Genomic DNA, 54707 nt, shown 5'->3' with positions numbered 1-54707 from the left:
GACAGGCTGTGCGGCAGGCGAAGGTAATCCAGCCAGCTGGCGTCGTGGAAAGAGCAGATGTAAGCCCCTTTCGTTTGGGCGCAGACGAGATTTTTTCCGAAAACGCGTTGCGGATGCTTGGTCCGGAATGTCATGGCGTCGGTTCGCGTGGCGAACTGGAGCATGGCGTGCAGGCGACTCGGAAAATGGTTGTAGCGACGTTGGCGAAAGTACTCGAGGTGGTACTCGGCAAAATAATTCTGCACCGACAGCAATTGGTCTCCAGCGCTGGGTTCGCCACCTTCCGGAGCGGCCAGCGTGGCGCCAAACGGGCTGCCTTTCAGGATGTCCCATCCGGGCAGGTCGGCCCCCGGCTCAAGCCAGCAAAAAAGCTCCAGCGTAGCGGTGTCCTTGATGAGGTTGTCCATGAGGCCAGAGAGGTGGGCGAATGCCGCCATTTTGAACCAATGCCGCCATTAGGCCAATCGGCTTGATGTGTCTCGACTGAACTCATACCAAATATTTTGAACTGTCATATCATTCGGTTTTCATAGCGGCAGAAGGGGAGGCCGGGCAGGTGGGCGTTTTTTCCCAATGGAAGTCGAATGACATAGCCTTTCGCCAGCGACATCTCAGCTTGCGCAAGGCGTTGTTGACCGTGCTTCTCGCACTGGGATGCATGCTGGTCATGATCAGTGTGACGACCTTGGGTGCCTTGTCGGCGTATAACGATGCCCATGACGCAGCCCGACACCGGCAGGAGTCGATGGAACTCATGGTCGAGGTGCATCGCGAGGTGGATCTTCTCAGTCGTCTGGTGTCCTCGTACGTGACGACGGCGAATCCACGCTATCTGATCTACTACTACGACATCCTGGCCATCCGCGAAGGCAGCAAGCCGCCGTTGCAAGGTGTTTCGGCGACCTACTGGGAGGAGGTCGTCAGCGGCATGCGCAGCTACGTTCCGCCGCCGCCCGGGCAGGGCGATCCATTGGTTCAGCGGGGGAGCCGACTGGGTTTCGATGCGGCTGAGCAGGCCATCCTGCAGCGGGTGTTCCAAATTACCGATGAAATGAAAGAGGTCGAGCAGGTTGCTTTTGCTGCAACGCAGGGCTTGTACGATCCGGTCAAAAGGGAAATGGTCTCGGAGGCCGAGCCGCAAACTGAGTTTGCCAACACCTTGCTGCACGAGCCGTATTACCTTAAACATCGTGCCGACCTGGCGATTGCGGTTGCCGAATTGTCGGCACAAGTGGATCAACGGACCAAGGTGGCGCTGGTGCATGCGGGGGAGACCCTCTGGCTTTGGATCATCATTGCCTTGATGCTGCTCGTCTGGGCAGTTTTCGTATTGATCTTCGGTTACTACTACCTGAAGCGAAACCTGCTGGCGCCGCTGACCTCGCTTCACCAGACGGCGCTCGCCCTTGCCGAGAAATCGTATGGACAACGTGTCGGCGACATTCATGGCGTCGAGGAGGTGCATGCGCTGGCGACGACCATCGACAGCATGGCAACGGCCATCGAGGCTGACCTCGCGCAGCGCGAACTCGTGCAGCGTGCCTTGCGCCAGGCGAGGGCACGGGCAGAGGTGGCCGCCGAGACCAAGGCTATTTTCCTGGCCAACATGAGCCATGAAATCAGGACCCCCATGAATGCCATCATCGGCATGGCCTATCTGGCGCTGAAATCAGGGTTGCCGGCACGCCAGCACGATTATGTCTCCAAGATACACGTGGCGGCCAAGTCGTTACTGGGCATCCTGAACGATATTCTCGACTATTCGAAGATCGAGGCGGGCAAGGTGGCGCTCGAAGCGGTGCGTTTCGACCTTGAAGAGGTTGTGCAGAATGCCTTGCTCATGGTGCAGGAAAAGGTGGAGGAGAAGGGGCTGGAGCTGATTCTTGATTTTCAGCCTTCGCCAACCTTGAGTTGTCTGGTTGGCGATCCGTTACGCTTGGGGCAGGTGCTGATCAACCTGTTGAGCAATGCCGTGAAATTCACGGAGCAAGGCCATGTGCGACTGCGGATTGTCGAGACGACAAATGACGCTTCCCGGGCAGTTGTGGCATTTTACGTCGAGGATACCGGTATTGGCATGACCCGCGAACAGCAGGGACGCTTGTTCAGCGACTTTACCCAGGCCGATGGATCGACTACCAGAAAGTACGGCGGAACGGGCCTTGGTTTGGCTATTTCCCGGCGGCTGGTACTTGCGATGAGCGGCGACTTGCAGGTTGAGAGCGCTTTTGGCGTGGGGAGTACTTTCCGTTTTACCGTCGAGGTTCCGGTTGTTTCCGACGACGTTACGGATAGGGGGCGCCAGCAGGCGCTGCCGGTTCGTCGCGCATTGGTGGTGGACGATTATCCGGCAGCCAGAGAGTCGATGGTCAAGTTGCTTTGCGGGATGGGGTGTTCCGATGTGGATAGTGTCGGGAGCGGCGAGGATGCCTTGCTGCGCTTTATGGATAGCGGGAATGAATCCGGGGGCTACGATTTGCTGATTGTGGACTGGTTGCTGCCGGATATGACTGGTGGTGAGTTGATCAAACGCTTGTCTTCCACAGCCGCTGGCTTGCCCGACCGCGTCATTGTCGTTTCGTCGACCGATCCGGCGCTCATGCGGCAGGAGGCAGTCCAGGATGGGATAACCGAGGTGGTCCAGAAGCCGTTGATGCCCGCCCAATTGACCAGAATATGTTGCGAGGCGGTAGAAGTGGTTCGCCGGGATGCGCCCTCGCATCCCCTGCCGCGGCGTATGGCACGTGTTCTGGAAGGTATGAATGTCCTGCTCGTGGAGGATAACGTCATGAGCCAGGAGGTTGCCTGCGAAATGCTGCGCGACTGGGGGGCGCACGTTGAGCTCGCCAACAATGGGCAGGAGGCGCTCGATTGCGTTGCAGCGAATGCGCCGGAACATTTTGCGGTCGTTCTCATGGATATCGAGATGCCGGTCATGGACGGTCGGGAGGCAACGCTACGTCTGCGCGGGGACAGTCGTTATGCCGATCTGCCCATCATTGCCATGACGGCTCATGTGGTTGGCCATGGCATGAATGACAATTTGGCGCAGGGGGTGTCAGCCTATATTGCGAAGCCATTCGAGCCCGAGGTCTTGCTCACCATGCTTCAGCGTCTCTGGCATGGAATTGAAACCAACGGGACTTCGGCGCCACGCCTGCCCGAGGATGGCGATGCACTTTTCGTGCAGGCATTGAAGGGCATCGCTGCCATCGATGCCGGGATTCTGCTGCGCCGCTTTGCCGGGCGTACCCCTTTCCTGAAAAGGGCATTGCGCCAGTTCGCCGATGATTACCAGAACTGGCTCGAGTCCATCGAAGTAAACCTTGCCCAAGGAGCGGTGGATGTCGCACGGCGTCAGGTGCATACGCTGAAAGGACTGGCCGGTACGTTTGCGATGACTTCGCTTCAATCGGCGCTTGTCGTTCTGGAGTCAGCCTTGATCGAGGGGGGCGGAGTTGATGCAGAACTTGGCGAGGTCCGGGCTCACTTATCGGCATTGCTCCCGATGCTGAAGGGCTTGTCCGTTGCGCACGGCGAGATGCCGGATGGTGAAGCCGAGCCGGTCGAGTCGGTCCTTGGCCGCCTGCGCAAGCAGTTGCACGAAGGAGATGGCGAAACAGAGGAATTGTGGCGTCATAACAAGGGGCGCCTGGCGGTGTTGTTCAATCCACGCCAAGTTGCCGCAATAGATTACGCCATCGGGCAATGGAATTTTGCCGAGGCGCTGGATATTCTCGATTGCTTCGAGCGGAAAAGCGGAGGTGCGCTGTGAGCGACGAACGGGCAAACATACTGGTCATCGACGATACACCGGGCAATCTCGGCCTGTTGAATCAACTGTTGCGTACCCAGTATCGCGTCAAGCTGGCCAATAGCGGTGCGCGAGGGCTTGAACTGGCCGCGATGTCGCGACCAGATCTGATTCTTCTCGACATCATGATGCCGGAAATGGATGGCTATGAAGTTATCCGCAACCTGAAGGCCGATCCAGCCACCAGCAAGGTACCCGTTATATTCCTGACGGCAAAGTCGGGTGCCGAGGACGAGGAGCAGGGATTGGCCATGGGGGCTGTCGATTTCATTCACAAACCGATCGCACCATCGGTCGTTCTGGCGCGGGTGCGAACCCATCTACAAATCCGGAACTGGCAAATTTTTCTTGAAGACAAAAGCGCTTGGCTGGAGAAGGAGATCGAGGCGCGAGTCAGTGAGGTTTTTCGTTTGCAGGAGGCGACCATCAGGGTGATGGTGTCGCTGGCGGAATTTCGTGACGAATGCACCGGCAACCACATTCGACGCACGCAGGATTACGTTCGTCTGCTGGCCGAATACCTGAGCCGCCAGCCTCGCGATAGCGCCTTTCTGGGGCGCGACCAGATTGATCGCATCGCCAAGGCTTCCCCGTTGCACGATATCGGGAAGATCGCGATACCAGATCACATTTTGCTCAAGCCAGGCCGCCATACGCCCGAAGAGTTCGACATCATGAAAACCCACAGCGTCAAGGGCGAAAGCATGCTGCAGCGCTCCTTGCGGGAAATGGGCGGAGAGAACGAAATGCTGGTGTTTGCCTGCCAGATCGCACGCAGCCACCATGAGCGCTGGGACGGCAGCGGATATCCTGATGGTCTGGCCGGTGAGGCTATCCCGCTGGCAGCTCGGCTGATGGCGGTGGCCGACGTTTACGATGCGCTGCGCTCGCGGCGCCCTTACAAAAAGGAATTTAGCCACGCGGAGGCCGTGGAAATCGTCATTCAGGGGCGCGGCAGTCACTTCGATCCCTTGCTGGTAGAGGCTTTTCTCGCGCTGGAGAGCGTTTTCGCGGAAATTGCCATTAAACTGGCGGACGAGTAATTTGTCATGACAAGAGTGCCCGCAGTGAATATGCCGAATCGTATCCTTGGAAGGGTGGCCGCCTTCGTTTTCATCGCGCACGCCGCTCCTGCTCTGGCTGTTGACCTTACGTGGTCGGGATTTGGAACGCTGGGCTATGCGCAGTCCGATCAATCGGTCAATTACCAGCGTTTCATTGACGAAAAAGGAACGTTCAAGCGCGACAGCATCTTTGGTGCGCAAGTTGATGCACGCTTTTCGCAGCAATGGGGGGCAACCGTTCAGGCCAAGGCGGCTCCTTCAGATCATTCCGACACGCAATGGCAGGCCTCGGTTGCCTGGGCCTTTGTTTCCTGGCGGCCGAGTGACGATTGGCTGATCCGGGCCGGCAAGCTGCGACTGCCATTTATGCTCAATACCGAAAATGCCGATGTCGGAGCGACATACGACTTCGTGCGGCTGCCGCTCGAGGTGTATTCGATTGCCCCGACAACCGACGTGATCGGTGTCAGTGTCAGCAAGACCTGGTTTGGAGAGCAGCTGGATTGGACCGCCGAAGGCTACTCGGGGAAGGCAAGCACGTACTGGCGCTATTACGGACGGGACCGAACGATCGACTCTACTTCGCCGGGCAGCTGGTTCTTGCCTGTGGACATGAAAAGTACCGGATTGGTCCTGACGGCACGTAATCTGGAGCACGTTTTCCGCATCGGCTACCACGAGGGCGAGGCATCCCGCCCGGGGGAAAAGACCGGTGCCGGCTTCGATCTCGGAACTTGCCCCGGTGCCCCCGTCCCGGGGTGTTACAACCTTTCCAGCGGTGGCGTTGATCATTTGCGGGTGCCTATCTTGACTTTGGGCGCCAGTGTGACGCTCCCGGAGCGTTTTAAGGTGACCGGGGAATTTGGCAAGGCCAGGATCGAAAGCGCCAGTCGCGGTTTGAGTCGATGGGGGGCGTACCTGAGCGTGTCGAAGCGCATGGGCGCCTGGACGCCATACGCTTACTACGCCAAGGTGAAGTCATCGGGAGAGGCGCTGGATTTGTATCAGCGCATCAACGGAAATGCGTTGAACGTTGCGGCGCCATGGCGAGGCTATCAACGGGTTCTTGCCGATATTACGGTTCCCTATGATCAGACGACCTTGGCGCTGGGAACCTCTTTTTGGGTGACGGCGAAAAGTGTGCTCAAGGCCGAGTGGTCGCGGATCGATACGCAGGTGGCATCCAGCTTTGTGGACGCTCCGGTAGGTGGGGAAAGCGGCAACCGGCATATCAACGTGCTTTCGCTGTCGTATAGCTTTACCTTCTAGCCCATGAGCCTGCGCTTCCTTTTCCTCGCGAGCAGCTTGCTTCTGCCGGGGCCGGCCGTTATCGCCGGGGAGGAGGTTCTGGTTATCGGACATTCGGCATTGCCGAAAACAGACAAATTCACCGTGCAGCGTCTCTATACCGGGCGTGCCGTCAGTATCGGGCAACAGCAGGTGCTTCCCGTCAACTTGCCGGCCGGCAATTCGGTGCGTGAGGATTTCTTGCTGACTTGCATGGAGCAGAGCGAAGAGCAGTACACCGGGTACTGGCTGGTTCGGCGTTATGTCGGCAAGGGTGCGCCGCCCCCAGAGGTGGGTAGCGTTGATGAGGTGATCAAGTACGTCCAGGCGACGCCTGGGGCGATCGGCTATGTTCCTGTTTCGAAATTGCCGCGTGGCGCCAATGTGATTTTTCGGCGTTGATGTGCTTGCGTGATGCTGGCTTTTTTTGCAAGGCGTGCTAATCTGAAAGCGTGCAAGGTGTGCAGCAAACTTGCATGTGATGGTAGTACCCGCTGCGCTGCTGGAGATTCTATGGCAGTTTTCGCAGGGAATATTTCTTGAGATTACCGAGTAGCACTCCTTGACGGCGAATAGCCGTAATGCCCCGGCCGAAAGAGCAGGGGCTGCAGTAACCGAAGCCCGTGCCTGAAAAGCATGGGCTTCACGTTTTTTGGGATCAACGAATGCAGATACAGCGTCACGGCACGACACGCCGTTACTCCGACAGCGTGGTGCACAATGAAACCGTCTATCTGGTCGAGGTGCCCTCGAACCCCGAGGGCGATATTGCCGAGCAGACACGCAATGTGCTGTCCAGCGTGGAGCGCCTGCTTGCCCAGGCCGGAAGCGCCCGGGACCGCCTGCTGATGGTCACGATTTATCTGGCGGACATGGCCGATTACGATGTGATGAACGCCATCTGGGATGACTGGATACCGGCAGGCTGTGCCCCAACCCGTGCTTGCGTCCAGGCTCGTCTGGCCAATCCGGATTGGCGCCTGGAACTGGTTGTGACCGCAGCGACATGAATACTTTCATTCCGGACGATCCTCGCCTGGCCTTGATCGCGGAAAGTTACGGTCGCCTGCTCGGGCGGCCGCTGGTCGACTCCGGCCGGGAGATCGCATTGGCCTTGTGGGAGGCGCCGCGCGTCATCGTCGCGCATGGCACGCAGGACGACCCGGTGTTTTTCTACGGCAACCGGCTTGCCTTGCAGGCCTTCGAGATGGATTTCGCCACTTTTGCGCAGCTTCCCTCGCGTTATTCGGCCGAACCGCTGGCGCGTGAAGAGCGTGCCCGCCTGCTGGAGCGCGTTGCCCGCGATGGCTTCATCGATGACTACGCCGGTATACGTATTTCCGCCAACGGGAATCGTTTTCGTATCGCACAGGCAGAAGTCTGGAATCTGGTGGATGCCGCCGGCGTCATCCACGGGCAAGCGGCAAGCTTCGCGCACTGGCAGCCGTTGCCATAAAAATCGGCGGCTCAGTCCGCCAGTTCCGCATCGCTATCGCAGCCTTTGCCGGCGGCGATGCTGCGGGCAAAAAAGCGGCGAGCCATGTTTTGGGTCCAGGCGGGCAGCGGCAGGTAGTGCTCCGGGTGCTTCAGCAAACCGCAGACGTAGCGCACGTCGTTTGCCGACCATTCCAGCGCCGGGCATGGGCCGCGCCGTTTGAGGAAGCGAAGGATCGCCAGCGGGCAGGTCTCCAACGCGCAGCATACGCCGCAGCCGTTGCAGGCGGCTCCGATGGCTGGCTTGGCTGGGGCTTTGGCGTGCAGTTCGATGATCCGCGCTTTCATGCAGTGTAATGAACCACGTTCCACGGAAATGATCAAACGCCTACCCCTGTCCTGAAAGGAGTTTGCGATGAAGAAACTGTTGTGCGGATTGCTGGCTGCCGTGTTTTCCATGTCCAGCCTGAGTGCGCTAGCCTGCCCCGGCGACAAGGCCAAGGACGAAAAACAGATGAGTACGCCGAGCAAGCCGAAGGCCTGAGCGATTTACCATTCCAAAAAGGCGGCAGAGGCCGCCTTTTTACTTTCTGCGGCTACTCAGGAAAAGCTCGGGGTCGACCGGGGTGTTGTTGAGGATCACCGCCCAATGCAGGTGTGGTCCGGTCACTCGGCCGGTGGCGCCGATGGTGCCGAGTTGTTCCCCGCGCCTGATCGTCTGACCAGGCCGCACGTCGATGCGCGACAGGTGCATGTAGGCGGTGATCAGCCCCTGGCCGTGGTCTAGGAAAACCGTATTGCCGTTGAAGAAGTAATCGCCGGTATTGGCGACGACCGCATCGCTTGGGGCATGGACTGGCGTTCCGCTGCCAGCGGCGACGTCGAGTCCGGCGTGCGGATTGCGCGGCTGTCCGTTGAAGATACGGCGCAGGCCGAATCGCGATGACAGCGGGCCGGGCGACGGCTGGTCGAGCGCGGTGTCCGGGGTGGTCTCCGAAAAGCGTTTCTTCACCACCTCGGTGATCTTTTGCTCGCGCTCGATGCGGGCCAGGTCTTCCGGCGACGGCTCGACCTTGCGCTTGTCCTTGATGGTCAGGCGTTGTTCGGGGTAGTTCCTGATGCCGATGGCGATCGTTTTGGGCTCGGTGATGCCCGCTTTGCTGACCCGGATTTCCAGTTCGCCGGGCAGGGTGTCGAGCGGGATGCCGAGCAGGGCAAACCAGCGCCCCTGCTCCTTGACCACGGCCAGACCCTGATCGCCCCAGCGCGCAGTCGGCGCGGCCTGGTTGGCCGGGCCAAGGTCGATGACGGCGACGCCGCCGGGAACAGGGGCGTGTTGCGGCAGGGCAAAAACATTCAAGGTGCTGGCCAGCAGCAGTAGCGGGGCGAATCGTTTCATGTCGGGGTTCGGTGGGCTGGCAGGCCCCGGTCGATATTACCGACCGGAAGCACGCTGCAGCATCGGGTGGCGCGAGCGGACAGCCGGGCTACAGGCTGGCGGCCTTGAAGGTGTTGCACTGGTTCATGTCGCCGCTGTCGAAACCGCGCTTGAACCAGCGGACGCGCTGTTCGGAGGTGCCGTGGGTGAAGCTTTCCGGCACGATGCGGCCTTGAGCCTGTTGCTGCAGGCGGTCGTCGCCGATGGCCGTGGCGGCAGTCAGCGCGGCTTCCAGGTCACCGGGTTCGAGCACCTTTTTCATCGTGTCGGTGCGCTTGCCCCAGACGCCGGCCAGGCAGTCGGCCTGCAGTTCCATGCGCACGGAGAGGGCGTTGCCTTCGGCCTTGCCTGCCTGCTGGCGGGCACGATGGACCTTGTCGGCGATGCCGAGCAGGTTCTGGATGTGATGGCCGACCTCGTGGGCGACGACATAGGCTTGGGCGAATTCGCCGGGGGCGTGGAAGCGCTCCTTCAGTTCCCGGTAGAAGGCAAGGTCGATATAGACCTTGTGGTCGCCAGGGCAGTAGAACGGACCCATGGCGGTCTGGCCGGTACCGCAGGCGGTTGGCGTGGCGCCGGTGAACAGCACCAGCTTGGGCGCCTCGTAGCGCTGCCCGTTCTGGCGAAAGGTCTCGGTCCACACATCTTCGGTCGAGGCCAGCACCTTGGAGACGAAACGGGCCGATTCGTCGTTGGCCGGCGGTTTGTGCGCGGCCGGTGCCTGCTGGTGGGCGATCGGCGTCTGCTCGATGATGCCGAGCAGGGTCATCGGGTTGATGCCGGTAAAGTAGCTGACGACCAGCGCCAGGATGACGCCACCGATGCCGACCCCGCCCACGCCAACGCCGCCGCCACCCCGGCGGTCTTCGATGTTGTCGCTTTCGCGGTAGTCGTCCATGCGCATGGCGGTTTCCTTTTATCGGTACAGATTGATTGCGTCGCGGGTTTCCTGTGCCACCCGGCGGGCGGCAGCGGCATATCCCTCGTCCTTGCCGGCGTACAGAATGGCACGCGAAGAGCTGATCATCAAGCCGGTGCCATCGGCGGTGCGTCCGGCCCGCACGGTAGCCTCGATGTCGCCGCCCTGGGCGCCGATGCCGGGAATGAGCAGCGGCAGGTCGCCGACGATGGCGCGTACGCGGGCGATTTCTGCCGGGAAGGTGGCGCCGACGACCAGCGCGCATTGGCCGGTGGTGTTCCACTCCTCGGCAACCAGCCGGGCGACGCGCTCGTAGAGTTTCTCGCCGTCGCCGACATCAAGGAATTGCAGGTCCGAACCGCCGGGATTGGAGGTGCGGCAAAGCAGGATGACACCCTTGTCGGGGTAGGCAAGGTAAGGGGCGGCCGAATCGCGGCCCATGTAGGGGCTGGCGGTGATGGCGTCGGCCTTGAAGCGGCCAAAGGCTTCGAGGGCGTACTGTTCGGCGGTGGAGCCGATGTCGCCGCGCTTGGAGTCGAGAATGACCGGGATGCCGGGATGTTTTTCGTGGATATGGGCGATCAGCGCTTCCAGTTGGTCTTCGGCGCGACGGGCGCCGAAGTAGGCAATCTGGGGCTTGAAGGCGCAGACCAGATCGGCCGTGGCATCGACGATGGCGGCACAGAATTCGAAGATCGCGTCATCGCGGCCCTTCAGGTGAGCCGGGAACTTCGCCGGATCCGGGTCGAGGCCGACGCAGAGCAGGGAGTTGTTCTTTTGCCAGGCGGCTTTCAGTTGGTTGATAAAGCTCATGCGGAATCTTTCGGGAGATAACGGGAAAACTTGTCGGGCAGCAGGCAGGTTTGCAGGCTGCGCTGGGTGAAAATGAAGCGGCCGTCGCAGACGAAGCCGAGTTGCTGCCAGTCGACCTCCTTGTTCAGCATCATCGTGCACTCGATCAGGTCGCGGCGCTGCATGCGCCGGTTGTTGGTGAACAAGGCCAGGATGGAGCCGTCGAAGGCATGGCAATCGTGCAGGAAAAAGGGCTCGGGGCGGCGCGTCCGGCCATTGACGTAGATGCGCGGCAGTTCGTTGATCGGAAAATGGCGGCCCCATTGCCACCAGTTGCTTTCGTCGAACAGGCGCACGCGGCGGGCGAGCAGTTCGTCCTTGTGCTTGTCGAGGTGCGGATGCTTGATGCCGTACAGCATGCGGCGGGTTTCGCCGGTGTCGGCCGTCTTCGAATAGACGAACTCCATGTTGCCCTTGGGGTGGGCGAAAAGGTGGTCAGCACCGGAGACGGCGCCGACCTTGACGGTGAAGACGTCGGCAAAGCGCACGCCATGATCGTCGCGCAGGAACATCAACTGGCCGTCGACCTCGGTGAAGATGCGGCCGTCGGCCATGTGCCGGTCGAGGCGCCCCTTCTCGAAGCGGAAGATGGCGCAGTTGGGGGTCGCCCCGTCAAAGACGCGGACATCGCCAGTCTCGAAGAAATGCGTGATGCTGCCCTGCTGGTACAGCCAGGCATTGAGCTTCTTGGCGGCGGTCAGCTTGATGAATTCGCGCGGCACGATGAAGACCAGCTCGCCGCCCGGCTTCAGATGGCGGACGGCCTTCTCGATGAAGAACAGGAAGAGGTTGCTGCGCGCATCGAACAACTCGGACTTCAGGCGCTTCTTGGTGCCGGCCGCAACGTCCTGGTAGCGCACGTAAGGCGGGTTACCGACAATGGTGTCGAACTGCTCGCTGAGCGGATAGGCGAAAAAGTCGCGTACCTCGGCCCCTTCCGGGGCTACGCGTCGATCGATCTCGATGCCGACGACGTCGGCGCCGCGCTGGCGCAGTGTTCGGAAAAAAGCACCATCACCGGCCGACGGCTCGAGAAAGCGGCCATTGTTCCGGCACAGGTCGAGCATGAAGGCCACCACGTTGGGCGGCGTGAACACTTGGCCGAGTTGTGCGACGTTGCGATTCATGCTTTCCCGGGCGGCTGGTCCGTGGCTGCGGTGCGTTGCTCGCGGGTCTTTTTTTCCCAGTAACGCGCGTTCTTGCTCTCGTCGGCAAAGCGGAAGCGGCCGGCCAGTTCGCAGCCTTTCATGCCCGGATTGCACGGCAGGTTGTTCACCTTCGTGCATCGATCATTGATTTCGTGCGGACAGCCCCAACTGCCGGCCATGTCAGGCCTCCTGCCGGGCCGTCCCAAGGGCGGCCTGCGCCTCCTTTGGGGGCGGCGAACATGGCGAGCTTGGGGGCTGTTGCATCAGCCGGCCTTGCCCCACGAGTCCTTGAGCGTGACGGCGCGGTTGAAGACCGGGGCACCGGGCCGCGAATCGACGCGGTCGGCGGCGAAGTAGCCGTGGCGCTCGAACTGGAAGCGCTGCTCGGGCAGGGCATCCTTCAGGCTCGGCTCCAGCTGGGCGGTGATGAGGGTCTTCGAGGCCGGGTTCAGGTCGTCGAGGAAATTGCGCTCCACTTCCGGGGCATCGCCCTCGCGGCGGGCGCCGGGGGCGGGGACGCTGAACAGGCGGTCGTAGAGGCGGATTTCGGCCGGGTAGGCGTGCGCCGCCGACACCCAGTGCAGGTTGCCCTTGACCTTGACGCTGTCGGCGCCCGGCGTGCCGGACTTGGTATCGGGCAGGTAGGTGCAATGCACGGCGACGACCTTGCCGTTCTCATCCTTGTCGCAGCCGGTGCATTCGACGATGTAGCCGTACTTCAGGCGTGCCTTGTTGCCCGGGAAGAGGCGACGGAAACCCTTTTCCGGCACTTCCTGAAAGTCCTCGGCTTCGATCCACAGCTCGCGGCCGAAGGGCATGATGCGCGTGCCGAGTTCCGGGTGCAGCGGATGGTTGGTGACCGTGCAATCCTCGAACTGGCCTTCCGGGTAATTGTCGATGATCAGCTTGAGCGGATCGAGCACGGCGACGCGGCGCTCGTCCGATTCATTCATGACCTCGCGCATGGCGTCCTCGAACAGCACGTAGTCGATCAGCGAATCGTTCTTGGAGACGCCGATGCGGTCGGCGAACAGGCGGAAGCCTTCGGCCGAGTAGCCACGGCGGCGGGCGCCGACCAGGGTCGGCATGCGCGGGTCGTCCCAGCCTTCGACGTGCTTTTCCTCGACCAGCTGGATCAGCTTGCGCTTGGAGAGCACGACGTAGGTCAGGTTGAGGCGGGAGAACTCGATCTGCTGCGGCAGCGGGCGCTGCAGCAGGCCGCCCTCGGCGAGGCGTTCGAGCAGCCAGTCGTAGAACGGGCGCTGGTCCTCGAACTCCAGCGTGCAGATGGAGTGCGTGATGTTTTCCAGCGCATCCTCGATCGGGTGGGCGAAGGTGTACATCGGATAGACGCACCACTTGTCGCCGGTGTTGTGGTGCGTGGCGTGGCGGATGCGGTAGATGGCCGGGTCGCGCAGGTTGATGTTGGGCGAGGCCATGTCGATCCGGGCGCGCAGGATGTGGGCGCCATCCGGGAATTCGCCGGCCTGCATGCGCTTGAAGAGGTCCATGTTCTCGGCGACGCTGCGGCCGCGGAAGGGCGAATCGGTGCCCGGCTGGGTCAGGGTGCCGCGATTGGCGCGCATTTCGTCGGCCGATTGGCTATCCACATAGGCATGGCCGGCCGAGATCAGGTATTCGGCGAACTGGGCCATCCAGTCAAAATAGTTGGAAGCCTGGTAGAGATTGGTTTCGCCGGCCTGCTCCCAGGAGCATCCCAGCCACTTCACCGAATCGATGATGGCGTCGACGTATTCCTGCTCTTCCTTCTCCGGGTTGGTGTCGTCGAAGCGCAGGTGGCAGCGGCCGCCGTAGGTTTGCGCCAGTCCGAAATTGAGCAGGATGGATTTGGCGTGGCCGAAGTGCAGGTAGCCGTTCGGCTCAGGCGGGAAGCGGGTGCGAATCTTCGCCGGGTCGAGCGGTGCGGCGGCGTGATCGGCGGCGGTGCCGGGGCGGCCTGCCCAATGGCGCTGGGCATGCTTGCCGGCGGCAAGGTCGGCCTCGACGATGTTCTTGATGAAATTGGCGGCAGGTGCCGGGGTGTTGGCGGGCTGGTTGGGGCTGCTCACGGGTTGAACCTCTTTGATTAAGCGCGTTATTTTACCCGTCCAAGGCACTTCAGACAGTAGAATTCAGGAATGTCCTTCCTGCCCCAGCTCTCCGCGCTCAATTTCCTCGCCGTCGGCCTCGGTGCCGCGCTCGGCGCGTGGACGCGCTGGCTCCTCGGACTGTTCCTCAACCCGCTGTTCGTTGCCTTGCCGCTTGGCACGCTGGCTGCCAACCTGCTCGGCGGCTACCTGATTGGCGCTGCGGTCGGCATCTTTCACCTCAACACCCATTTCCCGCTGGCCTGGAAATTGTTCGCCATTACCGGCTTTCTCGGCGGCTTGACCACCTTCTCGACCTTCTCGGCCGAAGTCGTCGAGCGCTTGCTCGCTGGCCAGCTTGCCTGGGCCATCGGCCTGGCCGTGCTGCATCTGGCCGGCTCGCTGACGGCGACCTGGCTGGGTTTGCTGACGGTCGGCGCTACCCGCATTTGGGCTTGATCGCTCGGCGCCCCGCCTGTCACGAAGCTGCAATACAAGATCGGAAAAATACGCGCCTCATTTAACTGAAGCGGGAGAATCACATGCGTACTTTCCTGGCAACCTCTGCCATTGCCCTTGGGCTGACCGGTTGTGCCACCCAGACCCCGGCTTCGCCCGACAAGCCGGTTGCTCCGGCAGCAGCCGCTACGCCGGCTGCGAAGGCGCCGCAGTGCTGGAACGGCGATGCCGGCAAGTTCGAGGAAGTCGGCAGCAAGGCCAGCATTTCCGGTGTCACCGTGGTTTGCGAAAAGACCTCGGATGGCAAGAACGCCCAGTGGATGGGTGTCGGCAAGAAATAAGCCGTAGCGGCGGCTAACGCAGGCGTTTGCCGAAGGCAGCCGACCAGTTGCCCAGATGGCGCTCCACTTCGGCCGTATAGCCCGTGTCTTCGCCTAGTTGGGCGTTGATCTCAGCATGTGTCTTGTCCAGGCGCAGCACCTCGGCCGACGTGTCGAGGCCTCGTGCCTTGGCGACAAACGCTTCCGCCTGCCGGCAGGCATTTGCCCTGCGGCTTGAACAGACGGCCAGCAGCGGGGCGGTGGCCTGGTTCAACTGCTGGTGGGGCGAGGCGGCCAGCCAGGCGGCCGGATCGCTGCCGAAGGCGCGGTCGTACAGCCGCGGATGGCGGCCCTCCATCACGGCTGGCACGTCGAGGGCACCGCTGTCGAGCAGCACCGTGCCGCGCCAGGGACGTGTCCCGGCTTCGTCCTGCAGGTCCGGACGGGCGGCGAGCAGGGCGATCAGGTGCGCCCCGGCCGAGTGTCCCATCAGCACGATATTGCTGCGGTCGATGCCGAGTTTTTCCGCATCCTGCTGGATAGTAGCCAGTGCCTTGGCGACATCCCGGGCCTGTTCGAGAGGGGGCGCCTTGGGCTGCATGCGGTAGTTGATACTGGCGAAGGCGATACCGCGCGGCACCCAGCGCGCTACCTTGTTGTCGACGACGCGTCCCATTTCCTTGTCGCCGAGCCGCCAGGCACCACCATGCACCATCAGGATCAGCGGCGCGTCTTTGCCGAGTGGCGGGGCATAGAGGTCGAAGCGCTGTTCCGGCGCCGGTCCATAGGGTATGTCGCTCCATGTCGGTGGAGTGCCGGCTTGCGCCGGGGCGAATTGTCCGAAGAGAAGGAGTGCGGCGATCAGTCGGAAAGGGGGGGGGCATGGTGAATTCTTGTCGTGGCTCAGGCGATAGCCAACGCCGAGCGCAGGGCATGGGCGCCGGTTGGGGTGAGGAATAGCCCGAGTACGCTGCAGTTGAGCAGTACGGTGAGCCAGAAGATTAGTCGGAACGAAGACTTGGCCGACTTGTGGCGCAGATGGTGCTGGGCCATGAGCGCTCCCGGCCAGCCGCCGATCAGTGCGAGCAGGTGCAGCGTGTTTTCCTGAGTGCGCCAGCGACCTTCGCGAGCGGCCCTTTTGTCGATCCAGTAGGCGCCGAAGGCGACGATGCTGGATGCGGCATAGAGCCAGAGCAGGGGTGTCGGCAGTTTTCCAGACAGTACCGCGACAATCAGGGCGACGAAGAACAGGCTGCAGATGACCATCGGCCAGAAGCCCGGGCGGTTGGCGATAACGGCCTTTTTCCTCCCCGTTCCACGCACGAACGCCACCGCCTCCGCCCTTAGTCGTCCTTTGGCATCGCGCGCAAGTTCATAGGTCACGAGTTCGTCGCCGGCCGGGCGCGACTGGCGCGGTCGAAAAGCCTTGATGTGCAGGAACAGGGCTGCGCCGCCGCCGTTCGGCGTGACGAAGCCGTAGCCCTGCTCATCCTTCCACTGCGTGATTCGTCCCTGGTAGCGCATCCTTGTCCTTGCTGCAGTAGTCCGCTGGCATTTTCGCCGAATCAGACAACGTAGAACAGGATGGCGATGAAATGGGCCAGGCTGCCGGCAATGACGAACAGGTGCCAGATACCGTGCCAGTGGCGGAATTTCTCGTCGAAGGCGAAGAAGACGATGCCTACCGTGTACGCGACGCCGCCTGCTGCCAGCCACAAGAAGCCGGGCAGTCCGAGACTGGCCAGCAGGGGTTCGATTGCCACCAGGACGATCCAGCCCATCACCGCATAAATGACCAGCGACAAGATGCGCGCCTCCGAGCGTGGCTTGATCTCCTGCAGCATGCCGATGGCAGCCAGCGACCAGACGATGCCGAACAGCCACCAGCCCCAGGGGCCACGCAGGCTGATCAGGCAGAACGGGGTATAGCTGCCGGCAATGAGCAGGTAGATCGACAGGTGGTCCAGCTTGCGCAATACCCGCTTAACCCGTCCGCGCACGCTGTGATAGAGGGTCGAAATGCTGTAGAGAAGAACCAGCGTTGCGCCGTACACGGCCATGCTGAATACTTTCCAGCCATCGCCGCTGGCAGCCGCGAGGACTAGCAGCCAGATCGCTCCGCTCAGTGCGAGCAGGGCGCCGAACAGGTGCGTCCAGGCGTTGAAGCGTTCTCCGTGATACATGGCGACTCCATCAGAGCTGATTCGCGATGGCGTTCGCCGGATGCGAAGCCTAACTGATTACCATAGTCGCTTCTGACAAGGATGGGGAGGCTTCGTTCGCCAAACCAGGCGAAATCATCCCGCTCAGGAACAGCGACGGGCGAGAAGGCAGGCGCTGGGCTGTTGTTGGAGGCGGTAAACAGTCCGGAGGTCTGGCAATCGATTTCGGTCTCCCTCGGCAGCAAAAAGAGATAGCATGCAGCCCCTTCTCCGGCAGCCCCGGGGATGAGCGCAGTGACCGTTGTGTTTTTTCCTGCGCCAGATACATTGAACACATCCGCACGCGCCTGGAAAAAGCCATGACTCAAGATCCCGACTACAAAAATAATCCGCTGCACGGTGTCAGCCTGAAACAACTGGTGACCGAGATCGCCCAGCACTATGGATTCAAGATTCTTTTCGCTTACCTGAACATCAATTGCTTTGCGAACAACCCGAGCGTTGAGTCCGCCGTCAAATTCCTGAAAAAAACCGATTGGGCGCGGGAGAAGGTCGAAGCTTTTTATCTTTACCAGTTCAAAAGCCTGCCGCGCGCCTCGGCCGAGCAATTTGAGTTGCCTCCGCGCGACCGCATCGTGCCGCCGGACCAGAAGCCGGGGCCGCCTGCCGAATTGAGCCTGGAAGATGCCGAGCGATTGCGCGAAAAGCGCGCCAAGAAAGCGGCCTTGCATGACCAGGAGCGATCTCCGCGAGCCACCGCCGGGCGGCGCGTCGGGAACGCGACTCGGGGTTCCGGTGCGGATGATGCAGACCCCTGGGCCAAGTGGAGAAAATAGTTGTGCCGGCCTGCCCGGTGTTTCTCGCTGCAGCCAAGGTTCTGGGCCTGAGCGCCGGTTTTGACCGGCCGGGCGAATATAATGCGGCCCCATGGCTATTCCCTCCCGCAAGCGCACCGCGCACGATGATCTCTCCCTCGCTTTTCTAACGGCCGACGCCAAGCGCCTGCGGGCCATTCAGCGCGAGTTGTCACGCGCCTCCGGGGAGAAAAAGCAGAAGCTGCAGGGAGATTTGGCTGCCCTGACAGGCGCTTCGCGAGCCGCTGTCGAGGCGCGCCGGGAACGCCTGCCGAAACCCGAATTCCAGGCCGATTTGCCGGTCAACGAACGGCGGGACGAGATCGCCGAACTGATCGCCAACAACCAGGTGGTCATCGTGTGCGGCGAGACCGGATCGGGCAAGACGACGCAGTTGCCAAAAATCTGCCTCGATCTCGGCATCGGCGCGCGCGGGCTGGTCGGTCATACCCAGCCGCGCCGGCTGGCCGCCCGTTCGGTGGCGACGCGGCTGGCGCAGGAGCTGAAGACCCAGGTCGGCGCCGGGGTCGGCGTCAAGATCCGGTTCCACGATAAGTCGACGCCGGAAAGCTGGGTCAAGCTGATGACCGACGGCATCCTGCTCGCCGAGTCGCAATCCGATCCGTATCTGAACGCCTACGAGGCGATCATCATCGACGAGGCGCACGAGCGCAGCCTGAACATCGATTTCCTGCTCGGCTACCTGAAGCAGTTGCTCCCCCGGCGGCCGGACCTGAAGCTGATCATCACCTCGGCGACCATTGATGCCGAGCGTTTCTCGCAGCACTTCAACGGCGCGCCGGTGATCGAGGTGTCCGGCCGCCTCTACCCGGTCGAGGTGCGTTACCGCCCGGTTGTCGACATCGACAAAAAGGACGACGAGCGCGATCTCTACGACGCCATCGTCGATGCCGCCGACGAACTGGCCCGCCTCGGCCCCGGCGACATCCTGGTCTTCCTGCCCGGCGAGCGGGAAATCCGCGAGGCGGCGGAAGCCCTGCGCAAGCACGCGCTGGCCCGGCCCGGATTGGGCACGGCGCACGCGCCGGAAATCCTGCCCCTGTTCTCGCGCCTGTCGGCCGGCGATCAGGACCGCATCTTCAAGCCTTCAGGCGGCCAGCGGCGCATCGTGCTGGCCACCAATGTCGCCGAAACCTCGCTCACCGTGCCGGGCATCCGCTACGTCATCGACACCGGGCTGGCTCGGGTCAAGCGCTATTCCTACCGCAACAAGGTCGAGCAGTTGCAGGTCGAGCCGATTTCGCAGGCGGCGGCGCGGCAGCGGGCCGGACGTTGCGGCCGGGTGGCGGCGGGCGTCTGTGTCCGTTTGTACGACGAGGCGGATTTCAACACCCGGGCGCCCTTCACCGATCCGGAAATCCTCCGCTCCTCGCTGGCTGGCGTCATCCTGCGCATGAAGTCGCTGAAGTTGACCGACGTTGAAAGCTTCCCCTTCATCGAACCGCCGCCGGCCAAGGCGATCAGCGACGGCTACGCGCTGCTGCAGGAACTCGGCGGGCTCGACGACGACAATCGGCTGACCAAGGTCGGCGATGCGCTGGCCAAGCTGCCGCTCGACCCGCGCATCGGCCGCATGCTGGTCGCCGCCCGCGATCTCGGTTGTCTGAGCGAGGTGCTGATCATCGCCGCCGGGCTATCGACTCAGGACCCGCGCGAGCGGCCGCAGGAGCGCCAGCAGGCGGCCGACGAGAAGCACAAGCTGTTTGCCGACGAGAAATCGGAATTCCTCGGTTGGGTCAAACTATGGGCCTGGTTCAAGCAGGCCGTCGATCACAAGAAATCCAACAAGCAGCTGGTCGATACCTGCCACGCGCATTTCCTTTCCTACCTGCGCCTGCGCGAATGGCGCGAGGTGCATGGCCAGCTGCACGCCATGGTCACCGAGTTGGGGTGGAAGGAAAACGAGATCCCCGGCACCTACGACGCCATCCACATGGCGCTGCTCTCCGGCCTGCTCGGCAACATCGGCTGCAAGTCCGACGAATCGGGCTACTACCTCGGCGCGCGCGGCATCCGTTACCTGATCCATCCCTCGTCGCCGCTGCAGAAGAAGGCAGGCAAGTGGATCATGGCGGCCGAGATCACCGAGACGACGCGCCTGTTCGGTCGCTGCGTCGCCCGCATCGAGGATAGCTGGATCGAGAAAGTGGGCGCTCACCTCATCAAGCGCCAGTACTTCGATCCGCACTGGGAAAAGAAGGCCATGCAGGTCGCCGGCTGGGAGCGGACGACGCTCTACGGCATCGTGATCAACCCCAAGCGGCGCATCCACTATGGCCCGCTGGCGCCGGCCGAGGCGCGCGAGATTTTCATCCGCCAGGGCCTGGTCGGCGAGGAAATCGACGAATCGTTCGCCAATAGATGGCCCTTCTTCCAGCATAACCAGCGGCAGATTCGCGACATCGAGAAGATCGAGCACAAGCAGCGCCGTCAGGACGTGCTGGTCGATGACGAGCTGATCTTTGCCTTCTACGATCACCTCATTCCCGAAGACATCCACAACGGCGCTACCTTCGACCATTGGCGCAAGACGGCCGAGCAGGAGAATCCGAAGCTGCTCTATCTGTCGAAGGACGACCTGATGCGCCACTCGGCCGCCGGCGTGACCACCGAGGCCTTCCCGCATCACCTCAAGGTTGGCGGCGTCGATTACGCGCTGAGTTACCACTTCGAGCCGGGCTCGCCCAAGGACGGCGTGACGCTGACCCTGCCGCTGGCACAGCTCAACCAGATTCCGGCGCTGCGCATGGAATGGCTGGTGCCCGGGCTGTTGAAGGAAAAGCTGGTGCAGCTGATCAAGACGTTGCCGCAGAAAATCCGCGCCAAGCTGGTGCCGGTGCCCGAGTTCGTCGAGGAATTCATCGCCGCCACCGCCGGCAACGACAAGAAGATGAACGCCGGCCTGATCCCGCCGCTGATCGACTACATCCTCGAAGCGCGCGGCCTGAACGCCCGCGGCTGGGCGGTGACGCCGGACGCTTTCCGGCCTGACGCGTTGCCGCCGCATTTCGCGATGAACTACAAGCTGATCGACGAACACGGCCGGCAGCTGGATATGAACCGCAGCCTGGTTGCCCTGCGCGGCGAGTGGGGCAAGGAAGCCAAGGAGGAATTCGCCGAGCTGCACGAAACGCCGTCCGAATACACTCAGTTGACCGACTGGACCTTCGGCGAGTTGCCGGAGTTGATGGAGGTACCGGTCGGCAAGCAGACGGTGATCGGCTACCCGGCTTTGGTCGACGACGGCGAAACGGTCAGCCTGAAGGTCTTCGATTCGGCCGAGGAAGCCGCCGAAACCCACCGCAAGGGGCTGGCGCGGCTGTTCATGCTGCAGTTCAAGGAGCAGGTGAAGTATTTCGACAAGAACGTGCCGGGCATGAACCAGATGGGCATGCAGTTCATGGCGCTGGGTACGACCGACGAACTGAAACGGCAGATAGTCGACCTGACCTTCGAGCGCGCCTGCCTGACCGAGCCGCTGCCGACGACGCCGGACGCCTTCAAGGCGCGCTGCGGCGAGGCCAAGGCGCGGCTGGGCCTGATCATGCAGGAGGTTTGCCGGCTGGTCGCGACCGTGCTGACCGAATGGCAGGCAGTGACCAAGAAGCTGCCGGCCTTCAAGGCGCAGGCGGCCGTCGTCGCCGACATCGAGGCGCAGCTGAAGCGGCTGGTGGGCAAGCAGTTCGTCGTTGCCACGCCCTTCGAGCGCCTGCAGCATTTCCCGCGCTACCTGAAGGCGATCGGCGTTCGGCTCGACAAGCTGAAGGCGGCGCCGGCTCGTGATACCCAGGCGATGGCCGACTACGCGAAGCTATGGACGAATTACGAGCGCCGGGCGCTGCAACTGGCCAAGATGGGGACGGTCGATCCCCAGGTCGAGCAGTTCCGCTGGCTGATGGAGGAACTGCGCGTCGGCCTGTTCGCGCAGGAACTCCGGACGCCGGTACCTGTCTCGGTCAAGCGCCTGGAAAAACAATGGGAAGGAATCAAACATGGGTAATGTGATGCTCGCCCTGGCACGCACCTTCGGCAGTCTGCGCAGCAGCAAGGTGTGGCTCTACGTGCTGACGCCGGCCATCGTTTCGCTGTTGCTTGCCATCGGACTTGCTGTCGGCGCACTCGGCTGGGCAGTCCAGCAGATGATGGAGTTCCCGCCGATGACCCTGCTGGTCGGCTGGGGGCTGGTCTGGCTGGCGCATATTCTTGCCTATCTGGGGGGCTGGATGGCGATCTTCGCGCTGGCCTATCTGGTCGCTTCGCTGCTCGCGGCCATCGTCATCATGCCGCTGATGCTGCGTCATCTGTCGCAAACCGAGTATCGCGACGTGGCGGCGATGGGGCGTGACAGCTTTGTTGCGGCGGCGCTGAACAGTATCGGCGCATCGCTGGTTTTCGTCGTCGCCTGGGTGGCAACCATTCCGCTGTGGCTCATTCCCGGTTTCTCGCTGCTGATTCCGCTGTTACTGATGGGCTGGCTGAACCGTCGCACCTTTGCCTATGATGCGCTGTCGATGCATGCCACCGACAGCGAGTGGGCAAGCCTGCGAGAGGCGCACAAGGCACCGCTGTTCATGCTCGGCCTGACCATGGCGCTGCTGGCGCACATCCCGCTCGTTGGCCTGCTCGCGCCGGCACTGGCGGCGCTGTCATTCGTTCACTACGGGCTGGAAGCCCTGCGTCGTTCGCGCGGGGAGGCGATAGTGACTATCGAGGGAGAACGGGTATGAGTCGCAATTTTGGCACCGTGATCATCGGCGATGAAATCCTGTCGGGAAAGCGGCAGGACAAGCATTTCGCACGGATCGCCGAGATGCTGGGGGCACGCGGTTTGCGGTTGAGCTGGGTCGAGTACCTGGGCGACGATCGCGATCGTCTGGCCGCTACGTTCAAGCGCACGATGGCGGCCGGCGATGTGGTGTTTTCCTGCGGGGGCATCGGCAATACACCGGATGATCACACCCGGCAGGCCGTGGCGGCTGCGCTCGGCGTCGGGCTGGAACTGCATCCCGAGGCCTTTGAGGAATTGAAGCTCCGCTTCGCCGGTGAGGAAATCACCGACCAGCGCAAGTTGCTGGTTACCTTTCCGGCCGGTGTGCGGATGATTCCCAACCCGTTCAACCGTATTGCCGGTTTCATGGCCAACGACCACTACTTCGTGCCCGGTTTCCCGCAGATGGCGCATCCGATGATCGAATGGGCGCTCGACACCTTCCACAGGGGCGAATTCCAGCCCGTCGCGGAGACGATAGAAAAAGCCTTCCTGCTCACCGGGCCGGCCGCATACGAGAGCGCGCTGCTCGATCTGATGGAGCGCATCGTCGCCGCCTACCCGACGTTGCGCCTTTTTTCCCTGCCGTCGCTGGTCGGCAAGGAGCGTAAACACCTCGAGCTCGGGGTGGAGGGCGCGCCGGCGCTGGTCGACAAGGCGATGGCGGATATTCGAGCCGAGGTCGAACGACGCGGCATCAACTGGGTCTGGCGCCCATGAAGCCGGCGCAGCATCCAACCGCGCTGCGCACGCAGGGCTTGCTCGCCGACGCCGGCTTGCTGGTTCGGGTGGTCGAGTTCGAGCAGCCGACGCGGACCAGCGCCGAGGCAGCAGAAGCCATCGGCTGTGCGGTGGCGGAAATCGCCAAGTCGGTGGTTTTTCGCAACAAGAGCGAGGGCGGTGCGGTCGTCGTCGTGGCCAGCGGTGCCAACCGGGTTAATGAAGCCAAGGTGGCGGCTTGCCTGGGCATCAAACTCGGGCGTGCCGATGCGGATTTCGTCAGGGAGGCGACCGGTTATGTGATCGGCGGCGTGGCGCCGCTCGGCCATGCAGGGCCGGTTCGACTGTTGCTTGATCGCGACCTTCTGCAGTTCGTAACGGTCTGGGCGGCGGCGGGAACGCCGTTCTCGGTATTTCCGCTCACGCCTGCAGCCTTGCAGGTTCTGACCGGGGCTGACTGGGCGGATATCCGCCAGGATTGATTCGGCGACGGCACGGGTAATACGTCGGGCAACAAAAAGCCCGCGTCAGGCGCGGGCTTTCCGGGACAAAGCAGTTGATGCTTACTTGCTGACTTTCTTGGCGGCAGCAGCGGTGGCGCTCTTCTTGGCCGGTGCGACTGCGGTAACCTGGCTGGCAGCCTGGATATTGGCTTCGGCGATGTCGGACAGCTGCTTGGCCATCGAGGTCATCTGGTCGAATGCCTTGGTCGAGGCACCGAGCATCGATTGCATGGTGGCGGCAAACACATCGCCGCCGACCGGTGCGGAAGCCTTGGCCTTTTCGACGGCGGTTTCGGCGTTCTTGGCGAAGCTGCTGTATTGGGCTTCCATGACCGAGGTGATTTCCTTCTGCATTTCGGAGACCAGGTCATAGACGCTGCGCGAATAGCTGACCAGCTTGTCCACATTCGGCTGGGCCAGTTCACTGTTCAGTTTGGCGACAGCATTGGCATCCTTGGCGCCGAGCAGTTGCTGGGTGTTGGCAACCGTCGAGTTGAAGAACTCGCGGGAAGCAGCCATGTTGAGGGCGGTCAGGCGCTCGACGCCGTTGAAGGCGGTGCGCATCAGGGCCATCATGACTTCGGCGTTGGCTTTTTGGGCGGCGGTCAGTTGTTCGAAATTCGGGTTGCTCATCATCATCTCCAGTTCTTGAATGTGTGCTGCGGATGAAACGACAAACCCCTGCCGAGGCAGGGGTTGAACAGGCAATTGCTTACTTCTTCTTGGAAGCGGCGGCGGTGGCGCCAACAGCCTTGACGGTGGCGTTGGTGGCGGCGGCAACGTTGGCTTCGGTGATTTCGGCAACTTGCTTGGCAGCCTTGTTCATGTTGTCGAAAGCGGAGTTGGCAGCGGCGATGGCGCTCTTGACGGCGGCGACGGCAACGTCGGAACCGGCCGGGGCGGACTTGGCAGCCTTGTCGAGCAGGCCGGCCACAGTCTTCTGGAAGTCGCCGAACTGGGCTTCAACCATCTTGGACAGCTCTTCCTGGGTTTGGGCGGAGATTTCGTAGACGCTACGCGAGTAGGCAACGGCCTTCTCGACGTTCGGCTGGGCCAGCGAAGCCTGGATGGACAGGGCTTCCTGAACGTCCTTGGCACCCATCAGGGCCTTGGCGCCGGAAACGGAGTCTTCCATGACCGAACGGGCGGTGTTCAGGTTCAGGGCGGCGATACGCTCGGCGGAAGCCAGGGCGGTGTTGGCCAGGGACAGCAGGGAGTCGACGGTGGCCTTGTTGGCGGCAGCGAATTGCTCAGGGGTCGAGAACATGGGTTTATCTCCTCATAAAAGTCATGTCGTACTACGAACTTTCGCAGCCTTGCCTATTGGCATGTTGCGCTGCAGCATGAACTTAATTATAGGGATGATTGCCCGCTTGTCAACAATAATTTTGTGCAGTGCACAAATCCGATAAGTCGATGTAAATCAGGTGCTTGAGGAGGCCTGTGGAATGGCCTTGCGGTGCGGTTTTCGGGTGCCCTGTGTGCCGGAATGCCCTACGGTTGCCCACTCGGCGCAGAAAGACTTCCGGCCCCCTTGAGCTGCAGGCGTTCCCCTCGGGGGGTAGGTTGGTCCACTGCCGTATCCTTGTTCTTGGGCTGGATTACCGCGCGAACGCGCGGTGGCGCGGCATTCGGGTCACGGGTCTCGCCAGCGGTGACCAGGTATTTTTCGTTCACCGCGTCGTACCAGATGTAGTCGCCTTTAACCTGGTCTTCACCGCTCTTCACCCAGGCACGATGGAACAGTTCGGCAATCTCGGTATTGGTGTTGTACTCAATCCGTTCGGCTTCGCCGTCGACGTATTCGTCCTTTCCTTCCCGTTTCTGGCGGAATCTGGCCAGGCCGTCCTTGCCGGCGAAGGCGGTGCCTTTCTGGAAACCGTAGCGGTCTTCGGTGATCACGACACGGTCTGCCTTGAGTACCATGGTGCCCTTGGTGATGACCACATCGCCTTCCAGTACCTGAGTTTTCTTGGCGTCGTCGATCGAGACCCGGGCCGCCTCGAGCAGCATGGGCTTGTCGCGGTCGGCCTTTTCGGCAAAGGCGGGCAGCGAGGCCAGCAGGCAGAGGGTCAGCGTGGCAAGGCGAAAGGTCATGGCGTTGATCTCGGACGGATATATTGTCCCTTGACCTGCGATTGCAGAACGAAGGTGGATTTGTTGTTGTCGATCTGGGCGCCGACGCCGGTCACCCAGGATTGCCCCTGGGTAATTTCGACGGGGCTGTTGGTGAAGGCGAAGCCGGCCTCGGTCTGTACCGTCAGGTCCGGCATGCGGGCGACCAGCTCCTGTTGTTCGGGCGTTGCGGCACGTGTGACACGGACATCGTCCCACAAATAAGCGACTTCGCCCTTGGAGGTGACTTTGGCGAAATTCGAGGTGACGGTGATCGGGGGCGCATCCGGTCGATAGCTGATCAGGATGGGGGACTTTAATTCGGAACTGTCGTCGTCCGGGTAATGAACCATATACGGGCCGGTCAGACGATATTTGACCTGGCCGGTCTCGTCGAAACGGCGGACGATATAGTTCTCGGCGATGCCGTCCGGGTCGTGGCGAAACTTGCTGTCGTGCTTGTCGTTTCCCATGTCGATGGCGCTTTGCAGCCAGAAGGTCAACCCGGCCAGCACGGACAGGATGATGATCGGGAAGAGTTGGCTCGGCCAGTGCTTCATCAGGCTTCGAGGTACGGGGCGAAGGCTGCGTCGAGTTTGCCCTGGGCGGCGAGGATGAGTTCGATGGCCTCACGGACTGCGCCCTGGCCGCCGGAAGCTTCGGTAACCGCATGTACGCGTTCCTTGACGATGGGGCGCGCATTGGCCGGGGCGATGGTGAGCCCGGCGCGTGCCATGGCCGGAAGGTCGATCAGATCGTCACCCATGAAGGCCAGTTCCGACCAGTCGAGGTTGAGTTTTTCGAGCAGTTGGGCGGCGACGTCGCGCTTGTTGCCCACGCCCTGATAGACGTGCGCGACGCCGAGATCGGCGGCGCGATGCGAGACGACGCCGGAATTGCGGCCGGTGATGATGGCCACCTCGATGCCGACGCGCTTGAGCAGCACGATGCCGAGACCGTCCTGGACGTTGAAAGTCTTGAATTCGTGGCCGTCGTCGGAGTAATGCAGTCCGCCGTCGGTCATCACCCCGTCGATGTCGAAGGCGACGAGTTTGATGCGGGCGGCGCGGGCTTGAACGTCCATCAGATGACCTTGGCGGTGAAGAGATCGTGCATGTTGAGGGCGCCGATGAGGCGATTGTCGGCATCGACAACGAGCAGGGCGTTGATGCGCAGGCGCTCCATCATCTCGACGGCTTCCACGGCAAGTTTGTCGGGGCCGATGGTGCGGGGGCTGGGATGCATGACCGAGGCAATGTCGCCCTGCTGTAGGTCGAGCCGTTTTTCGAAGGCGCGGCGGAGGTCGCCGTCGGTGAAGATGCCGAGAACAGCGTTGTCCGAATCGGTAATCGCCACCAGGCCGAGACCGCCGCGCGACATGGCGATGATGGCATCAGTGATGGCGGTGCCGGGAGCGACGGCAGGAACGCGGTCGTCGGCGCGCATCACGTCGCGAACATGGGTGAGCAGGCGTCGTCCGAGCGAGCCGCCGGGGTGCGAGCGTGCGAAGTCCTCGGGACCGAAGCCGCGCGCATCGAGCAGGGCGACTGCGAGCGCGTCGCCCAGCGCCAGCGCGGCCGTGGTGCTGGCTGTCGGGGCAAGGTTGTGCGGGCAGGCTTCCTGCTCGACGCCGGCGTCGAGGTGGATGTCAGCTTCGCGCGCCAAGGTCGAGGTCGGCACGCCGGTCATGGCGATGATTCGCGCGCCCTGGCGCTTGAGGGCGGGCAGGATGCTGAGCAGTTCGCCGGACTCGCCGGAGTTGGAGAGGGCGAGCAGCACATCGTCGCGGGTGATCATGCCCAGGTCGCCGTGGCTGGCTTCGGCTGGATGGACGAAATAGGCCGGGGTGCCGGTGCTGGCCATGGTGGCGGCGATCTTGCGCGCGATGTGGCCCGATTTGCCCATGCCGCTGACGATCAGGCGCCCGTGGCAATTGAGGATCAGTTCGACGGCACGGGAGAAATCGCCGTCGAGTCGCCCCTGCAGGGCCTCCACAGCGGCCGCTTCAATGCTCAGGGTCTGGCGACCGAGTTCCAGAGCGCGTTCCGGCGAAAAGCGATGAGCGTTTAGGCTTGGGTTCATGACGGGGCTGCGGTTAAGATGTGGGAAGTATACCTGAATCGCGAAAACGGCCCTTGAGCGCACTTCCTCTCGTCCTGCTGCTGCTGGGTGCCTCGGTCTTGGCCGTGGTCATCTTCCGGCGCTTCAACCTGCCGCCGGTGCTCGGCTACCTCTTTGTCGGCAGCGTGATCGGTCCGCACGCCCTGAACCTGATGAGCGAGGTGCATCGCGCCGAGTACCTGGCGGAGTTCGGCGTTGTCTTCCTGATGTTCTCGATCGGCCTGGAGTTCTCGCTGCCCAAACTCTATGCGATGAAGCGCATCGTTTTTGGCCTCGGCTTGTTGCAGGTCGTCGTCAGCATGGTCTTGATAGCCGGGCTGGTCATGTTGTTCGGCGTCAGCTGGCAGCTCGGCATCGCGCTGGGCGGCGTGTTCGCCATGTCGTCCACCGCGGTCATCACGAAGTTGCTGGCCGAGCGCATGCAGCTCGATTCCGCGCACGGTCGCGAAATCATGGGCGTGCTGCTGTTCCAGGACCTGGCGGTGGTCCCGTTGTTGGTCATCATCCCGTCGCTGACCCAGCCCCCGGAAAAGCTCGCTGTCCTGCTCGGCATCGCGCTACTCAAGGCGGTGATCGTGCTGGCGATCATTCTGGTTTTCGGGCAGCGGCTGATGCGCAAGTGGTTCCACTTTGTCGCCCGCGCCAAATCCTCGGAAGTGTTCGTGCTCAACGTCTTGCTGATCACCCTGAGCCTGGCTACGATCACCGAGCTGGCGGGTCTGTCGTTGGCACTGGGGGCGTTCGTCGCCGGCATGCTGATTTCGGAAACCGAATATAAGCTGCAGGTGGAAGAGGACATCAAGCCCTTTCGCGATGTGTTGATGGGCTTGTTCTTCGTCACCATCGGCGTGAAGCTCGATCTGCATATCCTCGTCGGGCTGTGGTGGCAGGTGCTGCTTGCTGTCGTTGCACTGCTGGTGGTCAAGTCGCTGATCGTCGGGGTGCTGTCATGGCGGCTCGGCGCTTCGCCGGGCAACGCCATTCGTTCCGCGCTCTGGCTGTGTGCCGGCGGGGAGTTCGGTTTCGTGCTGCTCGGCGAGGTGATGCGCCTGCCCAAGGAAATCCAGCAGGTGGCGCTGACCACGCTGGTGCTCTCCATGCTGATCGCGCCATTCGTTGTTCAATACAGCGAGCGCATCGTCGTTCGTTTCGTGGCCAGCGAATGGCTGATGCGCTCGATGCAACTGACCCGGATCGCCGCCCAGTCGATGGGCTCCGAGAAACACGCCATTCTTTGCGGCTTCGGCCGCAACGGCCAATACCTGGCCCGCTTTCTTGGCCAGGAAGACATCAATTACGTCGCGCTGGACCTGGACCCCGACCGGGTGCGCGAGGCTTCGGCCGGTGGTGAGAATGTCGTTTATGGTGATGCCGGGCGCAAGGAAGCCTTGATGGCTGCCGGCCTGATGCGGGCCAGCGTGGTCATCGTCACCATCAGCGATACGGCACTAGCCGAGAAAATCTTGCATCACGTGCAGGAGTTGCGCCACGACCTGCCGGTCATCGTGCGTACGGCCGATGAGCGTGACATGGATCGCCTGACCCGCGCAGGGGCGGCCGAGGTCGTTCCGGAGGCGCTGGAGGCCAGCCTGATGCTGGCTTCGCACGCGCTGGTACTGGTCGGCGTGCCGATCAACCGGGTGCTCAAGCGGATCCGGCAGACGCGCTCGCAGCGCTACAGTTTGCTGCGCGGCTTCTATCGCGGGATTACCGACCGCGACCACGATGAGGAAGACGAGCACCAGCCGCGCATGCACTCCGTGCTGCTCGCCGCCGGTGCTGCCGCCATCGGTCGGACGCTGGACGACCTCGATCTCGACAGCCTGAATTGCGAAGTGAGTGCCATACGCCGCCGTGGAATCCGTGCGCTGGAGCCAGCGCCGGAAACGCGACTGGAGGAGGGGGATGTGGTGGTGGTACTCGGCTTGCCCGAGGCGGTTACGGCAGCCGAGGAGCGCTTGCTGCAGAAATGAAAAAGCCCGCCGAGGCGGGCTTGATCAAAGGCGTCTCGTTGCCCTTAGAATCCAGAGCAGACCGTGTAAAGTGTTTGGTCATCGGCCGGGGTCAGCAAATTAGCATTCGCCTGGGTTGCGGCGCCGTTGGCAATGACTCGGACAGTGCCGGTTTGCGTGTTGCCGTCATCGAGCATGGTGTCGAGTTGCTGTGCAAAACGTCCCTGGATGCCGGTCGAGCAGATGTAGAAGTTGGCTGGCCAGACAGGGTTAGCTGCCGTCAGAATCGCGTCGCCGGTAATGCCAATGGCACCGCCCTCTGCATTGCGAGGAATATAGTCGGCGTTACCAACGACTGGCGTCCCTGTTGCCAAGCCGGCTAGGCGAACGTGCTGCCAGAAAAGGTAGGATTCATCGGTTTGTGTCACCGAGTTCCAAGCGCCGTTGATGCGTGCGTTGTCGAGCGTAGCCGCCGGCGTGGTGGCTACGGTGCCATTGGTTACGTGATTGTTGGCACGGGCGTCATCGCCAGGCATGGCGCGGAAGCGGTCTTGATAGGCATAGACAAACGACGACATTGAGCGGAAATCATTTGCCAGGTTCTTGACCTTGGCGCTGTTGATTAGCTCCTGACCTTTGAGGACACCGCCCATCAACAGGCCAATAATGACCAGCACGATGGCGATTTCGACGAGGGTGAAGCCTTTTTGATGATTTTTCATGGCATGCTCCGAATATTACTCCCGTGTCACTAATGCAATTTTTGTGCCTATGGCTTTGGGCTGGAATTTGCTAATGACTGTATGAATCTGGGTTGAGGGTGTCGAAAAATGGACAGTGTGTCGAAAAGATGAACGCCGGATTCGGGCGGCAATTGGCAAATCGGCTGGCCAGCCGACCGCATCTGCTATTGGCGGGGCATCTGCTGATGCTGCATGCCTTGGCTTTTGGCGGGTGGCAGGTGCCGGCCGTGCGCCTGTTGTGGCTGGTTGCACTCGGCCTCTTTCTTATCTGGCAGCCTTTCGTCGACGGTGAGCAACGCATCAGCGGGCGGCAGGGGCTCGTGGTGATTGGCATCGCCGCTGCATCGACCCTGTTGCTCAGCCCCTGGCTGCTGCTGATCTGGGCGGGGGCGCTTGCTGCGTCGATTGGCGGCCGGGTGATCGGATCTGTACAGCGGGGCGAGCGGGCCGGCTATCTGCTGGCTTTCGGATACCTGATTGCGCTGACCATGCTGGGGATCGTGCCGGAGATTTCTCCTGCCGCACAGGTCGAGTCGGGGCTGCGCGATGCGGTTTCCGTATTGATGCCGATGGCCTTGCCCATCTTGCTGCTTTTTCCGGCGCGCCCCCCTTTGCGCAAGTCCGGAGTAGCGTTCGACCTGTTTTACGGAATCCTGGTTTTCCTCGTCCTGGCGGTGCTGGTGCTCGGGGCGTTGGCCTACATGCCGATTGGCGGCACGGGGTACATCGAATCCCTGTTCAAGACGTCAATGACGGTGGCTGTTGCCTTGCTGGTGGTGGCTTGGGCGTGGAATCCGCGCGGCGGTTTTTCCGGCATCGGGTCGGCCGTTTCACACTATCTCTTGTCCTTGGGGATGCCATTGGAGCAGTGGTTGGTGCATTTGTCGCAGGAGAGCGAGCGGAACACCGATCCCGAGATTTTCCTGGCGGCGGCGATGCGGCGATTGGCAGAAACTCCCTGGGTTCTTGGTGCCGCTTGGGAGGCGGGAAGCGGGAAGCAGTCCGTGGGTGAGAGGTCAATGTTTACGCATGACACGCATGCCGGCGATGTGAAGCTGACAGTGTTTTTTCGCCATTTTCCATCGCCTGCATTGCATTGGCATGTCGAGTGGCTGCTGCGGCTTGCTGTCGAGTTCTATCTGGTCAAGCGCCAGAGCCTGCAACTCCAACGTCTGGGCTATGTGCAGGCCATCTACGAGACCGGGGCGCGGGTGACGCACGATGTGAAGAACCTGCTGCAATCCTTGCAGGCCTTGTGCTATGCGGCGACCCAGCCCGGCGATCCGGCCGATGTGGCGAATCTGCTGCGCCGCCAGTTGCCTCAGGTTGCCGACCGTCTGAAGTCGACGCTCGACAAGCTGCAATCGCCGCAACTTGAGGATGACGAGCACCTGGCTGGTCGCGCATGGTGGCTCCGCTTGCAGGATCGATACAGCCACGCCGGCATCGAATGGCATGGGGCGCCGCATGCCGGGGAGATGCTTCCTCGGGCCTTGTTCGACAGCGTTGCGGAAAATCTGCTGCAGAACGCGCTGTCGAAGCGCCAGCGGGAATCTGGCCTGAGCATTGATGTGACGTTTGGCGAAGAGGGGCTGTCCATCGCCGACAGCGGATCGGCCATTCCCCCCGATGTCGCCGCCGCGCTGCTGAATGCACCGGTGGCTTCCAACGACGGCCTGGGGATCGGCTTATATCATGCCGCCAGACAGGCGGAGGCGATGGGTTATCGACTGACGCTCGCGGCCAACCGGCCGGGTTGCGTGCTGTTCAGGCTGGAACGGCCGGTGCGGGGGCCGTCGCCGGCTCCTTGAGACCATTGAGGCGGAAAACCAGGGTGTTTCCCTTGCCTTTCAGATAAAGGTCGAGTGGTGTGGCGAATTCAAATTCGCCCTTCAGGCGCTGATGGGTCGTGGCATCGACGTGAATCATGCCCGGCGTGCCCTCGCTGGTGATGCGGCTGGCAAGATTGACGGTGTCGCCCCACAGGTCGTAAATGAATTTTTTCTTGCCGACGACGCCTGCAACGACGGGGCCGGTGCCGATGCCGATACGTACCTCGAGGCGCATGTCGTTGACCGTGAAATCGCGATGCAGCAAATCGCGCATGGCAATGGCGAGTTCGGCGATGGCGCGCGTGTAGTTGCAGGCTTCATTGTTCAGTCCGCCGGCAACCATGTAGGCATCGCCGATGGTTTTTATTTTTTCCATGCCATAGCGCTCGGCCAGTTCGTCGAAGGACGAGAATATCCGGTTAAGCATGGAGAAGACCTGCTGTGGCGTCATTCCTTCGGCCAGGCGGGTGAAGTTGACGATATCCACGAACATTACCGTGACCTCGGCAAAACCGTCGGCAATAGCCTGGCTGTCATGCTTCAGGCGTTCGGCGATGGGACCGGGCAGGATGTTTAGCAACAGGCGCTCCGAGCGCCCCTGTTCCTCCTGCAGCAGGCGGTGGGTTTCTTCCAGGCTGGCTTGCAGCTTGCCCTTCTCGATGATCGCGTAGCGCAACAGCAGATAGACGATGCTCGAAATGGCGGCGAAGTTCAGCGCAAAGAAGAAGACGCTGGTTTCGGTCGAAATCTTGTGGGCGTTGCTGAGCGGACTACCAGCCAGGTAGTAATCGAAAAAGCCGGAGAGCGCGGTCAGGAATATGTAGGCTATGAACCAGGCGATCGATTCACGGGGGCCGCAGAAGAGCACGGCGCCGATCGGTGCGAGCAGCCCCCACAGGCTGGTGCCGCTGGCGGAAATGAAGTTGCCGATGCTCCATTGCACGACAAAAGGGGCGAACAGAAAGAGCGACAACTGGGTGACCCGGAACCACTCGAAATTGCCGCTGCGCAGGAAGTAGAGCAGGTTGGCCACAAGCAGCAGCTGGAACATGAACGGCGCGGTGGCCGAGAACTGCGGCCCCATCTGCCCATAGAGGAAGAGCCAGAGCATCGAGCCGGTACAGAAGAGGCCGGTGGCGAATACCAGCAGCGACTTCTTCAGGCGCATCTCCGCATCGTCGGTCGGCAGGATGCCACCGGCACGCAGAGAGATGAAATGGGGGCTGGAACTCACGACAAGACCGATCAGTCCGACTTATAGCTTTGGGATAACCAGTTTGGCAGCCGGGGTGATGCAGGTCAATAAGCGAGGGCGGTGGTGGTGCTAGGGCAGGCGGCCGGCTGCCACCATTCGATTCATCAAACTAAACAATGGTATCCAAGTCACTTCATCATCGTAGGTGCTGCTATGCGTTCGGCTGACAAAATTGAGGTCCGCATTGGCATTTTCCAGTTCGTCCCCGGCGCTTCCAGATAATTGCGAGCCGTCTGCCCGATATCCACCAAGCCCGTTCTTGCCGTGAGAGACGACAATGGCCGGGATACCGGTTGCAATGTTTACGGCACCATCGGAAACGATGATGTTGCCAGAGGAGCAGAGAGCAAAACTTGATTGGGTGGGGGCGGGTGACAATACGCATGGGGGCGTCGTGTTTAGCGAAATGGCATCGGAAAACTCAAGGCGAACCCGGTAGGTGAAACGTTGCCCCCAAGGGTCGGTCTCCGGCAGGCCAAGCGTTCTCCAAGGAATAACACCGCTTGTCCGGCCCTCATCAATCAAACCGGCGGTTGGGTCGGCGTTGGCCTTTGTGGGGTCCGCAGGTGGTGGCAAACGGCCATTGGCAATTGTGTAGCCTAGCAGGCTGCTGAAATACTTCCCCATCCTGTCGACGAAACAGCGGGTTTGATCGTTATAGAGATTCACCGAGATTACCGAGAGCACAAAGCGGATCATGCGCGGAGCCGACACCTTCACCGAGAGTTTGTTTACGATGCGTCGCCTGGACGACTTTGTGCCGGCGCAGCACCCGTTGCGGCCGATCCGGGCGATGGTGAATCGGGCGCTCAAGGATATCGAACCCCTGCTCAGCGGCATGTATGCCGCCGACGTCAAAGGCGGTCGCCCCAGCATTGCCCCGGAGAAACTCCTGCGTGCCATGCTGCTGCAAATCTTCTACAGCATTCGCTCGGAACGGCAATTGATGGAGCAGACCCAGTACAACCTGCTCTTTCGCTGGTTCATCGGCCTATCGATGGACGATGCAGTCTGGGTGCCCACCGTCTTCACCAAGAATCGCGAACGCCTGATTGCCCACGATGCCGTGATCGAACTCTTCAATGCGGTACTGGCCATTGCCGAGAAGCAGAACTGGCTATCAGGCGAACATTTCAGTGTCGACGGCACGCTCATCCAGGCTTGGGCGGGACACAAGAGTTTCCTGCGCAAGGACGGCGGAGATGATGAAGGCGGCGGCAATTTCAAGGGCCAGTCACGCAGCAATGACACCCACGCCTCACGTACCGACCCGGATGCCCGACTGTACCGCAAGGGCAATACCGCCAGTGAGTTGCGCTACATGGGACACACCTTGAGCGACAACCGCCACGGACTCATTGCCAGTGCGGTCGTGACCACGGCCGATGGCTATGCCGAGCGGGAAGTTGCCAAGGCCCTGATCGCCGATGCCCGCCAAGTCGCCGGCGAAACGGCTGAAATCACCCTCGGCGCGGACAAGGGCTACGATGCCCAGGAATTCATTGCGGCACTCATCGAACTGAATGTCATTCCCCATGTGGCGCAGAACACCAGCCATCGCCGTTCTGCCGTGCCGGACGACATTGCCGGCAGTGACGGTTACGCGATCTCCCAGCAAAAGCGCAAACTCATCGAACAGGGATTCGGCTGGGCCAAGTTCATTGGGCCGATACGCCAGGTGATGGTGCGCGGACTGGAGAAGGTCGATCAGTTGTTCGTGCTGACCATGGCCGCCTACAACCTGACGCGCATGCGCTCCTTGGGAGCAATCCGTCCGCTGGGGGCAATATGATAGGAAAACACCTCGGAATCCCTGTAAAACACGTGCGAACGACCGAAAATCCGCTTCGCCTTACGAAAAACGACTCCGTTCCATGCCACCGTCTGCAGTTGCAGGGCGGTATTTCAGCAGCCTGCTAGGAGAGCCTCTCGAATCTCGGCCAATTGGCGACGTACCTCATTGGTACGCTGTATATCCTGCTGGGTGCCCAAGCTGATCATCATGCCGCCAGCCAAGAGTGCAAACACGATAAGAACGATGGCCATTTCGACCAGAGAAAAGCCGGAGGCCGAGAGACGGTGGATGGGGGATAAGCGAATTTTTGAATTCATGGCAGGACAAGCACCTGTCCGTTGAGGGAAATGCTTCTAGTACTCCGATCATAGGTTACTAGCGGGAACCAGCCGTTATTGACCAAGCTGTCATACCACAAGTGAAATGGCGGGGATGCCGAGTACCAGCTCGGAGATTGAATTGCGTAGAGTGCATTTTTGTATGGAAAGCGGCCAAGGTCTTGCCCTGAATCGGAGATGCCATCGTCGTTGGTATCTGCGAAAGGAGGTGGGGCGCTGGCGGCGGAGTAGGCATAGCGAATTTCACCGAGAACGCGCTTCGCGACGCCAGCAAACAAGGTGGATGTCGCTAGGGGTAATACCTTGTCATTAAATTTTTCGTCTGAAGGCGCCGAGAAATAGCTGTCATCGCCATCGTTGTTACTTGTGGCGGCGTTTCCATCTTTGTTGTCGAGATAGTCGGTGATGCTGTTGCTGGGGCGGTTTTGTCCGGCAAGTGCTGCTCCCGGAGCAATAATCAGCGCAGCGATGCCGCTAGCTCCATCCAGTGTTAAAGTTGATGTCGAATTGGTATTGATGATGCCAATGTCCTGAAAGGCTGGGGCAAGTACATACCAAAGGCGCTCCCCCGAACTGTCGCGAGGGTCATTCAGATTAAGTGTGCGCCAAGGCAACCAGCCGACAAAGCTTGGGCATGGTGGCAAGCCAGGAGCATTGCCATCGCTGGTTAGAGCTGGGCAAGGAAGGCTGCCCGGTCGATTTCCATCACTGATGGCTCGAGCTAACAATGCCTCCTGTGCCAGTTGAAGAACGCTGGCATCGACTGACGCCTGTGCTGACTTGGAGAAAATACTGCTACTCTGCTTGATCAGGTAGAACCCAGAGGTGAGTAGCAGTACGATCATCAAGCTAAGCAAGATGACACCCTGTTGCCGATTTTGCAGATGGTTGGACATTGTTGGATAGTTAGCGGCCCGGCTTCACTGTAATACGCCCACCACCCAGCAGGCTGTCGGTCTGTCCGCTCTCTGGGTAGTAGGTATTCCCGACTGGAACGCTCGGCGTCGGGCTGGTGTTGTTCCAGTCGGCAGCGCCATTGATCCAGCGTGTCCGTCGGCCGCTACTGCTACGTACCTCGCCGTTCAGGGTCAGAGCGTTTTCCGTCTCCTCCTGGGGCTGCTGCCCGAACCATGGGTTGCGCTGGCGTTGCTGGTCGAGGTGGGTGCGTTGCTGTGCGTCGTAGAAGAGGCGGCCGAGCGGAGGGGAGTCGGCGTTGGCTACGCCGGAGAGCGCCAGCAGAAGCGGCAGGACAAAGCGGCGCATGGTCAATTCCTCGCCGACGGTTGGCGGGCTGTCAACCAATCCATGTTGCAATCGGCATTCAGCGGGGCGACGAATTCCCGGCGCTCGCCTGCGGTGGTGGGGGGGGCGAGTTGGCACGAGCGGACGATGACCATGGCGCGGGCTTCCCGCTGAATGTGTTCGAGCGCGTTGAGGAGATCACCTTCGTGCAGTAGGCGCATCTGAAGGCGCAGCGGGCTGTTGAACCAGGCATACCCGGATGGCGTTGTCCGGTTGAGGGGGGCTTGTGCTGCAAATTCGTATTTGAGGCCGGGGAGGCGCAGATCGCGTTGTGTGTTGCGCAATTGCTCCATCCAGTCGAGCCGCCGTTCTTCGCCAAGAATGCCGGAATCCTGAAGGCGCTTGAGGAGGAGGCCGCGCTCCTTGAGCTCGGTTTCCTCGCTGTGGAACTGTCGCAGTCGGGCTTCGATTCGAGTCTTCCCTTCGGCGGCGCGCTGGCGCTCCTGTGCCGCACCTTTTGTCTCGGCGTGACTCCACCAGGCCAGAATGCCTGCTGTCAAAAAAAGCATCAGTGTTGCGACCAGCGGTAGCAGCAGTTTGCGGAAGTCTCGCCGTGTCAGCTTCACGAGGGTTTTCTCCGCGTGACTTCGATGGTGAACGGGTGGGGTTTGACCCCTTCTTCCGCACCGTCGCCGCCGCGCAAGGTGCTGCCCGATTCGATGTCGACAGGTCTACGCAGTACCGAGATCGACACGTCGGGCTGGGCGCGCAGGAGTTCCACGAAATTGTCGAATACGCTGAGCAGCTTGCGTGTGTCGGTGTGAGCGACGGCGATCGAGCCGTGTACCACGGTGACTTCCTGTGCTGTCTTTTTCGTGCTGTCGTACGTGGTGTCATTCCGCCATTCGATGCCTTCCAGCCTGATTGCCGGCATCTGATCCAGCGCCTGGCTGATTTGCCGGAAGGCCGGGCCGGGAAGGGCCTGTTGGCGAGTCAGTTCGGTGTATTGGGTGGTCAACTGGCGCAGGGTGTCGTTGTCGATACCCAATTGCGGCAGGGTGTTGGCTGCTTCCTGATAGTGCTGGTTCAATTCGGCCTCGCTGCTTCGAAGCGCTTGCATTTCTTCGTGGAGCGAGTGGGCATCGTAGAACTGCTTGGCGGAATAGAGGCTGCTGGCCAGCAGCGCGACGAAGCCCGCAGCCAGTAGTCCGTTGCGTACTTGCGAGAGGCGGAAGTGGTGGCGATGTTTGTCGTTGCCGAACTGCTGGCCTGGTGGCGCGATGACTAGCATGTGCATGAACAGGAGGTCGGCGCGATTGTCTTCAGGGAGGGTGTGGAGGGCGATTTTGCTCGCAGCTGTGTGGCTGTCTATGATGCTGAAGTTCAGTTGGCCCCTGTCCGGACATGCTTTTTCGATGGCAGGGACGGTCAGCGGGTGGGACAGGATGAACACAGGCAGGCTTTCGTCACGGCCGATCTGGCGCTGGCCAATCAGATATTGATGCAGTTTGCCCGATTCAGTGGCGAAAGCGCTGGCAATCCCGGCAATGCTGCTGTCCGATAAGGGGGCCATGCGGGAAAAGTGAGCTTGCCCGTCAATCAGGTAACTGGAACGGATCGAGTGATCCTGTTGGGTAAGCAACAGGCAGCGGTTGTTGTGGAGCCCCAGTTTTTTAAGCAGTACCCCGCCCAACTGGGCGAGACTGTAGATCCCCGTAAGCGCGACCTCGGCGTTGGCCAGGCGCAGCAGCCATGGCTCGAAATGGGCTGGGTTGGTCAGCGCGGATAGAAGCAGCTTCTCGTTCTTGCGCTGGGTTTTCTCGTAGCCGAGCGAGATGGCGGTTGCCAACGGGGTACCCTGAAAGTGCTGACCGATCTTGCGGGCAATCAGGGTCTGTCGGTCCACTCCGCGCAGGAAGGGAATGTTCTCGTGGGCGTGCCCTTCCTCGGCGACGTTCGCCAACAGGGTGAAACGGTCCCGGGGGTGGGTGCCGAGGTATTGGGAGAAGCGGTTGAGGCCATCGTCGTTGTTCTCGAAGACGCCTTCGGAATGCAAATGCCCTTGCTGCCAGACATAGGCGGCAAGGCGGTGCGTGTTGAGGTAGAGGAGGCGGGTCTTCACGTCTTGATTTTACTGATCACATCGTAGACGGGGCCAATGACTGAAAGCATGATCCAGCCCAGCAGGGCACCCATGAACAGCGTCAGTATCGGTTCGATGAGCGATTGCGCCTTGCCGACCGACTCCTTGACGTCGCGGTTGTAGAAGTAGCTGACGTTGAGCAGGGCCTTGTCCAGGCCGCCCGTGCTTTCGCCGATGCGCAGCATGCGGACGACCAGTGGCGGGAAGAGGCCGACGTCGTGAAAGGCACTGGCGACGTTGTTGCCTTCGCGGATGGACTGTTCGACGCGCTCCAGGCCACGCCGGATGACGCCGTTGCCGACGATGTGCTGGGTGGTGCGGATCGATTCAAGGACCGGGATGCCGGAAGCGTAGAGCATGGCAAAAGTGCTGGCGAAGCGCGACAGGACGATCTTTTTCAGGATGGGGCCGATAACCGGCAGGCGTAGTTTGATCCCGTCGAAACGCATTCTGGCCAGCGGATTGGTGCGCACCAGTTGCAGGGCGATGAGAAAGGTAATGATCGGAGTGGTGAGGAACAGATACCAGTAGTTGACCAAAAGGTCGGATATGAAAAACAGCAACTGCGTGTGCGGCGGCAGGGTCTGTCCCATGTTGCGCACGAAAATCTTCAGCTGCGGCACCATGTAGATCATCAGGAAGAAGGTGGCAGCCAGCACGATGGTGGCGACGAAGGCCGGGTACATCAGCAGCTTCTTGGTGTGCGAGGCCAACTCGTCCTCCCACTTCAGCGATTCGCAGAGGCTGGCCAGGACATCGGGCAACTGGCCGCTCGATTCACCGGCACGGATCAGGTTGCTGAATACCTGGCTGAAGATGTCCGGATGGGCGGCCATTGCCTGCGACAGGGTCAGCCCCCCCTCGATACTCTCGATCAGGCCGGCCATCACCTCGCGGAAGCGCGGGTGTTCGATGGAGTCGCGCAGGTCGGCCAGTCCCTCGAGAATGGGTACCCCGGCGCGGGTCAGCTGTTCGAGATGGAAACAGAAGTTGATCAACTCGGGGCGTGGCACGCTACGGCTGCCAAACAGTGTGCGTTGCTGGACCGGGTTGCCGGTCACCAAGTCCAGGTTCATGCGCTTGAGGCGCATTTCCAGATCGATCAGGTTGATCGCATCGAGCCGTCCGTAGGTCATTCGCCCTTCCGCGCTGACAGCCTTGTAGTCGAAGATCATCGCTACATCCTGTCGGTCAGGTCGACGACGCGGGCCAGTTCCTCCAGCGAGGTCACACCATTCAGGACGCGGTTCAGGCCGTCATCGGCCAAGGTGGTGAAGCCCTGCAGAATCGCACGGCTGCGGATTTCGTGCGTGGTCGCCCGGCGGGCGATCAACTCGTCGATGCCGGCATCGATGCGCAGCAGTTCCATGATCGCGATGCGACCCCGATAGCCCTGGAAATCGCACCGTTCGCAGCCGGTTGCCCGGAACAGCACGGGGCGCGGGCCTTCGCCAAGCGGGCCAAGCAGGCGGATTTCGTGCGGTTCGGCATGGTAGGGGGTCTTGCAGTGCTCGCACAGTCGGCGGATCAGGCGCTGGGCGATGATGCCGATGATGTTGCCGGCCATGATGTCGGGCAGGACGCCAATGTCGAGCAGGCGCGGCACAGCGCCAATGGCTGAGTTGGTATGCAGGGTCGTGTATACCTGATGGCCGGTCATCGCCGCGCGGAAGGCCATTTCAGCCGTTTCCGAGTCGCGTACTTCGCCAACCAGGATGACATCCGGATCCTGGCGCATCATCGAGCGGATACCGTTGGCGAAATCGAGTTTGGCAGCTTCGGCCACCGATGTCTGTCGCACCATCGCCATCGGGTATTCGACCGGATCCTCGAGGGTCATGATGTGGATGCCCTCGGCGTTGATGTGATTGAGTACCGAGTACAGCGTCGTTGTCTTGCCGCTACCGGTCGGGCCGGTCACCAGGATGATGCCCTCCGGTCGGGAGATCATCAGTTTCAACTGGTGCAGGTGTTCCTCGGCCAGGCCGAGTTCTTCGAGCGGTACGATGCCCTTCTGGCGGTCGAGAATGCGCAGGACGATATTCTCGCCGTGGATGGTTGGCTGGCTGGCGACGCGGAAATCGATGGGGCGTCCGGACACGGTCAGGCCGATACGACCATCCTGCGGAGCGCGCATTTCGGCGATGTTCATCCCGGACAGCACCTTGATGCGCACCGTCATCGCCGGCCAGTAGGATTTATGCAGGGCGCGAATCTGGCGCAGCATGCCGTCGATGCGGTAGCGAATGCGCAGGAAATTGGCTTCCGGTTCGAAGTGGATGTCCGAGGCCTCGCGCTTGACGGCGTCGGTCAGGATCGAGTCGATCAGGCGGACGACCGGCTGGCTGTATTCGTTGTCGGCGGCCGACAGGCTGTGCCAGTCGATTTCGCCGGTTTCAATCTCGTGCAGGATGCCGTCGATGGACAGTTCGTGACCGTAATACTGGTCGATGGCATGATCGATTTCGGACTCGCCGGCAAGCAGAGTTTCGATCTCGGTGCCTTCTTCGAGCTGGGCGCGTACCCGGTCGAGGCCGACAATGTCGTTGATGTCGGAAATGGCCAGGGCGAGTCGCCGGTTGGGGATGTCGTAGTCGAGCGGTAGCAGGTGGTGGCGCTTGGCAAGGTCGCGCGGCACCAGCTTGAGCGCCTGGGGGTCAACAACGGCGTGGCGCAGGTCGATGCTCTGTTTGCCGAGGCTTTCCGAGAGTGCCTGGCGCAGCGTGGCCTCGGTCACGAAGCCGAGCGATACCAGCAACTTGCCAATCGGCTGGTTTTGCTTCATCTGCTCGAGCAGCGCGATGCGCAGTTGGTCTTCCGACAGGATGCCTTCGGAGATCAGGATTTGCCCGAGGGGGCGACGCTGGAGTGCGGATGTGCTCATTGTGGACTCAGCGTATCGGGTCTGGTGCCAGTTCGCCCAGGCGTTTCTCGACCTTGGCGCGATCGAAGGCTGCGGGCCGGCGTCCCGCGGCTTCGAGTGCCATGCGGTAATGCTGGCCGGCTAGGCGCGGCTGGCGCAGATGATCGAGGCTGACTGCCAGATTGAACAGATAGTCCGGGTTGTCGCCGTCGGCTGCGACAGCGTTGAAATACACCTGCTGTGCTTCTGGCCAGCGGCTTTGGCGAGCGTAGAGGTTGCCCAGTGCAAAATTCAGTGCGGCGGATTCAGGTTGGGCCGACAGCAGGCTTTTCAGACGGCTTTCGGTGTTCTGTGGGTCGGTATCCGCCGCGCTGCCGTTCAGCGCGGCAGCCTGCGTGGCCGGGTCGCTCGGGTTGGCAACCAGTGCGCGTTGGCGGAGAGCCTCGGCATCGGCCTGTCGTCCCTGACCTTGGGCGATGGCGACCAAGGCCAGTAAGGCATCGGTGTTGTTTGGCTCGCGCAGCAGGACTTGCTCGTAATCGCGACGAGCCAACTCGAGTTCGCCGCGCTGCAGGCTGGCATGGCCGCGCGACAGGCCGGGGTCGGCCTCCGGGCGGCTGCGGGTCAGGCGAATCGGCGTTGGGTTCGCGGTCTCAACCTCGGCAGTACGCAATGGTGTGGGGAGCGGTTCGCGGCGGGGAGCGAACAGCACTGCATCGTTAGGGAGCGCCGCGGGGGGGGGGGCCAGCGGGGGGGGGGCGATGGCCGGTTGCGGGGTCCGGGTCGGTGGCGGCAGGGGGGTGGCTGCCGATGGGGCCGGGCTGGCCAGCGAGCCACGGTTCATGGCGTTCAACTGGTACCAGACGTAGGCGCCGATCGACAGGCCGGCGATGCCAAGCGTACCCAAGGCCAGCCACAGCGGCAGGCGCGATGGCGGAGAAACAACGGGTTGTTTCGCGGCAAAGGCGTTGCGAATGCTGTCGCGATTGACTTGTTCTATTGGCTGGCTTGGTGCTACGGGCGTTGTGGCTGCTTGCTGTGGTGCGGCGCTGGTGCGCGGGAGTTGGGTGTTGGCAAGGTCGGCGTCGACGGCGTCTATGTAGTGGGCCAGATCGGGAAGCGGATTTGTCGATACAGCAGGTTTTTCACCGCCGATTGGCTCCAGGCTGAGACCGGGTTCTGGCGAGGTGTTCGGCGGAATGCCGAATTGGGCGCGCGCGGCTTCCTGCTTGGCTAGTTCCGCCCGCTTCAGGGCATCCATCAACAGGCTCATGCGCGTCTCTCAGCGGCTCGGGGCGATGTTGAATGGCTGAGCCTCGTTCGGCTGGGCGAAGAAATTGTCGCCCGGCAGGTAGCCCTTCATGCTCGCGTAATCGCCATCGAGACTGGCATCTTTTATGACGACCGGCCGGAGGAAAATAACTAACTCCGTTTTGCGGGCCAAGTTGTCACGATTGTTTGCGACTTCGCCGAGAATCGGAATTTGCCCGAGGAGAGGCACGCGTTGGTTTTGATAGTCGATCTTGTCTTCCATCAATCCGCCCAAGACAGCTGTATTGCCGCTAGCGACGCGCATGACAGATTCAATTTCACGCGTACGGACCTGAGGGACATTGTTAAGTCCCTTGAGATCGGGGTTGGGGTCCGGCACTGGAATTCCAAGCGCTGTGATCGTTGGTCGAACATTGAGAGTAACTACATCGTTGTCGCTGATCTGAGGCGTAACGCTCATGACTAGGCCAACGCTAACCGTCTGTGGTGTCGTGGTATAGGAACGAATCGGTGTGCCGCCGACGATACTGGTATTGGCTATGGCTAGCTCCGATTTGACATTGAAAAAGACAACGTTTTCAACTACTTTGAGGAGGGCCGTTTGATTATTCAAGACTGATAGCCGTGGGCTTGATAGAACCTTGGTAGTGCCGAACTTGCTGAGCATGGTGATAGCGGCCGTCGGATCGCCGCCGGTGTAGCTCAGGTTCTTTGCGCTGGTCGTGAGGGTGTTTCCGAAGAACTGAAACATCGCACCGCCGCTGGTCACCTTGGTCCAGTCTATGCCTTGTTGATAGCCGTCGTTCAAGGTTACTTCGACGATTGTCGTCTCGATCAGTACTTGCCGGCGCGCCGAATTGACCACGCGGTCGACAAACTCCTGAATCCGGTCGTGCTGGCGTTGGGTGGCGCGTACGGTAATGACGCCGCTCTCGACGTTCATGATTACCGAAGCCGCCTCACGGAAGGTGCTGTGGCGCACGAGTGTAGTGGCCGCTCCCTGGCTGGCCGAGCTCGGCGTCGGATTTCCCTGGAGCGCATTAGCGATGGCTTGCGCCGCGCGGCGGCCCGTTTGCGGCAGGGCGGCGGCACCGGTCGCTGTCTGCTCGCTGTTCTGTTCGTAGCTGGTTTCGCTTGAGCCTTCGGGCAGAACCTTGTCGGTTTCGCGGAGGATGTCCTTGATGTTCTTTTCGAGCGATTCCCAGAACTGGTTCTTGGATGAGTTCTCGATGCGGGTGTTGGAGATGTTGCCTGCCGTCGCACTGGTCGGTTGGGCTGTGGTTCCGCTGCCTGGGGCGCCGGTGGCGATCTGGGTGTTGGCCGATACGGTTCCTGTCACGTTGCGGGCCATGTTGACGTAATCGACCTTGTAGTGCTTTAGGAAAGGCGAGTCAGGCATGACGGCCAGGTTGGGGCCGTCCAGCTCGAAACGCATGTCGACCTGCTTGGCGATACGCGTTAGCAGTTGCGGCATGGTCTGGTCGATGGCATTCAGCGTGACATTACCGGTAATACCGGGGTGGATATCCACATTGACCTTGGCGTCCCGCGCCAAGGCAAAAAGCAGTTCACGGACCGGCACGTTGTTGACCACCACGCTGTAGGTTTCCGCCTTGCGGCTAGGGCGCGGCTTGGGCAGGGCGAGCGTTTGCTGAACCGGGGGCGGAATGCTACCGGGCACGGTGGTGGACAAGTTGTCGCCATTTAGGTGTCCCTTCAATGGCTCGCGCGGTGTCGGGGCCGTACAGGCGCCAAGCAGAAGGGTGGTGAGCGAAGTGACGATGAATCCGATTTTCATCGGGTTATGCCTTGTCTGAATGGTATGGTCGCATGTTATTGGGCTATCGCTACGATGCTAGCACGTTATATGGCGTGGGCGCAGCGTTGGCTGTCGAGCTGCGGTTCAGTGGAGCTTGCTGACTTGTCGGGGGAAGGGCTGGATGGTTCTGATCGATTCCGGGAGGGCCTGCATGGCGGCAACGGCGTCCTCGCGGCTGCTGAAGTCGCCGTAAATCACTCCGATCCGGTCGCGGCCAGAAAGGCTCGAGCGATAGGCCCGGATTTGTGTCGGCTCGATGGCCGCGACGGCGCGTGACAGGAAGCCTTCGACCTCGCCTGTGTGCGTGGCATCGGTGGCCAGCAGCTGGATGAAGTAGTGGTTGCGCGGTGTTTCCCTGATCCAGTCGTCGTATTGCGCGAGGTGCTGCCGGGTCAACGGGCCGAAGCGAAGCTTTTCCTGGGAGGGGGGCGGTGTCGGCGCGCTGGCAATGGGTTGGGGCGCGGGGGGAGGCTGTAGTTTGGCGGGCTCGGAGTTGGCGTGCGTTTCGGTCGTCGCCTGTTGTTGCCCAAGACCCAGCGTCATGACCATGAGAATGGCAGCTACGCCCGCGCCGCCAATGCCCCATAGCAGGGGCTGGGGATTGAAGGCGCTTTTTGCCTGTAGCGGCGAAAAGCGGGCGTCCTGTTCGGCGGTTTTTATTTCGCCGCAATCGATCTTGTGACTACCCGCGGAATAGGCGGCGAGAAGTGCTTTGTCGGCAATGATGTTGATGCGTCGGGATAGTCCTTCGGAGATACGGGTGATCATCCGTATCGCCTCTTCGGTGAAGGGGTTGGGGCCGTGGTAGCCGGCCGCACGCAAGCGAAACTCGATGTAGGAGGCGACATCGGGCTGCTTGAGCGGTGCCAGGTTGAAATGCTGGGTGATCCGCTCGCGCAGTTGCCGCATGTCGGTGGCGGCCAATCGGTCGTCGAGTTCGGGCTGGGCGAACAGGGCGATCTGTAGCAGCTTGGTGGCCTTTGTCTCGAGGTTGGAAAGCAGCCGGATTTCTTCCAGCGATTCGGCAGGCATGGCGTGGGCTTCGTCGATGAGGAGCACGACGCGCTTGCCCTCGGCGTAGCGTTCGATCAGCGCCTCCTGCAGCGCCCGAGTCAGCGAATGGGTTGCCTTGTCTTCGGTCGGGATGCTGAGTTCGTCGGCAATGGCGCCGAGGATTTCCTGGCGAGACAGCGACGGGTTAGCAAGGTAGAGCGTTTCGACGTTCCGCGGCAGGCGTTCGAGCAGCATTCGGCACAGCATGGTCTTGCCGCTGCCGACTTCACCGGTGACCTTGACGATGCCTTCGTCTTGCGTGATGGCATAGATCAGGGCGTCGAGCGTTGGCCCGCGATTGGCGCCGGTGAAGAAAAAGTCAGTGTGTGGCGTGATGCGGAACGGCGGTTCGCGCATGCCGAAGTGCTCGAGATACAGGCTCATTGCCGATTCCAGCCTTCCATCCGGTTGTACAGGGTGGTGCGGTTGATGCCGAGGCGTCGCGCCGCTTCGCTCATGTTGCCGCCGCTCAGTTCGATGGCTGCCTCGATGTAGCCTTTTTGCCACTGTTCGAGCGTCGCATCGAGGTTAAGATACGTGCTGCGTTCGAGATGCTGGCGTGCCGCCTGGCGAACTTCTTCCGGCTGTGCGGCATCCAGCGAAATTGCCGCTGTCTGTGGTGCCGCGCTGTCCGGGTAGTCGAGTTCGGCCCGCAGTTGCCCGGCCGTGACGGCTTGGCCGGCGTAGCGGGCGGTCAGCCTGATGGCGATGTTGCGCAGCTCGCGGACATTGCCGGGGAAGGTGTAGTCCAGCCACAGCGATTGGGCGTCGGGAGCCAGTGTGAAAGGCTCGGCGCGCGCCGTTGCGGCGCAGTTTTTGCGGAAATGCTCGAGCAGAAGCAGGCGGTCCAGCCCGGTTTCGCGGACTGGCGGAACGGATACCGTGAATACCGACAGGCGATGGTAGAGATCGGGGCGGAAGCGGCCGGTCTTCATTTCCTGGCGCAAGTCGCGGTTGGTGGCAGTGATGATGCGCGCCGTCGAAATACGGGTCTGGGTTTCGCCGACCCGCTGATATTCGCCGTTTTCAAGAACGCGCAGCAGCTTCGGCTGCAAATCCAGGGGAAGTTCGCCGATTTCGTCGAGGAACAGGGTGCCGCTGTCGGCGTCGTCGAAGTAGCCCGCCTTGGCTGTCTGGGCCCCGGTAAAGGCACCCTTGGCGTAGCCGAACAACGTGGGTTCGAGCAGGGATGGGGATATGGCGGCGCAGTTGAGTGCCAGGAATGGCTTGTCGCGACGTTCGGTCAGGCGGTGCAGGTAGTGGCTGGCAACGATGTCCTTGCCGCTGCCCGATTCGCCTTCGATAAGTACCGGGTAGGCCAGGTTGGCGTATTGGCCGAGTTGCAGGCGCAGGCGCTGCATGGGCAAGCTTTCGCCGATCAGGCCGCCGGGGGCTCCCCCGGTGGGCGGGGTGTCGAAGCGCAGAACCTGGCGGAATAGTTCGGCTAGCCGGGATGGATCGCAAGGTTTGGCGACGAACTCGACCGCTCCCAGCGTACGCGCATGGCGCGCGTTTTCGTCGTCGCTCTGGCCGGATAGGACGACGATCTTGAGGTCGGGATACGAGGCCAGCAGGTCGCCGATGAGCGCGAAGCCTTCGTCCGGGCGGTGCGGAAGCGGCGGTAGACCGAGGTCAACCAGTGCCAGCCGGGGCGGGTTGCGGAGCTGGCGCAGCAGGTTGCGGGCATGCGAGCGGGAATGGCTGGTCAGGACGTCGTATTCCTGAGCAAAGGCGAAACTGAGCGATTCGCTGATCAGGGAGTCGTCATCGACAATCAGCAGGAGCGGCTTGGCAGCTGACAAGGGCGCAACATTCCATGTGAAATTTTTCCGATTATAGCCTTGTCGTTTCGGGGCGACGGCGGGGGTTCTGATAAAATCGACGGACTTTTGTTTTGGGAAAGCATCTTGTCTGACGACTTTCTGGTCGATATCGAGGATCTGCACTTCACTTATGACGGGCGACCGGTGCTGCAAGGGATCAATATGAAGATCCCGCGCGGCAAGGTGGTCGCCATCATGGGCGGTTCCGGCTGTGGAAAAACGACGCTGCTGCGCTGCATCGGCGGCCAGTTGCGGCCGACCGGCGGGCGCGTTCGCCTTGAGAGGCACCAGGTTTGCGGCATGTCGCAGGCCGAGCTGTATGACCTGCGTCGCCGCATGGGCATGCTTTTTCAGTTCGGTGCCTTGTTTACCGATATGTCGGTTTTCGATAATGTCGCCTTCCCGATGCGCGAGCATACCGATTTGTCCGAGGAAATGATCCGTGATCTGGTGCTGATGAAGCTGGAGGCGGTCGGTCTGCGCGGTGCGCATAAATTGATGCCGGGTGAATTGTCCGGCGGCATGGCACGGCGGGTCGCCTTGGCCCGGGCTCTGGCACTCGATCCGATGCTGGTGATGTATGACGAGCCATTTACCGGCCTTGATCCGATTGCACTCGGCGTGATCGGACAACTCATCCGTAAATTGAATGATGCGCTGGGGGCGACCTCTATCATGGTTACCCACGATATCCACGAGTCGCTGCTCATCGTCGATTACATCTATTTCCTGAATGGCGGTCGCGTGGTCGCCGAAGGGACGCCGGACGAAATTCGGGCGTCGACGGATCCATTCGTGCACCAGTTCGTCCATGCCGAGGCAGATGGTCCGGTGCATTTCGATTATCCGGCGGTGTCGGTGCGCGACGAATTCTTGAGTGAGGTGGCGCGTGCTTGATCCGGCCGCTTTGCTGCGCAAGCTGGGGCATGCCGCTATAGAGCGGCTCTGGCGTCTGGGCTTCGCGGCGCGCTTTTTCTGGGTGGTGCTGACCTATTCAGGTGCTTCCTTCCGGCGGTTGCCGCTGACCTTGCGCGAAATCTACTTCAGTGGCGTGCTGTCGCTGTTGATCATTCTGGTTTCCGGGTTGTTCGTCGGGCTGGTGCTTGGCCTGCAGGGCTACGAAATCCTGCAACGCTTCGGTTCGACCGAGGCATTGGGCACGCTAGTCGCCTTGTCGTTGACGCGCGAACTGGGGCCGGTGTTGGCGGCAATTTTCTTCGCTTCTCGCGCCGGTTCGTCGGTGACTGCCGAGATCGGCCTGATGAAGGCCACCGAGCAGTTGAAGGCCATGGACATGATGGCTGTCAATCCGATCGCGCGCGTGGTTGCGCCCCGCTTTTGGGGGGGGGTGATCTCCATGCCGTTGCTGGCCGCCATCTTCTCGGCGATGGGTGTGCTGGGCGGTTGGCTGATCGGCGTCGTCTTCATCGGTGTCGACGATGGTTCGTATTGGTCGCAGATGCAGTCCAGCGTCGATTTTCGCTTCGATGTCTGGAATGGCATCGTCAAGAGTTTTGTTTTCGGTGTCGCGGTATCGCTGATTGCCGTCTTCGAGGGATATGACTCGGTGCCAACCGCCGAGGGTGTCTCGCGGGCGATTACGCGAACCGTGGTGACGTCGGTTTTGGCCGTGCTGGCCCTCGATTTCATCCTGACATCGTTCATGTTCCGGGGAACTTCATGAACCGTACCGTTCTCGACCTGTGGGTCGGCTTTTTCGTCGCGCTGGGCATTGCGGCCGTCATGTTTCTGGCGCTCAAGGTCGGCAACCTTTCGTCGGCTCATCTGTCCGAGACTTATGTCCTGCAGGCCAAGTTTGATAACATTGGCGGCCTCAAGGTACGCGGTCCGGTGAAAAGCGCCGGCGTGGTGGTTGGCCGGATTACCGACATTCAGTTTGATTCCGCCACCTACGAGGCCGTAGTGACCATGTCCATCGACGGACGTTATCGTTTTCCGAAAGATACGTTCGCTTCGATCTTCACGGCGGGCCTGCTCGGCGAGCAATACATCGGATTCGATGCCGGTGGTGATGAGAAGATGCTGAAGGCAGGAGATACCATTGCCAAGACGCAGTCGGCGGTGGTGCTTGAGAAGTTGATCAGTCAGTTTTTATTCAGCAAGGCAGCAGACGGACAGGACAAGAAATGACGAAAAGTCTCGGCTTATCTCCGATGCGCATGGGGCGCCGCTGGGCGATGGGGGCGCTTTTTGCGCTTGCCTGCGTGGGGAGTGCGCTCGCCCAGGAAAATCCGCGCGATCCTTACGAAGGGTTCAACCGCTCAATGTTCGCGGTTAACGAGGTAATCGATAAGTACGCGGCCAAGCCGGTGGCACAGGTCTACGATGCCGCCGTGCCGCTGCCCGTGAAGGCCGGGGTTGGCAATTTCTTCGGGAACGTCGGCGATCTGTGGATCGGTGTGAATAGTGCGATGCAGGGCAAGTTTGCTGACGCAGGTGTCGATATCGGGCGTTTGCTGATCAATTCGACGGTTGGTATTTTCGGGCTGTTCGATGTGGCCAGCGAGTTGGGGCTCGAGAAGCACGAGGAAGATTTTGGCCAGACCTTGGCGGTTTGGGGCGTGCGGGACGGCGGTTATCTGTTCTGGCCGTTCATCGGGCCGCGCACCGTGCGCGATACGGCTGGTTTTGGTGTCGATTCCTTCGTTGACCCGGTTTGGCGTGTACACCCTGTTCCGCTACGCAATAGCTTGGTGCCGCTGCGCTTTGTCGATGTTCGTGCCAGTCTGTTGCCGGCGGACAAGATTGTCGAGGAGGCTGCACTCGACAAGTATGCCTATATTCGCGATGCTTATCTGCAGAGTCGCCGTAACCAGATTTTCGATGGCCGTCCGCCGCGACTGGAAGATTGATCGTTATTTTCGCTGACCATGAAAAAAATATTTGCCCTATTTTTTGCCGGATTTGTCGCTAGTGCTGCATTTGCCGAGGAAGCCCCCGACGTGCTGGTTCAGCGCGTGACGGAAGAGGTTCTGGAAATCATTCGCCATGACAAGGATATCCAGAACGGTAGCACCAACAAGGTGATCGACCTGGTCGACAAAAAGGTTCTGCCACACTTCAACTTCCAGCACATGACCGCACTGGCGTTGGGCAAGGAATGGCGCAAGGCCACTCCGCAGCAGCAGCAGCAACTCACGGCCGAATTCAAGACCCTGCTGGTGCGTACCTATTCCAACGCGCTGACCAGCTACAAGAACCAAAAGATCGTTTACAAGCAGTTCAAGATGGCCCCGACCGATACCGACGTGCTCGTGCGTACCGAGGTTCATCAGCCTGGTAACAAGCCGGTACAACTGGATTACAGCCTGGAAAAGCTGGACTCCGGCTGGAAGGTGTACGATGTGGTGGTTGCTGGAATCAGCCTGGTGACCAACTATCGCGACCAGTTCGGCCAGGAAGTCCGCAATGGCGGAATCGACGGCTTGGTTGCATCCATTGCTGCCAAGAACAAATCGCTGGAAGCGAACCAGAAGAAATGATCGAACGACAGAGCGGGCGTCTGCTGGTTACGGCGCCCATGATCATGGGCAATGCCCGCGGCCTGCTTGATGCAGGCCGTTCTGCTTTGCAGCGGGGTGAGGCGGTATTCGATTTTTCAGCGGTCGACGAGGCTGATTCGTCGGCCATCGCCGTGATGCTTGGCTGGTTGCGTGCAGCCGATGCGGCTGGCGCGCAGGTCAGATTTGCCCATATTCCGGCCGGTGTGCGTTCGCTGGCTGAACTGTACGGCGTTACCGATCTGCTGCCCCTGGCCTGAAGGGCAATTCATGGTTGCTGCGGTATCCATCGTTGACGTCGTCAAGCATTTCGGTTCTCTACAGGCCTTGGCCGGGGTGTCGCTCGCTATCGAGCAAGGTGAGTTCTTTGGTCTCCTGGGGCCGAACGGGGCTGGTAAAACGACGCTGATATCCTCCCTGGCGGGCTTGGTTCGCCCTGATTCGGGGGCAATCCGTGTCATGGGACATGACGTCATCCGCGATTTTCGGGAGGCGCGTCGCTTGCTGGGCGTGGTGCCGCAAGAACTGGTTTTCGACCCGTTTTTTAATGTCAGGGAAACCTTGCGCATTCAATCCGGCTATTTCGGCATACGCAAGAACGACGACTGGATCGACGAAATTCTCGAAGCGCTTGATCTGACGGCGAAGGCCGATGTCAATATGCGTCGCCTTTCCGGTGGCATGAAGCGCCGGGTGCTGGTCGCGCAGGCACTTGTGCACCGTCCGCCGGTGATCGTGCTTGACGAACCGACGGCCGGTGTTGACGTCGAACTACGCCAGGGCTTGTGGCAGTTTATTCGGCGCCTGAATGGCGAAGGGCATACGATCATTTTGACGACGCACTATCTTGAGGAGGCCGAGGCGCTATGCAACCGTATCGCGCTGATGAAGCAAGGGAAGGTAGTGGCGCTCGATACAACAGCCAATCTAATGGCCGCGCACCCAGGGGCATCGCTGGAAGAGGTATTCGTCAGGACGTTGCAGTCATGATCGGCTTCCTGACCCTGCTCGAAAAGGAATTCCTGCGGTTCTGGAAAGTGGCTTTCCAGACAGTCGCTGCGCCGGTCCTGACGGCGCTGCTTTACCTACTGATCTTTGGGCACGTTCTGGATGATCACGTGACCGTGCACGGTGTTCGCTATACCAGCTTTCTGATTCCCGGCCTGGTCATGATGCAGGTCTTGCAAAACGCCTTCGCAAACTCTTCGTCGAGCTTGATCCAGGCCAAGATCACCGGCTCCATCGTCTTCGTGTTGCTGCCGCCGATTCCCTACGGGGCCTTTTTTGCCGCCTATGTCCTGGCGGCGGTGTTGCGTGGACTGATGGTCGGGCTTGGCGTACTGCTGGCGACGGTTTGGTTCGTCGAATTGAAGGTGGTGGCGCCGCTCTGGATCATCGTTTTTTCCATGCTCGGCGGCGCCCTGTTCGGTGCGCTCGGCATGATTGCCGGCATCTGGTCGGAAAAGTTCGATCAACTGGCTTCCTTCCAGAATTTCCTGATCATGCCGCTGACCATGTTGTCGGGCGTTTTCTATTCGATTTACACCTTGCCAACATTTTGGCAGGGTGTGTCGCATTACAATCCTGTTTTTTACATGATCGACGGCTTCAGATATGGCTTTTTTGGCGTTTCGGATGTTGCGCCCGAAACCAGCCTGCTGGTCGTCGTTGCCTGTTTCGCAGGCGTGTCCTGGGGGACACTGAACCTGCTGAAGCGAGGCTGGAAGCTTAGGGCCTGACCAAGATGCACCCCGAACATATCAAGCAACTGATCCTGGCCGGCATGGCCTGCGATTTTCTCGAACTCGATGGCGACGGCCAGCATTTCCAGGCCATTGTTGTGAGCAGCGAATTCATCGGCAAGAGCCGTGTGCAGCGCCAGCAGCGCGTGTATGAAACCCTGAAGGAAAAACTGGCGACCGGCGAATTGCACGCCCTTTCCTTCAAAACCCTCACCCCGGAAGAATGGAGCACCCAGCGTGGATAAGTTGTTGATTGAAGGGGGCAAGGTCCTCACCGGCGAAGTGGCCATGTCCGGAGCCAAGAATGCAGCGCTACCCATCCTGTGCGCTTCGCTGCTCACCGCCGAGCCGGTGCATTTCACCAATGTGCCGCACTTGAACGATATTTCGACCATGCTTCGCCTGCTCGGCGACATGGGCGTCGGCGTGACCATGGACGGTGTGGATGGATTGGTGCTCAACGGCGGCGGCCTGAACAACCCGGTCGCCTCGTATGAGATGGTCAAGACCATGCGTGCCTCGATCCTGGTGCTCGGTCCATTGGTCGCCCGTGGCGGCGAAGCACGCGTCTCGCTGCCTGGTGGCTGCGCCATCGGTGCCCGCCCTGTGGATCAGCACATCAAGGGCCTGCAGGCCATGGGCGCCGAGGTCAAGGTCGAGCAGGGCTATGTCCATGCCAAGGCGACCCGTCTGAAGGGGGCTCGCATCTGTACCGACATGGTGACCGTGACCGGTACCGAGAACCTGATGATGGCTGCCTGCCTGGCAGAAGGCGAAACGATCATCGAGAACGCCGCCCGTGAGCCGGAGGTGGTCGATCTGGCCAACTGCCTGATTGCGATGGGCGCCCGCATTTCCGGCGCAGGCACCGACGTCATTCGCATTCAAGGCGTCGACAAGCTGCATGGCGCGACGCATGCCATCATGCCGGACCGAATCGAGACAGGAACCTACCTGTGCGCTGCGGCTGTCACGGGCGGCGATATTCGTCTGCTGAAAACCTCGGCAGCCTACCTCGATACTGTCGTCGACAAACTGATGGATGCAGGCTGCGACATTACCGTCGAACGTGACGCCATTCGCCTGGTCGCACCCAAGCGACTGAAGGCGGTTAGCCTGCGTACCGCACCGTACCCGGCTTTTCCGACCGACATGCAAGCCCAGTTTATGGCTATCAACTGTGTTGCCGACGGGGTGGCGACCATCCGCGAAACCATCTTCGAAAACC

General features: G+C 61.1%; 57 protein-coding genes and 1 pseudogene (2 of these 58 cut by a window edge). 27 read left to right on the top strand and 31 right to left on the bottom strand.

All coding sequences use genetic code 11. The features are described from left to right. A protein-coding gene (locus tag AB6Q56_RS13030; RefSeq protein WP_434513598.1) for a hypothetical protein crosses the window boundary here: on the bottom strand, positions 1-437 show its 5' portion. The gene continues 181 nt to the left of window position 1, outside the view; the window shows 437 of its 618 coding nt (coding positions 1-437); the start codon lies at positions 435-437; its stop codon lies beyond the left edge, outside the window. A gap of 200 nt (positions 438-637) precedes the next feature. Between AB6Q56_RS13030 and AB6Q56_RS13025 the strand changes: the two genes are divergently transcribed. The 6 genes from AB6Q56_RS13025 (at position 638) to AB6Q56_RS13000 (ending at position 7621) form a co-directional block, all read left to right on the top strand. Then, positions 638-3775 (top strand): response regulator, encoded by a 3138-nt coding sequence (locus AB6Q56_RS13025; RefSeq protein WP_434513597.1) that lies wholly within the window; start codon positions 638-640, stop codon positions 3773-3775. Next, a complete protein-coding gene (locus tag AB6Q56_RS13020) occupies positions 3772-4857 on the top strand; it encodes an HD domain-containing phosphohydrolase (protein ID WP_434513596.1) in 1086 nt (361 codons plus the stop codon). The genes AB6Q56_RS13025 and AB6Q56_RS13020 overlap by 4 nt, the downstream gene beginning before the upstream one ends. 24 nt (positions 4858-4881) lie before the next feature. Next, positions 4882-6147 (top strand): hypothetical protein, encoded by a 1266-nt coding sequence (locus tag AB6Q56_RS13015; RefSeq protein WP_434513595.1) that lies wholly within the window; start codon positions 4882-4884, stop codon positions 6145-6147. Positions 6148-6150: 3 nt separating this feature from the next. After that, on the top strand, positions 6151-6567 hold the full coding sequence (locus AB6Q56_RS13010; RefSeq protein ID WP_434513594.1) for a hypothetical protein: 417 nt from the start codon (positions 6151-6153) through the stop codon (positions 6565-6567). Between the two features lie 263 nt (positions 6568-6830). Continuing rightward, entirely contained in the window at positions 6831-7175 is a 345-nt protein-coding gene (locus AB6Q56_RS13005; protein WP_434513593.1) for a RidA family protein, read from the top strand. Continuing rightward, positions 7172-7621, top strand: a complete 450-nt coding sequence (locus AB6Q56_RS13000; protein ID WP_434513592.1) for an MEKHLA domain-containing protein — start codon at positions 7172-7174, stop codon at positions 7619-7621. The genes AB6Q56_RS13005 and AB6Q56_RS13000 overlap by 4 nt, the downstream gene beginning before the upstream one ends. Positions 7622-7632: 11 nt before the next feature. Here the strand turns inward: AB6Q56_RS13000 and AB6Q56_RS12995 are convergent, their stop codons facing one another. Next, on the bottom strand, positions 7633-7947 hold the full coding sequence (locus AB6Q56_RS12995; RefSeq protein ID WP_434513591.1) for a hypothetical protein: 315 nt from the start codon (positions 7945-7947) through the stop codon (positions 7633-7635). A gap of 67 nt (positions 7948-8014) precedes the next feature. Here AB6Q56_RS12995 and AB6Q56_RS12990 point away from each other — a divergent pair, with 67 nt between their 5' ends. Beyond that, a complete protein-coding gene (locus AB6Q56_RS12990) occupies positions 8015-8143 on the top strand; it encodes a hypothetical protein (RefSeq protein ID WP_434513590.1) in 129 nt (42 codons plus the stop codon). Positions 8144-8182: 39 nt separating this feature from the next. On the opposite strand, the gene AB6Q56_RS12985 is transcribed toward AB6Q56_RS12990, so the two are convergent. From AB6Q56_RS12985 to AB6Q56_RS12960, 6 genes are all read right to left on the bottom strand, one after another. Further along, entirely contained in the window at positions 8183-8998 is an 816-nt protein-coding gene (locus AB6Q56_RS12985) for a peptidoglycan DD-metalloendopeptidase family protein (RefSeq protein WP_434513589.1), read from the bottom strand. Between the two features lie 88 nt (positions 8999-9086). Then, entirely contained in the window at positions 9087-9941 is an 855-nt protein-coding gene (gene ypfJ / locus AB6Q56_RS12980) for a KPN_02809 family neutral zinc metallopeptidase (protein ID WP_434513588.1), read from the bottom strand. Positions 9942-9953: 12 nt separating this feature from the next. After that, positions 9954-10769 (bottom strand): orotidine-5'-phosphate decarboxylase, encoded by an 816-nt coding sequence (gene pyrF, locus AB6Q56_RS12975; RefSeq protein WP_434513587.1) that lies wholly within the window; start codon positions 10767-10769, stop codon positions 9954-9956. Continuing rightward, positions 10766-11935, bottom strand: coding sequence for an Eco57I restriction-modification methylase domain-containing protein (locus AB6Q56_RS12970; protein ID WP_434513586.1), 1170 nt, complete (start codon positions 11933-11935; stop codon positions 10766-10768). The genes pyrF and AB6Q56_RS12970 overlap by 4 nt, the downstream gene beginning before the upstream one ends. After that, positions 11932-12135 carry a hypothetical protein gene (locus AB6Q56_RS12965; RefSeq protein WP_434513585.1) on the bottom strand — a complete coding sequence of 68 codons (204 nt, stop codon included), beginning with the start codon at positions 12133-12135 and terminating at the stop codon, positions 11932-11934. The genes AB6Q56_RS12970 and AB6Q56_RS12965 overlap by 4 nt, the downstream gene beginning before the upstream one ends. Positions 12136-12219: 84 nt before the next feature. After that, positions 12220-14025, bottom strand: a complete 1806-nt coding sequence (locus tag AB6Q56_RS12960; RefSeq protein ID WP_434513584.1) for a glutamine--tRNA ligase/YqeY domain fusion protein — start codon at positions 14023-14025, stop codon at positions 12220-12222. A gap of 69 nt (positions 14026-14094) precedes the next feature. Between AB6Q56_RS12960 and crcB the strand changes: the two genes are divergently transcribed. Both crcB and AB6Q56_RS12950 read left to right on the top strand, forming a co-directional pair. Further along, on the top strand, positions 14095-14502 hold the full coding sequence (gene crcB, locus AB6Q56_RS12955) for a fluoride efflux transporter CrcB (RefSeq protein WP_434513583.1): 408 nt from the start codon (positions 14095-14097) through the stop codon (positions 14500-14502). A gap of 83 nt (positions 14503-14585) precedes the next feature. Next, positions 14586-14843 (top strand): hypothetical protein, encoded by a 258-nt coding sequence (locus AB6Q56_RS12950; RefSeq protein WP_434513582.1) that lies wholly within the window; start codon positions 14586-14588, stop codon positions 14841-14843. A 13-nt stretch (positions 14844-14856) separates the two neighbouring features. Here the strand turns inward: AB6Q56_RS12950 and AB6Q56_RS12945 are convergent, their stop codons facing one another. The 3 genes from AB6Q56_RS12945 to trhA all read right to left on the bottom strand — a co-directional run bounded on the left by AB6Q56_RS12945 (position 14857) and on the right by trhA (position 17005). Next, on the bottom strand, positions 14857-15537 hold the full coding sequence (locus tag AB6Q56_RS12945; protein ID WP_434513581.1) for an alpha/beta hydrolase: 681 nt from the start codon (positions 15535-15537) through the stop codon (positions 14857-14859). Between the two features lie 188 nt (positions 15538-15725). Next, positions 15726-16346, bottom strand: a complete 621-nt coding sequence (locus tag AB6Q56_RS12940) for a DUF1294 domain-containing protein (protein ID WP_434513580.1) — start codon at positions 16344-16346, stop codon at positions 15726-15728. 41 nt (positions 16347-16387) lie between these two features. After that, positions 16388-17005, bottom strand: coding sequence for a PAQR family membrane homeostasis protein TrhA (trhA, locus tag AB6Q56_RS12935; protein WP_434513579.1), 618 nt, complete (start codon positions 17003-17005; stop codon positions 16388-16390). Positions 17006-17343: 338 nt separating this feature from the next. On the opposite strand from trhA, the gene AB6Q56_RS12930 reads away from it, so the two are divergent. The 5 genes from AB6Q56_RS12930 to AB6Q56_RS12910 all read left to right on the top strand — a co-directional run bounded on the left by AB6Q56_RS12930 (position 17344) and on the right by AB6Q56_RS12910 (position 23829). Next, positions 17344-17820, top strand: coding sequence for a VF530 family DNA-binding protein (locus AB6Q56_RS12930; RefSeq protein ID WP_434513578.1), 477 nt, complete (start codon positions 17344-17346; stop codon positions 17818-17820). Positions 17821-17911: 91 nt separating this feature from the next. Beyond that, positions 17912-21859 carry an ATP-dependent RNA helicase HrpA gene (hrpA, locus tag AB6Q56_RS12925; protein ID WP_434513577.1) on the top strand — a complete coding sequence of 1316 codons (3948 nt, stop codon included), beginning with the start codon at positions 17912-17914 and terminating at the stop codon, positions 21857-21859. Next, complete coding sequence (locus AB6Q56_RS12920) at positions 21852-22586, top strand: EI24 domain-containing protein (RefSeq protein ID WP_434513576.1); 735 nt, start codon at positions 21852-21854, stop codon at positions 22584-22586. The genes hrpA and AB6Q56_RS12920 overlap by 8 nt, the downstream gene beginning before the upstream one ends. Then, complete coding sequence (locus AB6Q56_RS12915; protein ID WP_434513575.1) at positions 22583-23347, top strand: competence/damage-inducible protein A; 765 nt, start codon at positions 22583-22585, stop codon at positions 23345-23347. Before AB6Q56_RS12920 ends, AB6Q56_RS12915 begins: the two co-directional genes overlap by 4 nt. Continuing rightward, positions 23344-23829, top strand: a complete 486-nt coding sequence (locus AB6Q56_RS12910) for a YbaK/EbsC family protein (RefSeq protein WP_434513574.1) — start codon at positions 23344-23346, stop codon at positions 23827-23829. The genes AB6Q56_RS12915 and AB6Q56_RS12910 overlap by 4 nt, the downstream gene beginning before the upstream one ends. An 81-nt stretch (positions 23830-23910) precedes the next feature. Here AB6Q56_RS12910 and AB6Q56_RS12905 read toward each other — a convergent pair whose 3' ends face one another. The 6 genes from AB6Q56_RS12905 to AB6Q56_RS12880 form a co-directional block, all read right to left on the bottom strand. Continuing rightward, the gene (locus tag AB6Q56_RS12905; protein WP_434513573.1) at positions 23911-24489 is read right to left on the bottom strand and encodes a phasin family protein; all 579 of its coding nucleotides are present in this window, start codon (positions 24487-24489) and stop codon (positions 23911-23913) included. A 73-nt stretch (positions 24490-24562) separates the two neighbouring features. Continuing rightward, the gene (locus AB6Q56_RS12900; RefSeq protein WP_434513572.1) at positions 24563-25117 is read right to left on the bottom strand and encodes a phasin family protein; all 555 of its coding nucleotides are present in this window, start codon (positions 25115-25117) and stop codon (positions 24563-24565) included. 227 nt (positions 25118-25344) lie between these two features. Beyond that, positions 25345-25947, bottom strand: a complete 603-nt coding sequence (lptA, locus tag AB6Q56_RS12895; RefSeq protein ID WP_434513571.1) for a lipopolysaccharide transport periplasmic protein LptA — start codon at positions 25945-25947, stop codon at positions 25345-25347. Further along, the gene (lptC, locus tag AB6Q56_RS12890) at positions 25944-26525 is read right to left on the bottom strand and encodes an LPS export ABC transporter periplasmic protein LptC (RefSeq protein WP_434513570.1); all 582 of its coding nucleotides are present in this window, start codon (positions 26523-26525) and stop codon (positions 25944-25946) included. Before lptC ends, lptA begins: the two co-directional genes overlap by 4 nt. Further along, entirely contained in the window at positions 26525-27049 is a 525-nt protein-coding gene (locus AB6Q56_RS12885) for a KdsC family phosphatase (RefSeq protein WP_434513569.1), read from the bottom strand. Before AB6Q56_RS12885 ends, lptC begins: the two co-directional genes overlap by 1 nt. Next, positions 27049-28047, bottom strand: coding sequence for a KpsF/GutQ family sugar-phosphate isomerase (locus AB6Q56_RS12880; RefSeq protein ID WP_434513568.1), 999 nt, complete (start codon positions 28045-28047; stop codon positions 27049-27051). Before AB6Q56_RS12880 ends, AB6Q56_RS12885 begins: the two co-directional genes overlap by 1 nt. A gap of 53 nt (positions 28048-28100) precedes the next feature. Here AB6Q56_RS12880 and AB6Q56_RS12875 point away from each other — a divergent pair, with 53 nt between their 5' ends. Continuing rightward, positions 28101-30059 carry a monovalent cation:proton antiporter-2 (CPA2) family protein gene (locus AB6Q56_RS12875; RefSeq protein ID WP_434513567.1) on the top strand — a complete coding sequence of 653 codons (1959 nt, stop codon included), beginning with the start codon at positions 28101-28103 and terminating at the stop codon, positions 30057-30059. A gap of 44 nt (positions 30060-30103) precedes the next feature. On the opposite strand, the gene AB6Q56_RS12870 is transcribed toward AB6Q56_RS12875, so the two are convergent. Next, on the bottom strand, positions 30104-30760 hold the full coding sequence (locus AB6Q56_RS12870) for a type II secretion system protein (protein WP_434513566.1): 657 nt from the start codon (positions 30758-30760) through the stop codon (positions 30104-30106). Positions 30761-30888: 128 nt separating this feature from the next. Here AB6Q56_RS12870 and AB6Q56_RS12865 point away from each other — a divergent pair, with 128 nt between their 5' ends. Beyond that, positions 30889-32592 (top strand): sensor histidine kinase, encoded by a 1704-nt coding sequence (locus AB6Q56_RS12865; RefSeq protein ID WP_434513565.1) that lies wholly within the window; start codon positions 30889-30891, stop codon positions 32590-32592. On the opposite strand, the gene AB6Q56_RS12860 is transcribed toward AB6Q56_RS12865, so the two are convergent. After that, positions 32549-33847, bottom strand: coding sequence for an adenylate/guanylate cyclase domain-containing protein (locus AB6Q56_RS12860; RefSeq protein ID WP_434513564.1), 1299 nt, complete (start codon positions 33845-33847; stop codon positions 32549-32551). The genes AB6Q56_RS12865 and AB6Q56_RS12860 overlap by 44 nt on opposite strands. Positions 33848-33937: 90 nt before the next feature. Then, positions 33938-34567 carry a hypothetical protein gene (locus AB6Q56_RS12855; protein WP_434513563.1) on the bottom strand — a complete coding sequence of 210 codons (630 nt, stop codon included), beginning with the start codon at positions 34565-34567 and terminating at the stop codon, positions 33938-33940. Here AB6Q56_RS12855 and AB6Q56_RS12850 point away from each other — a divergent pair. Further along, positions 34566-35660, top strand: a complete 1095-nt coding sequence (locus AB6Q56_RS12850; protein WP_046535740.1) for an IS5 family transposase — start codon at positions 34566-34568, stop codon at positions 35658-35660. The two genes, AB6Q56_RS12855 and AB6Q56_RS12850, sit on opposite strands and share 2 nt — an antisense overlap. A gap of 113 nt (positions 35661-35773) precedes the next feature. Here the strand turns inward: AB6Q56_RS12850 and AB6Q56_RS12845 are convergent, their stop codons facing one another. The 11 genes from AB6Q56_RS12845 to AB6Q56_RS12795 form a co-directional block, all read right to left on the bottom strand. After that, positions 35774-35980, bottom strand: coding sequence for a type II secretion system protein (locus AB6Q56_RS12845; RefSeq protein ID WP_434513562.1), 207 nt, complete (start codon positions 35978-35980; stop codon positions 35774-35776). Next, positions 35977-36897 (bottom strand): hypothetical protein, encoded by a 921-nt coding sequence (locus AB6Q56_RS12840; RefSeq protein ID WP_434513561.1) that lies wholly within the window; start codon positions 36895-36897, stop codon positions 35977-35979. The genes AB6Q56_RS12845 and AB6Q56_RS12840 overlap by 4 nt, the downstream gene beginning before the upstream one ends. Before the next feature lie 10 nt (positions 36898-36907). Beyond that, positions 36908-37264, bottom strand: coding sequence for a hypothetical protein (locus tag AB6Q56_RS12835; protein ID WP_434513560.1), 357 nt, complete (start codon positions 37262-37264; stop codon positions 36908-36910). A 2-nt stretch (positions 37265-37266) separates the two neighbouring features. Further along, complete coding sequence (locus AB6Q56_RS12830; protein WP_434513559.1) at positions 37267-37869, bottom strand: hypothetical protein; 603 nt, start codon at positions 37867-37869, stop codon at positions 37267-37269. Next, positions 37866-39365, bottom strand: coding sequence for a hypothetical protein (locus tag AB6Q56_RS12825; protein WP_434513558.1), 1500 nt, complete (start codon positions 39363-39365; stop codon positions 37866-37868). Before AB6Q56_RS12825 ends, AB6Q56_RS12830 begins: the two co-directional genes overlap by 4 nt. Then, positions 39362-40561: a type II secretion system F family protein gene (locus AB6Q56_RS12820; protein WP_434513557.1), complete on the bottom strand. Its 1200-nt coding sequence runs from the start codon at positions 40559-40561 to the stop codon at positions 39362-39364. The genes AB6Q56_RS12825 and AB6Q56_RS12820 overlap by 4 nt, the downstream gene beginning before the upstream one ends. A gap of 2 nt (positions 40562-40563) precedes the next feature. Beyond that, on the bottom strand, positions 40564-42270 hold the full coding sequence (locus AB6Q56_RS12815; protein ID WP_434513556.1) for a GspE/PulE family protein: 1707 nt from the start codon (positions 42268-42270) through the stop codon (positions 40564-40566). Positions 42271-42277: 7 nt separating this feature from the next. Then, positions 42278-43522, bottom strand: a complete 1245-nt coding sequence (locus tag AB6Q56_RS12810; RefSeq protein WP_434513555.1) for a tetratricopeptide repeat protein — start codon at positions 43520-43522, stop codon at positions 42278-42280. A 9-nt stretch (positions 43523-43531) separates the two neighbouring features. Then, positions 43532-45319 (bottom strand): secretin N-terminal domain-containing protein, encoded by a 1788-nt coding sequence (locus tag AB6Q56_RS12805; protein WP_434513554.1) that lies wholly within the window; start codon positions 45317-45319, stop codon positions 43532-43534. A 105-nt stretch (positions 45320-45424) separates the two neighbouring features. Beyond that, on the bottom strand, positions 45425-46777 hold the full coding sequence (locus AB6Q56_RS12800; RefSeq protein ID WP_434513553.1) for an ExeA family protein: 1353 nt from the start codon (positions 46775-46777) through the stop codon (positions 45425-45427). Continuing rightward, positions 46774-48195: a sigma-54-dependent transcriptional regulator gene (locus tag AB6Q56_RS12795; protein WP_434513552.1), complete on the bottom strand. Its 1422-nt coding sequence runs from the start codon at positions 48193-48195 to the stop codon at positions 46774-46776. Before AB6Q56_RS12795 ends, AB6Q56_RS12800 begins: the two co-directional genes overlap by 4 nt. Positions 48196-48300: 105 nt before the next feature. Between AB6Q56_RS12795 and AB6Q56_RS12790 the strand changes: the two genes are divergently transcribed. The 10 genes and pseudogenes from AB6Q56_RS12790 to murA form a co-directional block, all read left to right on the top strand. Next, positions 48301-49113, top strand: a complete 813-nt coding sequence (locus tag AB6Q56_RS12790; protein ID WP_434513551.1) for an ABC transporter ATP-binding protein — start codon at positions 48301-48303, stop codon at positions 49111-49113. Next, the gene (gene mlaE, locus AB6Q56_RS12785; RefSeq protein ID WP_434513550.1) at positions 49106-49900 is read left to right on the top strand and encodes a lipid asymmetry maintenance ABC transporter permease subunit MlaE; all 795 of its coding nucleotides are present in this window, start codon (positions 49106-49108) and stop codon (positions 49898-49900) included. The genes AB6Q56_RS12790 and mlaE overlap by 8 nt, the downstream gene beginning before the upstream one ends. Further along, positions 49897-50367 carry an outer membrane lipid asymmetry maintenance protein MlaD gene (mlaD, locus tag AB6Q56_RS12780; protein WP_434513549.1) on the top strand — a complete coding sequence of 157 codons (471 nt, stop codon included), beginning with the start codon at positions 49897-49899 and terminating at the stop codon, positions 50365-50367. The genes mlaE and mlaD overlap by 4 nt, the downstream gene beginning before the upstream one ends. Next, positions 50364-51089 (top strand): MlaA family lipoprotein, encoded by a 726-nt coding sequence (locus AB6Q56_RS12775; RefSeq protein ID WP_434513548.1) that lies wholly within the window; start codon positions 50364-50366, stop codon positions 51087-51089. The genes mlaD and AB6Q56_RS12775 overlap by 4 nt, the downstream gene beginning before the upstream one ends. A gap of 18 nt (positions 51090-51107) precedes the next feature. Continuing rightward, complete coding sequence (locus AB6Q56_RS12770) at positions 51108-51719, top strand: MlaC/ttg2D family ABC transporter substrate-binding protein (protein WP_434513547.1); 612 nt, start codon at positions 51108-51110, stop codon at positions 51717-51719. Further along, a complete protein-coding gene (locus tag AB6Q56_RS12765; RefSeq protein ID WP_434513546.1) occupies positions 51716-51997 on the top strand; it encodes an STAS domain-containing protein in 282 nt (93 codons plus the stop codon). Before AB6Q56_RS12770 ends, AB6Q56_RS12765 begins: the two co-directional genes overlap by 4 nt. A gap of 10 nt (positions 51998-52007) precedes the next feature. Continuing rightward, positions 52008-52694: pseudogene (locus AB6Q56_RS12760) on the top strand (ABC transporter ATP-binding protein); the annotation flags it as partial. A gap of 29 nt (positions 52695-52723) precedes the next feature. Beyond that, positions 52724-53476 (top strand): ABC transporter permease, encoded by a 753-nt coding sequence (locus AB6Q56_RS12755; RefSeq protein ID WP_434513545.1) that lies wholly within the window; start codon positions 52724-52726, stop codon positions 53474-53476. Between the two features lie 5 nt (positions 53477-53481). After that, positions 53482-53724 (top strand): BolA family protein, encoded by a 243-nt coding sequence (locus AB6Q56_RS12750; protein WP_434513544.1) that lies wholly within the window; start codon positions 53482-53484, stop codon positions 53722-53724. After that, a protein-coding gene (gene murA / locus AB6Q56_RS12745; RefSeq protein WP_434513543.1) for a UDP-N-acetylglucosamine 1-carboxyvinyltransferase crosses the window boundary here: on the top strand, positions 53717-54707 show its 5' portion. The gene runs 263 nt beyond the window's last position; the window shows 991 of its 1254 coding nt (coding positions 1-991); the start codon lies at positions 53717-53719; its stop codon lies off the right edge, out of view. Before AB6Q56_RS12750 ends, murA begins: the two co-directional genes overlap by 8 nt.

The sequence above is a fragment of the Dechloromonas sp. ARDL1 genome (genome assembly GCF_051122455.1).
Taxonomy (GTDB): domain Bacteria; phylum Pseudomonadota; class Gammaproteobacteria; order Burkholderiales; family Rhodocyclaceae; genus Azonexus.
Note: the sequence above shows the minus strand (reverse complement) of the source record. Positions and strands in the feature narration are given on the sequence as shown.

Excerpts from the sequence above, each read along its gene's own strand:
- AB6Q56_RS13010 (WP_434513594.1), top strand. The coding sequence starts at position 6,151 with ATGAGCCTGCGCTTCCTTTTCCTCGCGAGCAGCTTGCTTCTGCCGGGG.
- AB6Q56_RS13005 (WP_434513593.1), top strand. The coding sequence starts at position 6,831 with ATGCAGATACAGCGTCACGGCACGACACGCCGTTACTCCGACAGCGTG.
- AB6Q56_RS13000 (WP_434513592.1), top strand. The coding sequence starts at position 7,172 with ATGAATACTTTCATTCCGGACGATCCTCGCCTGGCCTTGATCGCGGAA.
- AB6Q56_RS12995 (WP_434513591.1), bottom strand. The coding sequence starts at position 7,947 with ATGAAAGCGCGGATCATCGAACTGCACGCCAAAGCCCCAGCCAAGCCA.
- AB6Q56_RS12990 (WP_434513590.1), top strand. The coding sequence starts at position 8,015 with ATGAAGAAACTGTTGTGCGGATTGCTGGCTGCCGTGTTTTCCATGTCC.
- AB6Q56_RS12985 (WP_434513589.1), bottom strand. The coding sequence starts at position 8,998 with ATGAAACGATTCGCCCCGCTACTGCTGCTGGCCAGCACCTTGAATGTT.
- ypfJ (WP_434513588.1), bottom strand. The coding sequence starts at position 9,941 with ATGCGCATGGACGACTACCGCGAAAGCGACAACATCGAAGACCGCCGG.
- pyrF (WP_434513587.1), bottom strand. The coding sequence starts at position 10,769 with ATGAGCTTTATCAACCAACTGAAAGCCGCCTGGCAAAAGAACAACTCC.
- AB6Q56_RS12970 (WP_434513586.1), bottom strand. The coding sequence starts at position 11,935 with ATGAATCGCAACGTCGCACAACTCGGCCAAGTGTTCACGCCGCCCAAC.
- AB6Q56_RS12965 (WP_434513585.1), bottom strand. The coding sequence starts at position 12,135 with ATGGCCGGCAGTTGGGGCTGTCCGCACGAAATCAATGATCGATGCACG.
- crcB (WP_434513583.1), top strand. The coding sequence starts at position 14,095 with ATGTCCTTCCTGCCCCAGCTCTCCGCGCTCAATTTCCTCGCCGTCGGC.
- AB6Q56_RS12950 (WP_434513582.1), top strand. The coding sequence starts at position 14,586 with ATGCGTACTTTCCTGGCAACCTCTGCCATTGCCCTTGGGCTGACCGGT.
- AB6Q56_RS12945 (WP_434513581.1), bottom strand. The coding sequence starts at position 15,537 with ATGGTGCATGGTGGTGCCTGGCGGCTCGGCGACAAGGAAATGGGACGC.
- AB6Q56_RS12940 (WP_434513580.1), bottom strand. The coding sequence starts at position 16,346 with ATGCGCTACCAGGGACGAATCACGCAGTGGAAGGATGAGCAGGGCTAC.
- trhA (WP_434513579.1), bottom strand. The coding sequence starts at position 17,005 with ATGTATCACGGAGAACGCTTCAACGCCTGGACGCACCTGTTCGGCGCC.
- AB6Q56_RS12930 (WP_434513578.1), top strand. The coding sequence starts at position 17,344 with ATGACTCAAGATCCCGACTACAAAAATAATCCGCTGCACGGTGTCAGC.
- hrpA (WP_434513577.1), top strand. The coding sequence starts at position 17,912 with ATGGCTATTCCCTCCCGCAAGCGCACCGCGCACGATGATCTCTCCCTC.
- AB6Q56_RS12920 (WP_434513576.1), top strand. The coding sequence starts at position 21,852 with ATGGGTAATGTGATGCTCGCCCTGGCACGCACCTTCGGCAGTCTGCGC.
- AB6Q56_RS12915 (WP_434513575.1), top strand. The coding sequence starts at position 22,583 with ATGAGTCGCAATTTTGGCACCGTGATCATCGGCGATGAAATCCTGTCG.
- AB6Q56_RS12910 (WP_434513574.1), top strand. The coding sequence starts at position 23,344 with ATGAAGCCGGCGCAGCATCCAACCGCGCTGCGCACGCAGGGCTTGCTC.
- AB6Q56_RS12905 (WP_434513573.1), bottom strand. The coding sequence starts at position 24,489 with ATGATGATGAGCAACCCGAATTTCGAACAACTGACCGCCGCCCAAAAA.
- AB6Q56_RS12900 (WP_434513572.1), bottom strand. The coding sequence starts at position 25,117 with ATGTTCTCGACCCCTGAGCAATTCGCTGCCGCCAACAAGGCCACCGTC.
- lptA (WP_434513571.1), bottom strand. The coding sequence starts at position 25,947 with ATGACCTTTCGCCTTGCCACGCTGACCCTCTGCCTGCTGGCCTCGCTG.
- lptC (WP_434513570.1), bottom strand. The coding sequence starts at position 26,525 with ATGAAGCACTGGCCGAGCCAACTCTTCCCGATCATCATCCTGTCCGTG.
- AB6Q56_RS12885 (WP_434513569.1), bottom strand. The coding sequence starts at position 27,049 with ATGGACGTTCAAGCCCGCGCCGCCCGCATCAAACTCGTCGCCTTCGAC.
- AB6Q56_RS12880 (WP_434513568.1), bottom strand. The coding sequence starts at position 28,047 with ATGAACCCAAGCCTAAACGCTCATCGCTTTTCGCCGGAACGCGCTCTG.
- AB6Q56_RS12870 (WP_434513566.1), bottom strand. The coding sequence starts at position 30,760 with ATGAAAAATCATCAAAAAGGCTTCACCCTCGTCGAAATCGCCATCGTG.
- AB6Q56_RS12865 (WP_434513565.1), top strand. The coding sequence starts at position 30,889 with ATGAACGCCGGATTCGGGCGGCAATTGGCAAATCGGCTGGCCAGCCGA.
- AB6Q56_RS12850 (WP_046535740.1), top strand. The coding sequence starts at position 34,566 with ATGCGCGGAGCCGACACCTTCACCGAGAGTTTGTTTACGATGCGTCGC.
- AB6Q56_RS12855 (WP_434513563.1), bottom strand. The coding sequence starts at position 34,567 with ATGATCCGCTTTGTGCTCTCGGTAATCTCGGTGAATCTCTATAACGAT.
- AB6Q56_RS12845 (WP_434513562.1), bottom strand. The coding sequence starts at position 35,980 with ATGAATTCAAAAATTCGCTTATCCCCCATCCACCGTCTCTCGGCCTCC.
- AB6Q56_RS12840 (WP_434513561.1), bottom strand. The coding sequence starts at position 36,897 with ATGTCCAACCATCTGCAAAATCGGCAACAGGGTGTCATCTTGCTTAGC.
- AB6Q56_RS12835 (WP_434513560.1), bottom strand. The coding sequence starts at position 37,264 with ATGCGCCGCTTTGTCCTGCCGCTTCTGCTGGCGCTCTCCGGCGTAGCC.
- AB6Q56_RS12820 (WP_434513557.1), bottom strand. The coding sequence starts at position 40,561 with ATGATCTTCGACTACAAGGCTGTCAGCGCGGAAGGGCGAATGACCTAC.
- AB6Q56_RS12815 (WP_434513556.1), bottom strand. The coding sequence starts at position 42,270 with ATGAGCACATCCGCACTCCAGCGTCGCCCCCTCGGGCAAATCCTGATC.
- AB6Q56_RS12810 (WP_434513555.1), bottom strand. The coding sequence starts at position 43,522 with ATGAGCCTGTTGATGGATGCCCTGAAGCGGGCGGAACTAGCCAAGCAG.
- AB6Q56_RS12805 (WP_434513554.1), bottom strand. The coding sequence starts at position 45,319 with ATGAAAATCGGATTCATCGTCACTTCGCTCACCACCCTTCTGCTTGGC.
- AB6Q56_RS12800 (WP_434513553.1), bottom strand. The coding sequence starts at position 46,777 with ATGAGCCTGTATCTCGAGCACTTCGGCATGCGCGAACCGCCGTTCCGC.
- mlaD (WP_434513549.1), top strand. The coding sequence starts at position 49,897 with ATGAACCGTACCGTTCTCGACCTGTGGGTCGGCTTTTTCGTCGCGCTG.
- AB6Q56_RS12775 (WP_434513548.1), top strand. The coding sequence starts at position 50,364 with ATGACGAAAAGTCTCGGCTTATCTCCGATGCGCATGGGGCGCCGCTGG.
- AB6Q56_RS12770 (WP_434513547.1), top strand. The coding sequence starts at position 51,108 with ATGAAAAAAATATTTGCCCTATTTTTTGCCGGATTTGTCGCTAGTGCT.
- AB6Q56_RS12765 (WP_434513546.1), top strand. The coding sequence starts at position 51,716 with ATGATCGAACGACAGAGCGGGCGTCTGCTGGTTACGGCGCCCATGATC.
- AB6Q56_RS12755 (WP_434513545.1), top strand. The coding sequence starts at position 52,724 with ATGATCGGCTTCCTGACCCTGCTCGAAAAGGAATTCCTGCGGTTCTGG.
- AB6Q56_RS12750 (WP_434513544.1), top strand. The coding sequence starts at position 53,482 with ATGCACCCCGAACATATCAAGCAACTGATCCTGGCCGGCATGGCCTGC.